Annotated in this window: 50 protein-coding genes; 25 read left to right on the forward strand and 25 right to left on the reverse strand. The window is 65.0% G+C overall.

Going from position 1 to position 49297, the window contains the following annotated elements:
* From J1M81_RS23470 to J1M81_RS23480, 3 genes are all read left to right on the forward strand, one after another.
* On the forward strand, positions 1-129 hold a 129-nt coding region (locus J1M81_RS23470), incomplete at its 5' end, for a biotin/lipoyl-containing protein (RefSeq protein WP_167329282.1).
* An 83-nt stretch (positions 130-212) separates the two neighbouring features.
* On the forward strand, positions 213-629 hold the full coding sequence (locus J1M81_RS23475) for a DUF1707 domain-containing protein (RefSeq protein ID WP_032390035.1): 417 nt from the start codon (positions 213-215) through the stop codon (positions 627-629).
* Positions 626-1312 carry a haloacid dehalogenase type II gene (locus tag J1M81_RS23480; RefSeq protein ID WP_094695384.1) on the forward strand — a complete coding sequence of 229 codons (687 nt, stop codon included), beginning with the start codon at positions 626-628 and terminating at the stop codon, positions 1310-1312. The genes J1M81_RS23475 and J1M81_RS23480 overlap by 4 nt, the downstream gene beginning before the upstream one ends.
* Before the next feature lie 10 nt (positions 1313-1322).
* Here the strand turns inward: J1M81_RS23480 and J1M81_RS23485 are convergent, their stop codons facing one another.
* The 4 genes from J1M81_RS23485 to J1M81_RS23500 are packed head-to-tail and all read right to left on the reverse strand — an operon-like array spanning position 1323 to position 3811.
* On the reverse strand, positions 1323-1892 hold the full coding sequence (locus tag J1M81_RS23485) for an AAA family ATPase (protein ID WP_371831970.1): 570 nt from the start codon (positions 1890-1892) through the stop codon (positions 1323-1325).
* Positions 1893-1907: 15 nt separating this feature from the next.
* On the reverse strand, positions 1908-2735 hold the full coding sequence (locus tag J1M81_RS23490; RefSeq protein ID WP_094695383.1) for a hypothetical protein: 828 nt from the start codon (positions 2733-2735) through the stop codon (positions 1908-1910).
* A gap of 27 nt (positions 2736-2762) precedes the next feature.
* A complete protein-coding gene (locus J1M81_RS23495) occupies positions 2763-3404 on the reverse strand; it encodes a class I SAM-dependent methyltransferase (protein ID WP_308051308.1) in 642 nt (213 codons plus the stop codon).
* Between the two features lie 5 nt (positions 3405-3409).
* Positions 3410-3811, reverse strand: a complete 402-nt coding sequence (locus J1M81_RS23500) for a VOC family protein (RefSeq protein ID WP_057474284.1) — start codon at positions 3809-3811, stop codon at positions 3410-3412.
* A gap of 232 nt (positions 3812-4043) precedes the next feature.
* On the opposite strand from J1M81_RS23500, the gene J1M81_RS23505 reads away from it, so the two are divergent.
* Positions 4044-4550, forward strand: a complete 507-nt coding sequence (locus J1M81_RS23505; protein WP_032370682.1) for an alpha/beta hydrolase — start codon at positions 4044-4046, stop codon at positions 4548-4550.
* A 155-nt stretch (positions 4551-4705) separates the two neighbouring features.
* Here the strand turns inward: J1M81_RS23505 and J1M81_RS23510 are convergent, their stop codons facing one another.
* A complete protein-coding gene (locus J1M81_RS23510) occupies positions 4706-5239 on the reverse strand; it encodes an NTP transferase domain-containing protein (RefSeq protein ID WP_206498951.1) in 534 nt (177 codons plus the stop codon).
* Positions 5240-5416: 177 nt separating this feature from the next.
* Here J1M81_RS23510 and uraD (J1M81_RS23515) point away from each other — a divergent pair, with 177 nt between their 5' ends.
* From uraD (J1M81_RS23515) to pucL, 4 genes are read left to right on the forward strand one after another with little or no spacing between them, the layout of a single operon-like run.
* Positions 5417-7321, forward strand: coding sequence for a 2-oxo-4-hydroxy-4-carboxy-5-ureidoimidazoline decarboxylase (gene uraD / locus J1M81_RS23515; protein WP_206498952.1), 1905 nt, complete (start codon positions 5417-5419; stop codon positions 7319-7321).
* A 10-nt stretch (positions 7322-7331) separates the two neighbouring features.
* Entirely contained in the window at positions 7332-7835 is a 504-nt protein-coding gene (gene uraD / locus J1M81_RS23520) for a 2-oxo-4-hydroxy-4-carboxy-5-ureidoimidazoline decarboxylase (protein ID WP_027496461.1), read from the forward strand.
* The gene (uraH, locus tag J1M81_RS23525; protein WP_032372721.1) at positions 7832-8158 is read left to right on the forward strand and encodes a hydroxyisourate hydrolase; all 327 of its coding nucleotides are present in this window, start codon (positions 7832-7834) and stop codon (positions 8156-8158) included. Before uraD (J1M81_RS23520) ends, uraH begins: the two co-directional genes overlap by 4 nt.
* Before the next feature lies 1 nt (position 8159).
* On the forward strand, positions 8160-9080 hold the full coding sequence (pucL, locus tag J1M81_RS23530) for a factor-independent urate hydroxylase (RefSeq protein ID WP_032408087.1): 921 nt from the start codon (positions 8160-8162) through the stop codon (positions 9078-9080).
* 10 nt (positions 9081-9090) lie between these two features.
* On the opposite strand, the gene J1M81_RS23535 is transcribed toward pucL, so the two are convergent.
* Genes J1M81_RS23535 through J1M81_RS26555 form a run of 3 tightly spaced genes read right to left on the reverse strand, consistent with a single transcriptional unit; the run spans position 9091 to position 11303 of the window.
* The gene (locus J1M81_RS23535; protein ID WP_032372722.1) at positions 9091-9726 is read right to left on the reverse strand and encodes a DUF2461 domain-containing protein; all 636 of its coding nucleotides are present in this window, start codon (positions 9724-9726) and stop codon (positions 9091-9093) included.
* Between the two features lie 7 nt (positions 9727-9733).
* Positions 9734-11056, reverse strand: coding sequence for a helix-turn-helix domain-containing protein (locus J1M81_RS23540; protein ID WP_241258417.1), 1323 nt, complete (start codon positions 11054-11056; stop codon positions 9734-9736).
* On the reverse strand, positions 10965-11303 hold the full coding sequence (locus J1M81_RS26555) for a PucR family transcriptional regulator ligand-binding domain-containing protein (RefSeq protein WP_241258418.1): 339 nt from the start codon (positions 11301-11303) through the stop codon (positions 10965-10967). The genes J1M81_RS23540 and J1M81_RS26555 overlap by 92 nt, the downstream gene beginning before the upstream one ends.
* Positions 11304-11482: 179 nt before the next feature.
* Here J1M81_RS26555 and J1M81_RS23545 point away from each other — a divergent pair, with 179 nt between their 5' ends.
* Positions 11483-12295, forward strand: a complete 813-nt coding sequence (locus J1M81_RS23545; protein ID WP_206498953.1) for an FAD binding domain-containing protein — start codon at positions 11483-11485, stop codon at positions 12293-12295.
* Positions 12292-15006: a molybdopterin cofactor-binding domain-containing protein gene (locus J1M81_RS23550; protein ID WP_206498954.1), complete on the forward strand. Its 2715-nt coding sequence runs from the start codon at positions 12292-12294 to the stop codon at positions 15004-15006. The genes J1M81_RS23545 and J1M81_RS23550 overlap by 4 nt, the downstream gene beginning before the upstream one ends.
* Here the strand turns inward: J1M81_RS23550 and J1M81_RS23555 are convergent.
* The 3 genes from J1M81_RS23555 to J1M81_RS23565 all read right to left on the reverse strand — a co-directional run bounded on the left by J1M81_RS23555 (position 14978) and on the right by J1M81_RS23565 (position 17373).
* On the reverse strand, positions 14978-15415 hold the full coding sequence (locus J1M81_RS23555) for an Lrp/AsnC family transcriptional regulator (RefSeq protein ID WP_027496454.1): 438 nt from the start codon (positions 15413-15415) through the stop codon (positions 14978-14980). The genes J1M81_RS23550 and J1M81_RS23555 overlap by 29 nt on opposite strands.
* A gap of 63 nt (positions 15416-15478) precedes the next feature.
* Positions 15479-16189 carry a CPBP family intramembrane glutamic endopeptidase gene (locus J1M81_RS23560; protein WP_032383950.1) on the reverse strand — a complete coding sequence of 237 codons (711 nt, stop codon included), beginning with the start codon at positions 16187-16189 and terminating at the stop codon, positions 15479-15481.
* Entirely contained in the window at positions 16189-17373 is a 1185-nt protein-coding gene (locus J1M81_RS23565; RefSeq protein WP_027496452.1) for an NAD(P)H-binding protein, read from the reverse strand. Before J1M81_RS23565 ends, J1M81_RS23560 begins: the two co-directional genes overlap by 1 nt.
* A gap of 54 nt (positions 17374-17427) precedes the next feature.
* Here J1M81_RS23565 and J1M81_RS23570 point away from each other — a divergent pair, with 54 nt between their 5' ends.
* Entirely contained in the window at positions 17428-18033 is a 606-nt protein-coding gene (locus tag J1M81_RS23570; RefSeq protein WP_032383951.1) for a hypothetical protein, read from the forward strand.
* A 3-nt stretch (positions 18034-18036) separates the two neighbouring features.
* On the opposite strand, the gene J1M81_RS23575 is transcribed toward J1M81_RS23570, so the two are convergent.
* Complete coding sequence (locus J1M81_RS23575) at positions 18037-19155, reverse strand: acyl-CoA dehydrogenase family protein (RefSeq protein WP_206498955.1); 1119 nt, start codon at positions 19153-19155, stop codon at positions 18037-18039.
* Complete coding sequence (locus tag J1M81_RS23580) at positions 19152-19484, reverse strand: hypothetical protein (protein WP_206498956.1); 333 nt, start codon at positions 19482-19484, stop codon at positions 19152-19154. The genes J1M81_RS23575 and J1M81_RS23580 overlap by 4 nt, the downstream gene beginning before the upstream one ends.
* 48 nt (positions 19485-19532) lie before the next feature.
* Between J1M81_RS23580 and J1M81_RS23585 the strand changes: the two genes are divergently transcribed.
* The gene (locus J1M81_RS23585) at positions 19533-20762 is read left to right on the forward strand and encodes an aminotransferase class I/II-fold pyridoxal phosphate-dependent enzyme (protein ID WP_027496449.1); all 1230 of its coding nucleotides are present in this window, start codon (positions 19533-19535) and stop codon (positions 20760-20762) included.
* Positions 20759-22324 (forward strand): NAD-dependent epimerase/dehydratase family protein, encoded by a 1566-nt coding sequence (locus J1M81_RS23590; protein ID WP_206498957.1) that lies wholly within the window; start codon positions 20759-20761, stop codon positions 22322-22324. The genes J1M81_RS23585 and J1M81_RS23590 overlap by 4 nt, the downstream gene beginning before the upstream one ends.
* Here the strand turns inward: J1M81_RS23590 and J1M81_RS23595 are convergent.
* The gene (locus J1M81_RS23595) at positions 22308-22835 is read right to left on the reverse strand and encodes a DUF1992 domain-containing protein (protein WP_094642961.1); all 528 of its coding nucleotides are present in this window, start codon (positions 22833-22835) and stop codon (positions 22308-22310) included. The two genes, J1M81_RS23590 and J1M81_RS23595, sit on opposite strands and share 17 nt — an antisense overlap.
* 100 nt (positions 22836-22935) lie before the next feature.
* Positions 22936-23187 carry a hypothetical protein gene (locus J1M81_RS23600; protein ID WP_027496446.1) on the reverse strand — a complete coding sequence of 84 codons (252 nt, stop codon included), beginning with the start codon at positions 23185-23187 and terminating at the stop codon, positions 22936-22938.
* Between the two features lie 95 nt (positions 23188-23282).
* Here J1M81_RS23600 and J1M81_RS23605 point away from each other — a divergent pair, with 95 nt between their 5' ends.
* Both J1M81_RS23605 and J1M81_RS23610 read left to right on the forward strand, forming a co-directional pair.
* The gene (locus tag J1M81_RS23605) at positions 23283-27824 is read left to right on the forward strand and encodes an ATP-dependent helicase (protein WP_206498958.1); all 4542 of its coding nucleotides are present in this window, start codon (positions 23283-23285) and stop codon (positions 27822-27824) included.
* Positions 27825-27875: 51 nt separating this feature from the next.
* Positions 27876-28649 (forward strand): DNA-formamidopyrimidine glycosylase family protein, encoded by a 774-nt coding sequence (locus J1M81_RS23610; protein ID WP_027496444.1) that lies wholly within the window; start codon positions 27876-27878, stop codon positions 28647-28649.
* Between the two features lie 163 nt (positions 28650-28812).
* On the opposite strand, the gene J1M81_RS23615 is transcribed toward J1M81_RS23610, so the two are convergent.
* The 3 genes from J1M81_RS23615 to J1M81_RS23625 form a co-directional block, all read right to left on the reverse strand.
* Positions 28813-30543 (reverse strand): glycerol-3-phosphate dehydrogenase/oxidase, encoded by a 1731-nt coding sequence (locus tag J1M81_RS23615; RefSeq protein WP_027496443.1) that lies wholly within the window; start codon positions 30541-30543, stop codon positions 28813-28815.
* A gap of 99 nt (positions 30544-30642) precedes the next feature.
* Positions 30643-31875, reverse strand: a complete 1233-nt coding sequence (locus J1M81_RS23620; RefSeq protein WP_206498959.1) for a PLP-dependent aminotransferase family protein — start codon at positions 31873-31875, stop codon at positions 30643-30645.
* Positions 31876-32015: 140 nt separating this feature from the next.
* Complete coding sequence (locus J1M81_RS23625) at positions 32016-33419, reverse strand: NAD(P)H-quinone dehydrogenase (RefSeq protein ID WP_027496441.1); 1404 nt, start codon at positions 33417-33419, stop codon at positions 32016-32018.
* Positions 33420-33600: 181 nt separating this feature from the next.
* On the opposite strand from J1M81_RS23625, the gene J1M81_RS23630 reads away from it, so the two are divergent.
* On the forward strand, positions 33601-34065 hold the full coding sequence (locus tag J1M81_RS23630; protein ID WP_032387045.1) for a gamma-glutamylcyclotransferase: 465 nt from the start codon (positions 33601-33603) through the stop codon (positions 34063-34065).
* Between the two features lie 13 nt (positions 34066-34078).
* On the opposite strand, the gene J1M81_RS23635 is transcribed toward J1M81_RS23630, so the two are convergent.
* The 4 genes from J1M81_RS23635 to J1M81_RS23650 all read right to left on the reverse strand — a co-directional run bounded on the left by J1M81_RS23635 (position 34079) and on the right by J1M81_RS23650 (position 37702).
* Entirely contained in the window at positions 34079-34543 is a 465-nt protein-coding gene (locus tag J1M81_RS23635; protein WP_206498960.1) for a TrmO family methyltransferase, read from the reverse strand.
* Positions 34544-34556: 13 nt separating this feature from the next.
* Entirely contained in the window at positions 34557-35720 is a 1164-nt protein-coding gene (locus J1M81_RS23640) for a M20 family metallopeptidase (protein ID WP_206498961.1), read from the reverse strand.
* Positions 35717-36892 (reverse strand): amidohydrolase, encoded by a 1176-nt coding sequence (locus J1M81_RS23645; protein ID WP_371831408.1) that lies wholly within the window; start codon positions 36890-36892, stop codon positions 35717-35719. The genes J1M81_RS23640 and J1M81_RS23645 overlap by 4 nt, the downstream gene beginning before the upstream one ends.
* A 105-nt stretch (positions 36893-36997) precedes the next feature.
* The gene (locus J1M81_RS23650; RefSeq protein WP_032366665.1) at positions 36998-37702 is read right to left on the reverse strand and encodes an enoyl-CoA hydratase-related protein; all 705 of its coding nucleotides are present in this window, start codon (positions 37700-37702) and stop codon (positions 36998-37000) included.
* An 85-nt stretch (positions 37703-37787) separates the two neighbouring features.
* On the opposite strand from J1M81_RS23650, the gene J1M81_RS23655 reads away from it, so the two are divergent.
* Positions 37788-38615, forward strand: coding sequence for a purine-nucleoside phosphorylase (locus J1M81_RS23655; protein ID WP_206498962.1), 828 nt, complete (start codon positions 37788-37790; stop codon positions 38613-38615).
* Entirely contained in the window at positions 38612-40213 is a 1602-nt protein-coding gene (locus J1M81_RS23660; RefSeq protein WP_206498963.1) for a phospho-sugar mutase, read from the forward strand. The genes J1M81_RS23655 and J1M81_RS23660 overlap by 4 nt, the downstream gene beginning before the upstream one ends.
* 1 nt (position 40214) lies before the next feature.
* Here J1M81_RS23660 and J1M81_RS23665 read toward each other — a convergent pair whose 3' ends face one another.
* Positions 40215-41105 (reverse strand): DUF2797 domain-containing protein, encoded by an 891-nt coding sequence (locus J1M81_RS23665; RefSeq protein ID WP_308051309.1) that lies wholly within the window; start codon positions 41103-41105, stop codon positions 40215-40217.
* A gap of 32 nt (positions 41106-41137) precedes the next feature.
* On the reverse strand, positions 41138-41761 hold the full coding sequence (gene upp, locus J1M81_RS23670) for a uracil phosphoribosyltransferase (protein ID WP_027496434.1): 624 nt from the start codon (positions 41759-41761) through the stop codon (positions 41138-41140).
* Positions 41762-41938: 177 nt separating this feature from the next.
* Between upp and J1M81_RS23675 the strand changes: the two genes are divergently transcribed.
* The 5 genes from J1M81_RS23675 to J1M81_RS23695 are packed head-to-tail and all read left to right on the forward strand — an operon-like array spanning position 41939 to position 45387.
* Positions 41939-42271, forward strand: coding sequence for a type VII secretion target (locus J1M81_RS23675; RefSeq protein WP_080733168.1), 333 nt, complete (start codon positions 41939-41941; stop codon positions 42269-42271).
* 6 nt (positions 42272-42277) lie between these two features.
* Positions 42278-43399, forward strand: coding sequence for a C40 family peptidase (locus J1M81_RS23680; protein ID WP_206498964.1), 1122 nt, complete (start codon positions 42278-42280; stop codon positions 43397-43399).
* 42 nt (positions 43400-43441) lie between these two features.
* Positions 43442-43780: a hypothetical protein gene (locus tag J1M81_RS23685; protein WP_057474269.1), complete on the forward strand. Its 339-nt coding sequence runs from the start codon at positions 43442-43444 to the stop codon at positions 43778-43780.
* The gene (locus J1M81_RS23690) at positions 43777-44091 is read left to right on the forward strand and encodes a YbaB/EbfC family nucleoid-associated protein (protein WP_052053775.1); all 315 of its coding nucleotides are present in this window, start codon (positions 43777-43779) and stop codon (positions 44089-44091) included. The genes J1M81_RS23685 and J1M81_RS23690 overlap by 4 nt, the downstream gene beginning before the upstream one ends.
* A gap of 15 nt (positions 44092-44106) precedes the next feature.
* Complete coding sequence (locus J1M81_RS23695; protein WP_206498965.1) at positions 44107-45387, forward strand: primosomal protein; 1281 nt, start codon at positions 44107-44109, stop codon at positions 45385-45387.
* A gap of 30 nt (positions 45388-45417) precedes the next feature.
* Here J1M81_RS23695 and J1M81_RS23700 read toward each other — a convergent pair whose 3' ends face one another.
* Positions 45418-46542, reverse strand: coding sequence for an adenosine deaminase (locus tag J1M81_RS23700; RefSeq protein ID WP_045841980.1), 1125 nt, complete (start codon positions 46540-46542; stop codon positions 45418-45420).
* Positions 46543-46786: 244 nt separating this feature from the next.
* Here J1M81_RS23700 and J1M81_RS23705 point away from each other — a divergent pair, with 244 nt between their 5' ends.
* Both J1M81_RS23705 and J1M81_RS23710 read left to right on the forward strand, forming a co-directional pair.
* On the forward strand, positions 46787-48289 hold the full coding sequence (locus J1M81_RS23705) for an APC family permease (protein ID WP_206498966.1): 1503 nt from the start codon (positions 46787-46789) through the stop codon (positions 48287-48289).
* A gap of 19 nt (positions 48290-48308) precedes the next feature.
* Positions 48309-49163: a universal stress protein gene (locus tag J1M81_RS23710; protein ID WP_206498967.1), complete on the forward strand. Its 855-nt coding sequence runs from the start codon at positions 48309-48311 to the stop codon at positions 49161-49163.
* The last annotated feature ends 134 nt before the right edge of the window (positions 49164-49297 follow it).

The following is a 49297-nucleotide window of genomic DNA, read 5'->3' on the forward strand; positions in this document are numbered from 1 at the left end:
GTCGCTGTCCTGGAAGCGATGAAAATGGAAAACCCCGTCACCGCCCACAAAGCAGGCACCATCACCGGCCTGAGCGTCACCGCAGGCGACGCCATCACCCAAGGCACCGTCCTCGCAGAAATCAAGTGACACCGACGTTCGATGCCGAACGGATCGACCCCCGGGCGACTTTCGGCATCGAACGGCGGCGCGGATAGCGCTACCCTGTAGCAATGTCCGAGCTTCCGGAAATACGTATCGGTACCGCTGATCGGGAGAAGGCCCTCGATGTGCTGGGTCAGCACTTCAGCGAGGGCCGCCTGACGGTTCCCGAATTCGACGAGCGCAGTGCCACAATCGCTTCCGCGACGACGCGTGGACAGCTCGAATCGGTATTCGTCGACCTCCCCACCGCGTCCGGTACTGCGTCGCTCGCACGATCCGACGCCGACGCACCGGCCGTGAAGGACCGCGGAATCGATTGGGCTGCAGTAGTGATGCCGATCGTCATCTTCGGATCACTTGCTCTGTTCTTTCTCACCGATTTCGACCAAAAGTGGCTTTTCTTCCTTCTCATTCCGCTGGCCGGAGCCATCCTGTCTGCGGTAGGACATCCGGCGGACAAGAAGAAAAAGAAGAAGAAGCGTTGAAAGCGCTGCTGTTCGACGTCTTCGGCACCGTCGTCGATTGGCGCACGAGCATTGCCCGCGAGGTCTCCGAAATCTGCGGTCCGGGAGTCGACAGCTATCGGTTTGCCGATCGGTGGCGGAGCCTCTATCAACCGGCCATGGAACAGGTGCGGTCCGGTGAACGACCTTTCACTCGGTTGGACGTACTGCACCTGGAGTCCCTGCGAACGGTGCTCTCCGAGTTCGAGATCGACCTGGATGCGGACGCCACGACCGCACTCAATTTCGCGTGGCATCGACTGGAGCCGTGGCCCGATTCCGTTCCCGGGCTCACGCGGCTGCGCACCGAGTTCGTCGTAGCACCGCTCTCGAACGGCAACATCTCGCTGCTGCTGGACATGGCCAAGAATGCCGGCCTTCCCTGGGACGCCATCCTGGGCGCGGAACCGGTGCAGGCGTACAAGCCCATGCCCGACGCCTACCTACGTACCGCAGACGTCCTCGGGCTGCGTCCCGACGAGTGCATGATGGTTGCCGCACACAACAGCGACCTCGCCGCCGCAGCCGAGTGTGGCTTCGCCACCGCATTCGTCGCCCGCCCGCTGGAACACGGCCCGACGCAGACGTTCGACCTTGCTCCCGAAGCCGAGTGGACCTACAGCGCAGACTCGATCGAGTCCCTTGCCGACCGACTCAACTGCTGACAGACGCAGTTCAGAATCTCGCCGCCGGAACCAGTCGATCGGCCAGCCACCTGTTCACTTCAGCGTGCGATCGGAATCGCACGATCGTCAGGTCCGGTCGGCGCATGTTCAGTCGCCGTACTCGCTCGGCAGTCAGACGATGTGTGTTCCAGGCCCACCGGACGACGTGCTCGCGATCGAAAAATATGTGATGCAGTTTTGGCTCGATGTTGCCGTTCCACAGCACTGTTCGACCGACCCGACGACGGAGCGTGCGGAAGACGATCTGCCGCATCACCGTTCGACGAGGCAGATCGAGCCACAGGCAGAGGTCGGCCCGATCGGCGAGTCGATCCCGCACAACGCTGTACTGCCACTCGGTGACCCAGGCCGGGCGGGCGATGAACTCGTCCACGTCCTGCTCGAACGTGACACGGGGCGTCCAGTCAGGCCCGTGATATAGGCTGTCGATCTCGATGTGTTCGATTCCCAGAATCGATCCGAGACGAGCCGACAACGTGGTCTTACCGGAACCGGATGTCCCTGCCACCACGATTCGCGAGGGGCGACGCGATACCGCGTCGTTCGGTCCGAGAATCACGACTTTTTTCGCCCGCTACGGTTGGGCACAGAGCGCTACGATCGCGTCCGCCATGTTCTTCACGAAGTGTCGACGCGCCGTTTCGGGCAGCCGATCCAGTGAGAGGTACGGGTTCAGGTCTTCGAGCTCGACCAACAGCAGCGTTCCGTCGACGGTGCGGCATGCGTCCACCCGCGTGATTCCGTGGTCGATGTCGTTCCAGTCGACGAAACGTTGCGCGAACTCTTCGTCCTGAGCAGTACTCGAGTACGGCTCCAACTCCCAACGTCGGCCGGGGTCCGGAGCGTACAGGGCGTATTGCACTGTGCGGCCGATGAAGTAGAACGACACTTCGTAGACAAAATCGATCCGCGGCTGAATCAATCTGCCCGGCTCGACTTCCGACAGTTCGGCGCGTCCGATCTGACGCATGCCGATCGAGTCGGCACCCCATTTCGGTTTCACCACATAGGTATTCACCTCGGGTAAGCGCGAGACGCCCCGCGGATCGTCGACGGTAGGTATGACCGGAAAACCATCTGCGAAAAGATCGACCAGGTACTGCTTGCCTCTCTGGTCGCCTTTGCCGGTCAGCTGGGTGAAAACCTTCGTGCCGTTCTCGCGCGCATGGCGAGCAAACGCGTCGAACGCGTCCTGGTATCCCAGCACAGGTCCGGAGTTCCGGACGACGACAGCATCGAAGCCATCCATCAGTGCCAGCGCATCGAGCGGGTGACACAGCGCGATGTCGACCCACTCACGGAGCTGCGAAGACAAGAAGATGTCTTCGTCGCAGTAGCGTCGGCCCTTAGACAGATACGCCAAGTCGGTCACGAACAGAACGCGTGGACGGGGTGCGCACATCGGGCAGATCCTACCGGTCTCGAGATGTCACGATGTTCGCTTGCGCGCCATCAGAAATGCCTGCGATGTCGACTCGTATCCCATCGGAGCTCGATGCACGCGGACGTCCACCTCGAAGTTCGCCTCGACGAGCATGCCCGCGACCGCGTCCGGGTCGAGTCGATACGCGTCGTACGAGACGGAGTGTCCGTACACCTGTTCCAGTCGCACCCGCTCGTCCCCGGATTGAAATGCCAACAGCAGCAGTCCATCCGGACGCAGCACCCGATGCAGTTCGGCGAACACCTGCGGCAGCTGGGCCGGCGGGGTGTGGATGATCGAATACCAGGCGACGATTCCCGAGACGGTGCAGTAGCCCATGTCGAGCGACTGCATCGCGCCGACGACGAAACGCACGTCCGGAAATTCACGACGCGCAACGTCGATCATGCTGGGCGACAGATCGATTCCGGTCATGGCCAGACCCAGGCATCGTAGATGGCCCGCGATGCGCCCCGATCCGCATCCCACGTCGACTACGACCCCAGCGTCGACACGCTCGGCGAATGTGGCCAGCAGCGCCTTTTCCAGATGCTTGCCGTCCAGCTCGTCGCGAACCAGGTCCGCGTAGCTTTCTGCGACGGTGTCGTATGCCGCCCTCGTCATCGAAACGTGCTGCTGTTCGTCCACAACCGTCACGGTACAGACTCGCCCGGTTCGGCCAGGTACGAGCGCGTCAGCATCTCGAAGAAGTGGCCGGTGGGGTCGCGAAAGTACACCCCTCGACCGCCATGATCGGTGTTGATTACCCCGGGCCGAGTCATCCGTGGATCGGCCCAGTGTTCGACGCCCATACCGACGAGCCGTGTGTAGGCGGCGTCGAAGAGGTCGTCGGTGACTCTGAATGCGTAGTGCTGGAATTGAATGTCATCCATCGGTGGTTCGGCGAACTGAATCAACGTCCCGTCGGTGAGTTGTACGTTGACGAACGGGCCCCACGAGGGTGCCTCCGGCAGGTCGAACAGTTCGCGAAAGAACGCCGCCGACGCAGAACTGTTCTTCGCAGCAATGATGGTGTGATCGAACGAAACGGACATGCGCTGCCTCCTGGGCAGTACGACGCCTCCATGCCTGACGCAGTCCGTCATAGACACGCGACGCTGCGCCAGATGGTTCCACGAGGCACTGTGGTGCGTCAACCCTTTGTGCGCGTTTTGCGAACCCCGGGGTACGCAAAACGCGCACGACAGGATGGTGTGTCGACCGGTGAATTCACGGGCGAGCACCGGTCTTTTTCAGTGACAGCATTGCCGAGGAGAGGAACCCCGCATGGTCGGTCGACTTCTGTTCGTTCACGGTGCCGGCGGATTCGTCGACGACGCGGAGCTGGCGCACGGGTTGGCTGGAGCTCTGCGTCTCGAACTTCGGATGCCGGAGCTGTCCGACACCGCCATGGGTTTCGAGGACTGGGCCGAACCGGTTAGGCAGCACCTGGACCGGCTCGGACCCGACGATGCGGTGATTGCGCATTCCTTCGGCGCATCGATCCTCGTCAGGGTCTTGACAGAACATCGCCGGGAATGGCCCGCGCGGGCCATTCTGTTGGCGATGCCGGACTGGACTCCGCGTGGGTGGGACATCGCCGACTACGCGTTCACCGACCGAGAGCCCGAGACCGACCTGATGCTCGTCCACTGCCGAGACGACGACGTGGTTCCCATTTCTCATCTGGCGCTGAACTCGAAGGCGCTCCCGTCGGCGACGGTGGTCGAGTTCCCGACCGGTGGTCATCAGTTCGACGGCATGATCGACGCCATTGCCGCCGAGGTCCTTTGACCGAGCGTCCCCGCGGGGACGCTTCTACTGGCTCCGGTCCTCGTAGTCGATGGGGAGGCGGGCTCGGTCGCACATGCAGACTGGGTGTCCGCTCACCGTGCACCGGACACAGCGCCTTCGTAGAGTCCAGTCCCGAGTGGACGAGAGGCGTCCGCTCACCGGTAGTCGTGGTCGATTCCCGTTGCCCATTGCGAACATTCGACGGCGATCACGTCGTCCCTCCCCCGCAAGAACTCCCGCGCCCCCGAGTCTCCCGACGCCGATGCCGCGGCCTCCTCGAGGTGTCGACGCGCCAGAACGACCGGGTGACCCGGACGGCCATCGAACACGGCGCGGGCGAGACCGGTCTCGTGCGCGGCGTCGAGGACTGCCCGCACCACGTCGGACCCGACATCCGGGGTGTCGACCACGTGCAGCACTGCGTACGCCGCATCCGATGCTGCTTCGAGCCCGGCGGTGAAGGATGCGCTCATTCCCTGCTCCCAGTGGGGAGCGTGTACTGCGGTGGCGCCATCGGGCACAGTGACGTCGGCCGCGCCCAGTACAACGATCACCTGGTCACAACCACCATCGGTCAGTGCCTGCACAGCCGTGCGAAGCCACAACCCGTCGTGAGCGAGCACTTTGGGCGATCCGTATCGCGTTCCGGCACCTGCAGCCAGGACCACTCCCGCGACAGCGTCGGACATCGTCACTCCTTCTGTCGTCCTGCCAGGTCTTGGATGATCGCACAACACGCGCCTCGAGCGCGGCGGAAACTTTGTGCTCGCTCGACTGGCGGCAGCGGTCGCAATGACCGATTCTTGGTGCACTTCTCCTGCAGCGTCGCAGGAATCCACCCTGTTGCGTCCGCGAGGTGCCCACCGATGTCCGTCAAGCCCATCACACGCAAGCGCGTCCATCCCGTCGACGAAGTGCTTCCTGTTCCCAAATTGGCCGCGTACGGGTTTCAACACGTGGTCGCGTTCTACGCCGGTGCCGTTCTCGTACCGATCATGATCGGCAGCGCAATCGGGCTGACCAACGAACAGCTGATCCATCTCATCAACGCGGACCTGTTCACCTGCGGTATCGCGTCGATCATTCAGTCGGTCGGGTTCTGGAAGATCGGTGTCCGGCTCCCACTTCTGCAGGGCGTCACATTCGCCGGTGTGTCGCCGGTGATCGCGATCGCACTGGCCAACGGCGGCGGCACCGAGGGGTTGCTGTACGTCTACGGTGCCGTCATCGTCGCCGGTCTGGTCACGTTCTTCATGGCACCGTACTTCAGTAGGCTGCTGCGCTTCTTCCCACCGGTGGTGACCGGAACCGTCATCACGATCATCGGCGTCGCGTTGCTGCCGGTAGCGGTCAACGATGCGGTGACCAATCCTGCGACACACGAACAGGATCCGACCAACGGTCGATGGATGGCGTACGCGATCGGCACGCTGCTGATCATCGTGCTGATCCAACGGTTCTTCAAGGGCTTCATGGCCACCATCGCCGTCTTGCTCGGTCTGGTCATCGGCAGTGCCGTCGCATTCGTGTTGGGCGACATGAACTTCGACGGCACCGCGGAAGCATCGTGGGTCGGATTCACCCAGCCCTTCCTGTTCGGTGTGCCCAAATTCAGTGTCGTCGCCATCATTTCGATGATCGTCGTCATGCTCATCATCGCGGTCGAAACCACCGGCAGTGTCTATGCGACGGGTGAGATCGTCGGCAAGCGCATCAAGAAGGACGACATCGCTGCCACGCTGCGGGCCGATGGAGTCGCCACCGTCATCGGCGGCACGTTCAACTCGTTCCCGTACACGGCATTCTCGGAGAACGTCGGCCTGGTCCGACTGACCGGTGTGCGTAGTCGGTGGGTGGTCGCCAGCGCGGGCGGCATCATGATTCTGCTCGGTCTGCTGCCGAAGACGGCGGCCGTCGTCGCCTCCATCCCGCCACCGGTACTGGGCGGTGCCGCACTGGCCCTGTTCGCGACGGTCGCCGTCGTCGGAATCCAGACTCTGTCGAAGGTGGACTTCACCGACCATCGCAACTTGATCATCGTCGCCACCAGTCTCGGACTGGCGATGCTCGTCACCATCCAACCCACCGTTTCGCAGGGCGTACCGGATTGGCTCGAGATGCTGTTCGGCAGCGGAATCGTCCTGGGCGCCGTCTCTGCCATCGTCCTCAACATCCTGTTCTTCCACATCGGAAATCGTGGTCAGGCCGTGGCCGGCGGTCCGGGTGCAGGTATCACCCTCGACCGGGTCAACGAGATGTCGGCCGAGGAGTTCGCCGCCACGTTCGGCGGTCTGGTGCAGGGCACCCCGTGGGTCGTCGAGCGTGCGTATCAGCAGCGCCCGTTCGCCGACGCCCACGGTCTACGTGAGGCATTCCAGGAAGCACTGTTGGCCGGTACCACCGAGGAACAGATCGAGCTGATCAACAGCTACCCCGACCTCGGCAGCGAGGATGCGATGGGCACCCTCAACGCTGCCGATCACGTCGGATTGTCCAACCTCGAGGAGGACGAACACGAGAACATCGTTCAGCTCGCCGCCGAGTATCGGCGACACTTCGGATTCCCGTTGGTGATCTGCGCCCGAGAGACCGAACGGTACGATCGAGTTCTGGCCAACGGATGGTCGCGGGTGGAGAATGCGCCGTCGGCGGAGCGATCTTTCGCGATGATCGAAATCGCCAAGATCGCGAACTATCGGTTCGACGATCTGGTTGCGGACGCCAACCCCATAGCGGCCGCGCGGTTCGGCCGGATCAACGACTTCAGATAGCGAGCGAGATGTGCTGCACGAATGGATAGGACTCGACGGGTTCAACAAGCTCTCCGATCGACAGGCGATGCATGCACTGTTCGAGTGCTGCGCGTCCTCGATCTGGGCCCGTCGAGTCGCCCAGGGTAGACCGTTCGCCAGCCGAGACTCTTTGTTGGACAGAGCAGATCGGGTACTTGCCGAGCTGCCGGAGGCCGAGATAGATCATGCACTCGACGGCCATCCCCGGATCGGGGGCACTGCGGACAACCCGTCGTCGAAGCGTGAGCAGGCCGCAGTGACCACTGCGGGCACCGAAGTACGCGAGAAGTTGGCGGCGGGAAACCGCGCGTACGAGGACAAGTTCGGGCACGTGTATCTGGTGTGCGCGACCGGCAGGTCGGCCGAGGAGTTGCTCGCTATCCTCGAGGAGAGGCTCGACAACGATGCCGAAACCGAAAGACGGGTGCTCCGCGTGGAACTGGCCAAGATCAACCGAATTCGCCTCGGCCGCGTGCTGGGACCGACGCAGTGACCGGGCTGTCCACGCACGTGCTCGACGCCACGGCCGGCACACCGGCGGTCGGCATGCGCGTGCGGCTGTTCCATTCCGAACAGGGCGAGATATCGACAGCCACCACCGACGGAGACGGCCGCATCGGTGAGGTGATTCCCGGACCTGTCGAACCGGGCGTGTACCGGCTCTCGTTCGACACGGAATCGTATTTCGAGGCGACCTCGACCCCGAGCTTCTACCCCGAGGTGTCCGTCTCCTTCACCGTCATCGACCCCGACGCCCACTATCACGTGCCGTTGTTGTTGTCCCCCTTCGCATATTCGACCTATCGCGGGAGCTGACATGACCGACCTGACCGGAAAGATCGTTCTGGGAGCGAATCAGTACGGCAAAGCCGAGAACCGGGTGGTGCGGATCTATCGAGATTCTCCGCGGCACGAGATCCACGACATCAACGTATCGAGTGCGCTGCGTGGCGATTTCTCTGCCGCACACCTGGCCGGCGATCAGTCCGCCGTTCTGCCCACCGACACCCAGAAGCAGACCGCGTACGCGTATGCCAAGACCAAGGGTCTGCTCCACCTGGAGAGCTACGGGCTCGACCTCGCGCGTCACTACGTCGACGACGTCGAGCCCGTCGACGGTGCCCGTATCGAACTCGAGGAGTACGCCTGGGCGCGTGCGGTCGTCGACGGCGTCGAGCACGACCACACGTGGACCCGCAAGGGCGAGGAAATTCGCACCTCGGCCGTCACGGTCGAGGGTAAGGGCGAGGCGCAGCGAACCTGGGTCGTCAGCGGTTTCAAGGAGATGGTGATTCTCAAGTCGACGGGTTCGGAGTTCCACGGCTTCCTCGAGGACGATCTGACGATTCTCGAGCCCACGACCGACCGAGTGATGGCGACGTCGCTGACAGCGCAGTGGCGCTACACCACAACCGATGTCGAGTGGGATGCGGTGTACGCGGGCGTCAAGGCCGCGATGATCGAGCGATTCGCCAACCTGCAGTCGCTGGCTCTTCAGCAGACCCTGTACGCCATGGGCGAGGCGGCACTGGAGAAGTATCCGTTCATTGCCGAGATCTCGATGTCGGCCCCCAACAAGCACCACTTCGTCTACGACTTGGGCAAGTTCGGCATCGAGAACAACCTGGAGGTGTTCAACGCCGACGATCGGCCCTACGGTCTGATTCAGGCAACGGTCGAACGAGAGGACGCTCCGGACGCCGGAAGTGCTTGGCGCACATACTCCGTCGTCGGGTAACACATTGTGCTCACGTGTGCAGTGCCGCGGACCATTCCACCAGGGGGCTCAGAGCACGCCAGGCGTCGCGTACTTTCGTTGCTGCCTTGGGGCTTTCGAGCCACGCGGGTGAGCCGAAATGTTTGCCGGCAGTCAACGTCTTGTGCCGCAGCAGATCGATGCGCGGATGGTCGACCTCGTAGCCCCGCGGCTTGGTCTTGAGCGTGTCGCCGCCGATCTCGAACCCGGATTTCGTCAGCGTGGCCAGTAGCGCCTCGAGTTCGGCTCCGCGTACGTCGTCGTCGACGGTCTTGCGGAAACGCGCGATCGAGTCCGGGGAGCTGTTGTAGAAGCCGCCTGCGACGAACAATCCGGCGGGATCGATCTGGACGTAGTAGCCGAGGCTGTCGCCCCGTGCGACGAACCCGCCCTGGTGACTCTTGTACGGGGTCTTGTCTTTCGAGAATCGAACGTCCCGGTACGGCCGAAACAGTTTGGCGCTACCGAATTCGGGTTCCAGGTACGCCAGCAACGCGGTCATCGGTGCCTTGACGGCACTGTCGTAGACGTCCTTGTGTTCGTTCCACCAGAGTTTGCTGTTGTCGGCTTCGAGGTCTTCGTAGAAGTCCAGGGCGGTGAAGGGGATTCCGGTGAAGCCTGCAGTCATTTCCCCATTATGCAGCGCCGTGGGCCGACGCCCGAGGCATGGATTGCAGGGCGAGGTAGACATCCAGTCTGTCCGCAGTGGAGCCGAGATCTCGCCCCAGCAGTTCCTCCACGCGTTTGATGCGATATCGGACGGTGTTGAGATGGACGTGCATCGACTCTGCGGTTCGATGCCAGGACCCTCCGTTGGCCAGAAACTCCCGCAGCGTGTCGGTCAGGTCGGCGTCGGTGCGTCGGTCGTGCTCGAGCAGCGGCGCGAGGACGTGCTCGACGAACGATTTTCGTACGTCGTCGGGAAGCGCCGACATCATCGATACTGCCGAGGTCGGCTTGGTGCCTGCGGTGACCGTCACCGCCGCGGATCCCTGCCTGCTGAGTTCGAGAGCGTGCCGAGCCGACCTCAGTGCGCCGTCGATGGTCAGCCCGGTGGCCACGGCGCTCACGCCCACATGTATTCGGCTGGGTCCGATTCCAGAGCGCAACCGGGACAGCCGAATGCGGATGGTCTGCGCGAACAGTGTGTCGTCGGTATTGACGACTGCGACGATGTCGCCGTGTGCGCTGCATCCGACACACCCACCGCCGAACGAGGTCAGGGTGTCACCGACGACGGATCGGAGCATCTCTCGCAGGTCGACGCGACCGCTGTGGGCAACTCTGACGACGACGAGCGGCCTGTCGGGGTCGACTCCTGCCTGGCGCAGCCTCGTCAGTGCCTCGAATCCGGTGCTGTCGTGTTCGATCAACGCCACCGCCTGTTCTGCGATCTCACGCCGCACCAGCCGTCCTTCTTCACGCCGGGCACGATCGAGCGCGGCGATGGCTGCGAGTTGCCCGAACGCCTCGGAGACGTCGGGAGAGAACGAATCCATGTCTCCGGCCACAGCCAGGAACCATCGCGTGGTGCGCTGTACGAGCGATGGCCCGACGCCGAAGACACTGTAGGTCGAGCCATCAGCGAGAACGGTTGTCGTAGGAAGTGTTTCGGATGAGAGTGCCGCGTGCGTCAAGGTGTCGACATCGGCGTCGGACAAAGCAGATGCCTCGGTGACCAACCGACGCCCGGTGGCGGTGTAGATCAGGCACGCCATTCCCGTTTCTCTGGAGATGTGCAGTGTTAGTTCGTCGAGGGCTCTGCCGTCGGCGACCGCGGTGAGCAACTGGCGTTGGCGCACGAGCGAATTGTTCAGCGAGGCAATTCGATCACCGGTGACCCGGCCGACGAGAAATTCGGTGACCTCACCGAACGACACCGTGTCGGGAACAGCGAGGAGCGGCAGACCGTGTCGCGCGCATGCGTCGACGAGATCGAGCGGAATGTGTCCGAGCAACCCCTCCCCCCGCGGCCAATGCCGTCGCACCGGATTCGGCCACCGATCGAATGAACACTTCGCTGTCGTCGGGCGTGCGCCGCCATACGAGTCCGGTGATGACCAACTCGCCGCCCGCGATGTATCGGGACGGGTCGGGTAGGTCGGTGGTGAACGTCCACCGCAGGGTACGTCCGAGGGCGTCGCGATCGGAGGTGAGCAATCGGATGCCCAGGTGCGAGGCATCGAGTAGGTCTCCGACGTACATCGCTGAACCTCCCGCCTCGTGTGTTCGGCCGTGCCGGAGGCAAAGATAAGCGCGGGTTGTTTCCGCCGAGTTTCGGGCGTATCGCGTGAGCACCGAGATCGGTAACAGAAAGTCACTACAGTTCGAGAAGGCGCACCGGGCGGTGAATCCGGGCCGGCGAGAATGAGGTGAACGAAGCCATGGATCTCGGCACTGTCGATCGTGTTCTGCTTCCCCGCTCGCGTGCGGATCTGCCGCCGGGCAGCGCGGACGCCGCGGTAGTTGCGGGCGGCACGTGGCTGTTCTCGGAGAAACAGGACCACCTGACCACCCTGATCGACATCACGGCCCTGGGATGGGAGCCGTTGATCGTCGACGAGAACGGACTCGGGATCGCAGCGACGTGCACGATCGAGACTCTGGCTCGATTCGAGTCCGCCTTCCCCGCAACCACCTTGTTCCCTCGGTGTGCAGCCGCCCTGCTGGCCTCGTTCAAGATCTGGAAGACCGCCACAGTCGGCGGAAACGTAGCGCTCGCCCTGCCTGCCGGAGCCATGATTTCGTTGACTGCCGCCCTGGACGGCGTCGCAGAGGTGTGGTCGGCACACGGCCCCGAGCACGACTACCGTCTGCCGATCGACCAGCTGGTCGTCGGCCCCCAGACCACGGTGCTCCGACCCGGGGATGTGCTGCGCAGCATCGACGTTCCGCGGCACGCCCTCGAGTCGAGAACGGCGATGCGCACGCTGTCGCTCTCACCTCTCGGCCGATCGGCGGCAGTGGTGATCGGCCGCGTCGACCCCGACGGCACATTCGTGTTGACCGTCACCGCGTCGACCGTTCGTCCGTTCGTGCTTCGGCTTTCGGCCGTGCCGACGGCGCACGAGCTCGACGACGCCCTTGCCGACACTATCGGCCCGCAGCACTGGTACGACGATCCCCATGGTGCGCCGGATTGGCGTCGACACATCAGTTGCGCTGCGGCGCAGTCCATTCGCGAGGAGCTGTCATGATCGTCGACATCAACGGCGTACCGACCGAGGTTGCCGCGCGACCGGGTCAATGTCTGCGCACTTTGCTCCGCGAACACGACCGTTTCGAGGTCAAGAAGGGCTGCGACGCCGGTGACTGCGGCGCATGCACGGTCCTCGTCGACGGAGAACCGATGCACTCGTGCATATTTCCCGCCTACCGTGCCGCCGACAGGTCCGTCACCACCGTGGCCGGGCTCGGCACCCCGCAGGATCTGCACCCGATGCAGCGCCGGTTCGTCGAGGCCGCCGGATTCCAATGCGGGTTCTGTACGGCCGGGATGGTCGTGACCGCGTCGACCCTGACCGCGGACGACAGGGACGAGCTGCCGGCAAGACTGAAGGGAAACCTGTGTCGCTGCACCGGGTATCGCGCCATTTCCGATGCCGTGTGCGGGGTGGTCAACACCGAGGAGGTGGCCGACGGTCCGGCATGCGGGCGTTCGCTCGAAGCCCCCGCAAGCACACGGATAGTCACCGGAACCGAGCCGTACACGCTCGATCACTCCCCGCCCGGGCTGCTGCACGCCAGCGTTCTCGGCAGTCCGCATGCCCACGCGCGGATCGTCTCCATCGATACCACGGCCGCGGAGCAGGTTCCGGGCGTGCAGCTGGTGCTCACCTCGAAAGACAGCCCGGCGGTGTCATTTTCCACGGCCAGACACGACAGCCGCGTCGACGACCCCGACGACACCCGGGTACTCGACACCGTCGTCCGGTTCATCGGCCAACGTGTGGCGATCGTGGTCGCGGAGTCGATCGCCGCCGCACAGGCGGGCTGCCGCGCCCTCATCGTCGAGTACGAGGTGCTACCCGCCGTGTTCGACCCCGAGTCGGCACTCGCCCCGGACGCACCGAAGATCCACGGCGACAAGGACACATCGGCGCGGATCGCCGACCCGTCCCGAAACCTGGTGGCCGAACTGTACGGCAGCACCGGATACGTCGACGCCGCGGTACGTGATGCAGCAGCGGTGGTCACCGGGCGATGGACGACTCAGCGAATTCAGCACGTGCACTTGGAAACTCATGGCACCATCGGTTGGCTGGACGCCGACGGCCGGCTTCATCTGCGCACCAGCACCCAGGTTCCCTACCTGGTGCGCGACGAAATATGCGAGATCTTCGGCCTCCCCCGGGATCGTGTCCGCGTGTTCACCGCACGGGTGGGTGGCGGCTTCGGCGGCAAACAGGAACTACTGACCGAGGACGTCGTCGCGCTGGCCGTTCTGCGGACCGGTCGGCCGGTGCAGTTCGAGTTCACCCGCACGGACGAGTTCACGGTCGCACCGTGCCGACACCCGTTTCGCGTCGACGTCACCGCCGCCGCGAGCGCCGACGGCGTGTTGACCGCACTGTCGATCGACGTGCTGACCGACGCCGGGGCGTACGGCAATCACAGTGCCGGAGTGATGTTTCACGGGTGCGGCGAATCGGTGGCGATCTACCGGTGCGCCAACAAGCGGGTCGACGCGAAGACCGTGTACACCAACAACATTCCATCGGGTGCCTTCCGCGGCTACGGACTGGGGCAGGTCATGTTCGCGATCGAATCGGCCCTCGACGATCTCGCCCGAGAGCTCGATATCGACCCGTTCGAGTTCCGCCGCCGCAATGTCATCGTTCCCGGCGACGAGATCGTCGCCGCGCACCGCGAAGGCGACGACCTGCAATTCGGCAGCTACGGTCTCGATCAGTGCATCGACCTCGCCGAGAACGCCATCAGGCAAGGCAACGGCGAGCCTGCGCCGCCCGGCTGGAAGATCGGTGAAGGAATGGCGGTGGCCATGATCGCCACCATTCCGCCCCGTGGCCACCGCGCCGAGGCCACCGCGTCGCTGCTGCCCGAGGGCGGCTACGAGATACGCGTCGGAACAGCGGAGTTCGGAAACGGGACCACCACCGTCCACACCCAGATCGCGGCCAGCGAGCTGTGCACGTCGGTCGACCGCATCCGCGTCGTGCAGTCCGATACCGACTCGGTCACCTACGACACCGGTGCGTTCGGCTCGGCGGGGACCGTCGTCGCAGGCAAGGCGCTCTACGCGGCGGTGCGCGGGTTGTCGGCCCGCATCGTCGAGGTCGCTGCCACCGCGACCGGGCACCGCCCTTCGAACTGCACGTTGGGGCCCGAGGGGGTGCGGTGCGGAGATCGCTTCGTCCCGTTGGACGACGTACTGGCATCGGCGGGCGGCACGTTGACGGCAAGCGGCAACAGCGGCGGACTCCCGCGATCACTGGCGTTCAACGTGCAGGCATTTCGGGTGGCGGTCGACGAAGCGACCGGTACGGTCGCGATCCTCCAGTCGGTGCAGAGCGCCGACGCAGGCACCGTGATGAACCCGCAGCAGTGCCGGGGCCAGGTCGAAGGCGGTGTCGCGCAGGCCATCGGCAGCGCACTGTACGAGGAGATGCGCACCGACGGTGCGGGGCGGATCACCACCGACTCCATTCGGAGTTATCACGTCCCCCAGTTCGCGGACATTCCACGAACCCAGGTGCTGTTCGCGGACACCTACGACCGATTGGGCCCGTTCGGCGCGAAGTCGATGAGCGAGTCACCGTACAACCCCGTCGCCCCCGCACTGGCCAACGCGATCCGTGACGCGGTGGGAGTGCGCTTGCACCACTTGCCCATGTCCTCGGACCGCGTCTGGCGAGCGGTCAACGATCGTAGAACGTCTGCAGAATGATCGTGCTGCGCGTCTGCACGTGCGCCGTGGCGCGAATTTCCTGCAGTAGATGTTCGAGGGCGCGCGGCGACTCGACGCGCACCATCAGGACGTAGCTCTCCTCGCCGGCAACCGAGTGACACGACTCGATGGCGGTCAGATGCTTCAGTCGTGCGGGGGCGTCGTCCGGCCGAGCCGGATCGATCGGAGTGATCGCGACGAACGCCGACAACGGACGCCCCAGAGCTTCGGGATCGACCTGCGCCGTATAACCGCGAATGACTCGTCGCGACTCCAGGCGTCGAACTCGCGACTGAACAGCCGACACGGACAGAGACGCCTTCTCTGCCAACGTCGCCAACGTCGCGCGGCCGTCCGAGATCAATTCGTCGACGATCAGGCGGTCGACGCGATCGAGGTTTTCACTCACGTGCGCAATCTAGCTCAGATCCCCGCCGATGCCCCTCTGCCCGCACGAGACATGACCCTCTGCTCACACGAACAGCGGGGGCAGGGCCAGAACCATGACCGCCGACCAGCTGACATGCGTCAGGATCGGTGCCAGAATTCCGCCCGATGCCCGACGTTGCAGCCCCATCACGTAACCGAGCAGCACGGCGGCGAAGCCGAGCATCGGGTTGCCGGACGCGAGGGTGGCGATGGTGTAGACGACTGTCGAGATGATCACCGGATGTTTGACTCCGATGGCTGAGTACAAGGCTCCTCGGAAGAAGATCTCCTCGGCGACACCGTTGAGCAACGCGATGAACACGATCAGTACCAGCGACCCCACTCGGGCGTGTGCGAGCACGTTCTCGGTGAAATCGGCGAGCGGCGGAATCTGACGGACGACGAGGCCGCCGAGCATGAACACGCCACCGACGGCGAGACCGATGAGGATGGGGGTGACGATCGGCCGCCGGATGGACCCGCCCACCTTGATCCGTCCGAGGTGCAGCGGCCCCGACAGACATCCACCGATGATCCACACTGCGGCCAACACGAGCGTCAATGCGTAGAACGACGGGTCACCCGGTTCCACCTTGAGCGAGAAATACAGCACCGTCGCCCCGATCACCAGTGTGATCAGCACGATGATGCGCCGTTTCCTGAACGCCGCGTCGGACTCCCGATGGTCTCGCTCGACAGGATCGACCAGAGCGGACTTCATCACGTTCAGCGCGGTCGTCGACCACGTTGCCATCATGCCTCCTCGGTATCGGTCAGTCGGCGCACGACCGACTTCGCGCGTCGGTTCACACTCGCAGCCACATCGAGGTTGGTACGCACTGCTGCTGCCACGGGCTTCGATGCCAGCAGTCGACGGCCGCCCAGAGCCTCGACCAGACCCCAGGTGCGGTCCGAGGACGCTGCCACGCCGTGCCGCCGGACGCCGAGCGCATCTCCGCCGCTCCATGCTGCGTCGGTGTTCGCCAGTCGCAGCGGGTCCTTCAGTGCACAGACCCCGGGCGGCTCGCCCACGGTTCCTCGCACGCTACGGGCCATGGCGTCTGCGATGGTGGTCAGACCACGGGGCGGATCGGGGACGAGATCCCGAATCCGGCTCTCCGACGTGGTCATCGTGTTGTGCAGTGAACCGACCAGATCCTCGGCGAGCCCGGCGGGCACAGGAATGATCTTTCCGATCACCTTGCCGGCGAGTGACGTCGGAACGAGCGGTACCGGTATCCCGATGCGCTGCAGCCCGGCGGCTTCGACGTAGGCGAACACCAGGTCGCGGTACGGGACCACGTCCGGGCCGCCGATGTCGTAGGAACCTGCTGGGACGGTGTCGGTATCGGCCGACGCCACCAGGTAGTGCAGTACGTCGTCGACTGCTATCGGTTGAACGGGCTCGGCGAGCCAGCTCGGCAACGGCAGCACAGGCAGGCGGTCCGCCAGATAGCGGAGCATCTCGTACGACGTGGAGCCGGCACCCATGACGATCGCCGCTCGCAACCACACCAGGTCGATGCCGTCCACCGTCAGCGCCTCACCGACGTCGGCGCGACTGGCCAGGTGCTCCGACAGGTGGGCGTCGTCGGGGACGAAGCCGCCCAGGTACACGATTCGACGCACTCCCGCTCGCGCGGCGGCCGCGGCGAACTGCTCGGCGGACGTCCGGTCCTGGGCACGGTAGTCGGCTTCGCCGATCGCATGGACGAGGTAGTAGGCGACATCGATGTCGCCCGACTCTGCGAAGGCCGCGGCACAGGATTGTTCGTCCGTGACGTCGAGCGACACCGCGGTCACGGAATCGTAGAAGTCGAAAGTGCGCAGGTTCTTCGGAGTCCGAGACCCGACGACGACGTCCGTGTCGTCTGCCAACAGGGCCGCCACCAGCCGAGATCCGATGTACCCGCTGGCACCGGTCACGAGGACTCTCATGCGTCGAGGCTAACGGCAGTCGGGGCGTTGCGTCGGTATGGCATTGTCGCTCCTATGGCTCTCGTGTTGGCAGGTGTGGTCCTCCCCGACCCTCTCGGTACCGAAACGGTGCTTCGGCGAGGAGCCGCAGTGGCGCGGGCCGGTGTGAGCTGGATGTTCACCACGGCCGATTTCGCGCTTACCCTGCCCGGCAGAATCGAAGCACTGCTGAGCCGTATAGAGACATTGATGACACGAATCGACCATGTGATCGATTCGGCCGATGCCGTGGTTGCTCATGTACAACGGACGACCGGTGCCGCGGACACCGTGGTCGCGTCGGCATCGGCCGCCTCGCATACGGCGTTGGAGCTGATCGAGATGTTCGATCCCATCGCCAAGAAGTCCGAGCCGATGGCGCGACGCTTCGTCGACAACCTGTCCGACGCCGAGGTCGACGCAGCGATCGCCATGGTCGATCAGCTTCCCGGACTCCTCGACCACATGGAAGCTCTACTCCCCATCCTCGCGACCCTCGATACGGTCTCCCCCGAGATCCACGAGCTTCTCGGAGTGACGAAGGACGTCAGGCGCGCCGTCATCGGCATCCCCGGATTCAAGTTCTTCCGCAACCGGGGCGAGGACAAGTTGAACGACGAGATGGAAGACGAACAGCGCTAGTCGCTATTTGACGAACGCGAAATCTTCACCTGCGTGGAAACGGGCCAGGGTCTCCGAAATGGACCGCCGTGATGGCGGATGAAATGCGAACGCGTGCAATGCTGCTGCGACGTAAGCGATTTTGGGTGACTTGATGAAGCCGATCCCGCCCACTGATTCGATGGCGGCCGAACTGCTGCGCACCAGTGCGTCACGAATCGCGATGCGGTTGAACAGCAACTTCACCGAGATGTCCTGTCCGCGTTCACCTTCGTCGAAGGCACGGGCCACGTTCTCGATTGCCGCCATGGACACCTCGAGTTCGGCCGCCGCTCGAACGTAGCCTTCGTAGTCACCCTTGTCCTGCTCGATCATCCGCTCGAGCAGAGAGGTCGCGGCGCCGATGTAGTTGGCGGAGATCAGCATCCCGAACCAGAGGTAGCCGGTCATCTCGTGCACGCCATCGGGATCGTCGTCCTTGTTGGGTAGGACGAGGCTTGCCGGTACTTCGACGTCTTCGAGTAACACTTCCTCGCTCTGCGCGCCGGCCAGAATGTCGGTGGTCCAGAACGGCTTCACACTCATACCCGGAAGGCCGGCCGGAATCAGCGCGACGGCGCGGTCACCAGAGTCGATCTCGACGCTGCAGGTCAGCAAGTCCATCGAACGTGCCAGACTGCACGGCTTCTTGCTTCCGTTGACGATGTAGTTGTCGCCCTTCTTCACGGCGGTCATCGTCGGAATGAACACACTCCCGCCGGTGACGCCCTCGGAGAACCCGGAAGCGACGATCGCCTTCTGGTCGACCAATCCCTTGATCAATGCTCGGTCGTCGTCGGTGGCACCACGAGCGAATTCGGTCAGGGACGCGAGTGAGAGATGGTGCATCGTGGTTCCCGCGCCCAGAGAGGGTGAGCGAGACCCGATGGCCCTTTGCGCCCGAACCGCGTCGATGGCCGGAGCACCGAGACCACCCAGTTCGCCCGGGACCACCAAGCCGGTACCGCCGAATTCCCGAAACTTGTCGATCGCGTCCGAATCGCGGGACTCCAGTCGGTCCAGTGGGGTTGTGTCCAGATAGTGCAACAAACCCGGCATGTACTTCTCGAGCGTTTTTCTTTCGCGCACCATTAATCCAGTCACTGTTCATCTCCTTGTGTCACTAATCGATTGTGTGCCACTGATTGATTGCGGCGTCGTTCAATTTGTACCATCAGTCGACCTGGACAAATCAGTCGAATATCGGCATGGACAGCGGGAGAGCAGGTGAATTCGCGCTGGACCCCGACAATACCCCGCCACCTGCGGCGATAAACTAAAGGTCTCGTAAAGTTTATCCCTCGAAAGAAACCGAAGTTATTTTTCGGTGCGTATTTACCAACCGATTTCCGTCGCAAGAGCATCTTTTGAAACGCTGAATATTCTTCTGCCGAATACCAATCGCCCGCGCCGCCCGCTCCGAATGAACTCATGAATTCGCGACAATCCACAATCGACTCTGTGAGGAGTTCTGGTACACGATGGTTGTCAACAGATTGATGAAACGACTCGGCGGAGACGAGCGCGTGGATTTGCTGCGCGCTGTTCGAGACGCCGATGTGGTCCCGTACTTCCGCAAGATGGAATCGGCCGTTGCCCCGGTCGTTCGCGTCGAGGGCCGGGACAAGATCATGCTCGGATCCAACAATTACCTCGGCATTGCCGACCATCCCAAGGTTGTCGAGGGTGCCCAGCACGCGCTCGACACATTCGGCAGCGCAGTCACCGGAAGTCGTTTGCTCAACGGCACTCTGGACCTCCACCTCGAACTCGAGCACGAGATCGCCCAGTGGCACGGAACGGACGACGCACTCGTCTTCACCACGGGCTACCAGACGAACCTCGGAACGATCAGTGCGATCGTCGGCCCCGGTGACACGGTGATCGTCGATTCGGCTGCCCACGCATCGATCCGCGACGGCAGCACTCTCTCGGGCGCGTCGGTGGTCAAGTTCAAGCACAACGACATGGCCGATCTCGAAGCCAAACTCCAGCAACCCGTCGTCGACGACGGAGCCGTGCTGGTCATCGTCGACGGTCTGTACTCCATGGAGGGCGACCTGGCACCGCTCGACGTCGTCTCCGAGCTGTGTATCCGCTATCACGCAGCGCTGATGGTCGACGAAGCCCACAGCCTCGGCGTCTACGGGCCCGAACTCACCGGAGCGGCAGAGCTGTTCGGCATCACCAAGGACGTCGACGTCACGATGGCGTCGCTCTCGAAGAGCCCCAGTTCCACCGGCGGGTTCGTGACCGGCTCGAGCGACTTGATCGACACCCTCCGGGTCAAGGCCCGCGCCTTCCTGTTCACGACCTCCGGTGTGCCTGCTGCGGTGGGTGCCGCATTGGCTTCCGTCCGCCTGATCCGAAGCGACGAGGGCAAGGATCGGGCTCGGCGCGTACTCGACAACGCCGAGATCCTGCGCGGCGGACTACAATCGGCCGGCCTCGACGTGGCAGGCCGCTCGTCCACACCCCACGGCGATACGGCCGCCCCCATCGTCTCACTCCACATCGGCGACGACCTCGTGGCCATGAGTCTGTGGAAGAACCTCTACGACCGTGGCATCTTCACCAGCGCTGCCTTGCATCCCGCCGTGCCGAAATCCGGTGCCATACTTCGCCTGTGCGTGATGGCAACGCACACCGAAGAACACCTGTCGACCGCCACGGAACAGATCATCGAGGCCGTAGCGGAGCTGCCCTCATGAGTGAGCGCCACCGCGGCGTGCGTATCGCGGTCACCGGAGCCACCAGTGACTTCGCGGCCGCGATTCTCCCGAGGCTGTTCGAGGATCCCGAGGTGGACGCGGTCGTCGGGATAGCCCGTCGCCCAGCCCGAATCACGCACCCGAAGTTCACCTCGCTCCGCTCGGACATTCGCTCTCCCGACCTCGAGGAGACGCTCGCCGAGTGCGACGTCGTGCTGCACTTGGCGTTCGTGGTCGAGGAGCTCAAAGACAAGACCGAGACCCACGACATCAACCTGCGCGGGTCACGCAACGTCATCGATTCGGCATATCGAGCAGGCGTGGGGAGAGTGGTGATCGCGTCCAGCATCAACGCGTACGGTGCCGACATAGCTCCGGAGCCGCTCACCGAGAACAGTTATCCCGCAGGCGATCCCAATCGCTATTACTTCTACGACAAAGCCGAGGTGGAACATTACGCGGAGTGGTGGCTGCGTAGGCACCCCGGTGAGATGACCATCTCCATGTTGCGGTGCACGTACATCGTCGGGCCCGACTTCGCCAACGACGGGATCGACCAGTTCACCGGGCCGATCGGCGCGTTCCCGGAAGCGGATCGGGCCTCGTACCAATTCTTGTTCCAGGACGACATGGCCGACGCCTTCCACCGCGCGGCCAAGACCGACCTCGTCGGTCCGTACAACCTGGGTCCGGTGGACTGGGTCGGCGTGCGCGAACTCGCTGCGATGCAGGGCCAGTTGATGTTCGACGTTCCACAGAAAGCGGCGACGCGTATCGCGAACATCGCCTTCGCCCTCGGCCTCACGCCGTTCTCCGGGCAGTGGGTCACGCCCGGAGAGCCCATCGTCGATTCGACCGCGCTCGGTGCCGCCACCGGTTGGTCACCCACCCTCACCTCCCACGAGGCTGCCGCCGTGATGATTCTGCTGCAGGGCAAGTCGCTGCTGAGGAGTCAGGACGCCCTCGAACGCGACCTCGCCTGCGAGGCAGCGTTGCGGCCGGCCTCCGACGCGGTCGCGCTCGCCCGCGCAGACGTCGCCGGCCTCGATGTCGTGCACCGGCAGCTCGACATCGCCGGCGGGCGAGTACACATCGAAGTACACCGATCGGCGACGGCCACCGACCAGTCGGTGGTGCTGGTTGCCGATACCGGTCTGCATGCCCGCTACCTGACACCCGTGGCCGCCGAGATCGCACGGGCAGGCGTCGACGTGGTGGTACTGGATCTCCCCGGCCACGGCCTGAGCACCGGGCTGCGCGGTCGATCATCGGCCACCCAGACCGTGGACGCTGTCGACGCCGCACTGCGCTTCGCTCGCACGCACCTCGACACCGCCCCCATTGCGCTGCGCAGCGGAGTCCGGCACGCGACCGACACCCTGGTCGGCGGCGTGCGTCGGCGCGCAACCGGGTGGACGACACTCGAGGAACCGAAGTGCCCCGACGGGCTGTTGCCTTCTCGAGTTCGCGTCGACGGCACAGCTGCGCTTCCGTTCGTGTCCACTGCGGCGGACGCTCTGGCCTACTGCGCCAGGACGATCGGACTCAGCGCCACCAGCTGAGCCTGCTGCGAACGCGCGCGAACCACGATGCACCGTCGTGGTCCGCCGCCGAGGGCCGGCCCGACGTCACAGCCGACTCCGCGTCGTGCTGTCTTTCCAGGCGGTCGACCTCGGCTCGATTGGTACGCCACCGGGACACCCACGTCTCGACATCCACGGGGCCGAGCGGCACGATCGGCGGGGTAGGAAAGCGAATCCAGTCGACGATGCGAGCGTTGAGCTCGTCCAACACGTCTCGTACGGACTCCTCGCGCCGGAGACCGATCAACGTCGAGGGCAGCCGCTCGATCTCTTTGCGCAACGCCAACGCCGTGGGCAAGAGCGCATCGACCGGCAGGTTCTCTCGCCTCAGATAGCCGCGAACCCACCACAGTTCGTCGTCGGAATCGCCCATCGGGATGGGTTTACCGGTGCCGTCGAGTCCTTCGAATGCGCCGGCGTCCTGCGCCTCGCGGATCTGTTTGTCGACCCAGGACTCGAACGTGACTCCTGGCTTCTTGCGTTCGGTCACTCCATCGACTGTAGAACCGGCCGCGCGCGTTCGCCAGGTGCGCCCGAGACGAGTGAGCCCCGACCCCTGCAGGGGTCGGGGCTCACTCGAATGCGTCGGCTCAGCCGTATTCGGCGACCAAGCGGTCGAACTCGTCACGGTCGATCACTTGAGGCTCGTTGATGGCCAGCGCTTGGGCGTACTTGCTCGCCAAGTGGTAATCCCGGCCGAGTGGACCGTGCTCGGCGTCGTCCTCGTCCGATTGGATGCTTGCACCCGGCGGCACCTCGTTCTGCAGGCCGTTCGTCTTGCTGCCGAGCAGTGCGTCGAGTTTCGCGGAAATCTTCTGCATGATCTCTTGGTCGTCGGTCATGGCCACCGGGTACCCGAATCGGGCGAAACGACACCGCAGCGCACGAGCTTCGCGCTCCGGGGTTACCTGTCGGTGCCTCGGGGCATGATGGTGGGATGGCCACGCACAGTATCGGCACCGACATCATGGAGAAGCTGTCGCGGCCGACTCGCGAGTGGTTCAACGGCGCATTTCCGGCCCCCACGTCGGCGCAACTCGGTGCGTGGTCGTCCATTTCCAGCGGATCGCACACCCTGGTGGTCGCGCCGACCGGCTCGGGCAAAACACTGTCGGCATTCCTGTGGGCCCTCGACGAGCTGGCCCAGCTGGGTGCGGACAGCACCCGCAAGACCAAGGTGCTCTACATATCGCCGCTCAAGGCTCTGGCAGTGGACGTCGAGCGCAACCTGCGAGCTCCGTTGGTCGGCATCACCCAGACGGCCAAGCGTCTCGGTCTGAACCCGCCGGAGATCTCCGTCGGAGTCCGCTCGGGCGACACCAGCGCTGCCGATCGCCGGACCATGATCAAGACTCCGCCGGACATTCTGATCACCACTCCCGAGTCTCTGTTCCTCATGCTCACCTCTGCGGCGCGGGACATCCTGGCCGAGGTCGATACGGTGATCGTCGACGAGGTGCACGCCGTCGCAGGCACGAAGCGTGGCGCGCACCTCGGGGTGTCCCTCGAGCGGCTCGACGCGATGCTGGACAAGCCCGCGCAACGCATCGGCCTGTCCGCGACGGTGCGCCCCCACGAGGAAGTGGGCCGATTCCTCGCCGGTGCCGCTCCCATCGAGATCGTCGCCCCACCCGCTCCGAAGACTTTCGACCTGACGGTTCAGGTGCCCGTGGAGGACATGACCGAACTCGGCGTCACCGACCCGAATGCGGACACCTCCGCCGCTCCCCCGGCTCAGGGATCGATCTGGCCGCACGTCGAGGAGAAGATGGTCGATCTCATCCTCGAGCACAAATCGTGCATCGTCTTCGCCAACTCGCGCCGGCTCGCGGAACGACTCACCGCGCGGCTCAACGAGGTGTACGCCGAACGTATCGGCGGCGGAGTCGATACCGAGCACAAACCACCATCTCAGGTGGGCACCGCATCCGACGTCAACCACGGCGCCGATCCTCTGCTGGCACGGGCCCACCACGGCAGTGTCAGCAAGGATCAGCGCGCGCTGATCGAAGACGATCTGAAGACCGGTCGTCTGCGCTGCGTTGTGGCCACCAGCAGCCTGGAGCTCGGAATCGACATGGGCGCAGTCGATCTGGTAGTCCAGGTCGAGGCACCGCCGTCGGTGGCCAGTGGCCTGCAGCGCGTCGGTCGCGCCGGCCACCAGGTGGGCGAGATCTCCAAGGGCGTGCTGTTCCCCAAGCACCGCACCGATCTCATCCATTGCGCGGTCACCGTCGAACGCATGACGTCGGGCAAGATCGAGGCCCTCTTCGTCCCGGCCAATCCCCTCGACGTCCTCGCCCAGCAAACCGTCGCAGCGTGCGCACTCGAACCCATCGACGCCGAGGACTGGTTCGAATCAGTCCGTCGCACCGGCAGTTTCGCCACTCTGCCCAGATCTGCCTACGAGTCGACACTCGACCTGCTCTCGGGCCGTTACCCGTCGGACGAGTTCGCCGAACTACGGCCACGGCTCGTGTGGGACCGCGACGCCAACACCCTCACCGGCCGTCCCGGGTCGCAGCGACTGGCCGTCACGTCCGGCGGTACCATCCCCGACCGCGGCCTGTTCACCGTCTACATGGTGGGCGAAAAGCAGTCTCGGGTAGGCGAACTCGACGAGGAGATGGTCTACGAATCGCGAGTGGGCGACGTGTTCGCACTCGGTGCCACCAGCTGGCGCATCGAAGAGATCACGCACGACCGGGTGTTGGTCAGTCCCGCATACGGCCAACCGGGCAGGCTGCCGTTCTGGCACGGCGACGGCCTCGGTCGACCGGCCGAATTGGGCCGGGCCCTGGGCGAGTTTCTGCGGAGCACCACCGACCGCAGCAACCTGGCCGAGCGGCTGAGCGCGGACGGTCTCGACGCCAACGCTGTCAACAACCTGATCGCTTTGCTCGACGAACAGTTGGAGGCCACCGGCCAACTGCCCACCGACAAGACGATGATCGTCGAGCGCTTTCGCGACGAACTCGGCGACTGGCGATTGGTGCTGCACTCCACCTACGGTCAGCAGGTACACGCGCCGTGGGCCCTCGCGGTCGGCGCGAGGCTGATCGAGCGATACGGCATCGACGCCGCCCCCACGGCATCCGACGACGGCATCATCGTCCGGCTTCCCGATACCGACGACCAGCCGCCGGGCGCGGAACTGTTCGTGTTCGAGCGCGACGAGATCGCCGACATCGTCACCGAGCAGGTCGGTGGATCGGCATTGTTCGCGTCGAGATTTCGCGAATGTGCCGCTCGCGCACTGCTTCTGCCCCGCCGCAACCCCGGCAAGCGGGCACCACTGTGGCAACAACGGCAGCGTTCGGCACAGCTGCTCGACGTCGCTCGTAAATACCCCACGTTCCCAATCCTGCTCGAAACCGTGCGCGAGTGCCTGCAGGACGTCTACGACCTCCCCGCCCTCGAAGACATCCTGGCCCGCATCGGCCGACGCCAGATCAGGATCGTCGACGTCGAGACGCCGTCACCGTCACCGTTCGCGAATTCGTTGCTGTTCAACTACGTCGGCGCTTTCATGTATGAGGGCGACAGCCCGCTCGCCGAACGCCGGGCCGCCGCACTGTCTCTCGATTCGGCGCTGCTGGCCGAGTTGCTCGGACGCGTCGAGCTGCGAGAGTTGCTGGACGACAGCGTCATCACCACCACCGAGCTCGAGTTGCAGCGACTGCCCGAGGACAGACACGCCAAGGACATCGAGGGTGTTGCGGATCTGCTGCGGCTGCTCGGTCCGCTGACCGCCACGGAAGTCGGACAGCGCACCAACGGCGACGAATATCCGCAGTGGCTCGCCGAGTTGGCCGATGCAAAGCGGGCAATGGAAGTTTCGTTCGCCGGCCAGAACTGGTGGACGGCCATCGAGGACGCGGCTCGCTTGCGCGATGCACTCGGTGTTCCGCTACCGATCGGCACTCCCGCCGCGTTCATCGAGCCCGTCGACGACCCACTCGTCGACCTGATCAGCCGGTACGCCCGAACCCACGGACCGTTCACCCTCGACGACGCAGCAGCGCGGTTCGGCGTCGGTACCGCCGTGGTGCGTGACGTCCTGCGCCGACTGGCCGTCGACAAGCGCGTCGTCGAAGGCGAATTTCGTCCCGGTGCCACGGGCAGCGAATGGTGCGACGCGGAGGTTCTTCGGCGATTGCGGCGGCGATCTCTGGCGGCGGCACGGCAGGAAGTCGAACCCGTGTCCACCGCCACGCTCGGCCGCTTCCTGCCGGCGTGGCAGCACGTGGACAGTCGTCGGTTGAGCGGGATCGACGGTGTGGCAACGGTCATCGAACAGCTTGCGGGCGTGCCCGTTCCGGCGTCGGCGTGGGAATCTCTCGTGCTCGCCTCCCGGGTGAGCGACTACAGCCCCGCCATGCTCGACGAGTTGACCTCGACCGGCGAGGTGTTGTGGGCGGGGCACGGTGCAATCTCGTCCAAAGACGGTTGGGTGAGCCTGCACATTGCCGATACCGCGCCGCTGACTCTGGTGCCCGCCGCCGAATCCGACCTGTCCGAGTTGCAGATTCGCATTCAGGACGCAGTCGCCGGCGGCGGTGCGTACTTCTTCCGCCAGCTCTCCGACACCGTCGGCAGCACCGACGACACGGCTCTGCAGGCTGCGCTCTGGGAGTTGGTGTGGGCCGGACTACTGAGCAACGACACGTTCGCGCCACTGCGGGCTCTGTTGAACTCGACGGCCACCCGCTCCGCCCCGAGTCATCGAGCACCGCGTCGAACCCCGCGCCTGCGTTCCTACCGTCAGTTCGAGCGGCCGTCCCTGCCCACCCGCACCGGCCCCCCGACGGCCGGCGGCCGATGGTCGCGATTGCCCGAACTCGAACCGGACCTCACCGTCCGGGCTCATGCCACCGCAGATGTACTTCTCGAACGCTATGGCGTGGTGACCCGCGGTTCGGTCATGAACGAAGGTGTCCCCGGCGGATTCGCCACGATGTACAAGGTGCTGACGGGGTTCGAGGATTCGGGTCGCTGCCGCCGCGGCTATTTCGTCGATTCGCTGGGCGGCGCTCAGTTCTCCACCTCCGACGTCGTCGACCGTTTGCGCAGCTACGACGAACCGAAGAAGAACGCCACCGCCGTCGTACTCGCGTCCTGCGATCCGGCCAACCCGTACGGCGGAGCACTGCCCTGGCCGAAGGCCGGCGGCGAAGACACCGACGACACGACGAAGCACCGGCCGGGTCGCAAGGCGGGAGCGCTGGTCGTACTTGTTCGTGGGGAGTTGACGATGTTCGTCGAACGTGGCGGGAAGTCGGTGCTGACCTTCGGCGACAACACCGAGGACATCGCTTCTGCAGCAACGGCATTGGCGACCACGGTCAAGCGCGGCGGGGTGGACAAGTTACTGGTCGAACGGATCAACGGTCACGACATCCACGGCACGGACTTCTCCAAGACGTTGACCGCGGCCGGTTTCTCGGCGACTCCCCGCGGACTACGCCTGCGGCGCTGAGGCACCGCACCACTGACGAAGAAGAGAACCGAAGAACGAGAGAGGACGTAGATGCCCGAGGGCGATACCGTCTGGCGCGCCGCCAACACTCTGCGGGCAGCGCTCGAGGGCCAGCAGCTCACTGCCTGCGACATTCGTGTACCCCGTTACGCCACAGTCGACTTCACCGGCGAAACGGTCGAGTCTGTCGCGTCGAGGGGCAAACACCTGCTGATCAGAGTGGGCGGCTACTCGATCCACTCGCACCTGAAGATGGAAGGCACCTGGCACGTTTACGCACTGGGGGCTCGCTGGCGTCGTCCGGCCTTCCAAGCGCGGATCATTCTGAACACCGAGAAGGCGCAGGCCATCGGATTCGAGCTGGGCGTGCTGGAGATCCTCGAGAACGAGGACGACGCTGTCGGCTATCTCGGACCGGATCTACTCGGACCCGACTGGGACCCAGGTGTCGCCCTGACCAATCTGGAGTCGGACCCCGGCCGACCGATCGGCCTGGCCCTGCTCGATCAGCGCAACATAGCCGGACTCGGCAATGTCTACCGCAACGAGATCTGCTTCCTTCGCGGAGTCGATCCCCGCACGCCGGTCGAGGACTCCGGAGACCTGAAGAAGATGATCGACCTGTCCTTCCGCACCATCACCGCCAACAAGAATCGCAATCAGCGCGTCACCACCGGGGATCGTCGCGCGGGCCGTCACTTCTGGGTGTACGGCCGTGAGAACAAGCCGTGCAGGCGGTGCGGTACCACCATCGAGTTCGGACTGATCGGCGACAACCCACTCGAAGAACGGCAGATCTACTACTGCCCGCACTGCCAGAGATGACCGGCCTTCACAGAGCTTCGTCAGGTGAGACCAAGCCTGCTCACAGCTTCGCCGATCACCATGGATCGTATGTTGACACTTGCGATACTCACCCTGCTGGTCATGGCTGTCTCCGGCGCGACGGCTGCTCGCGCACCGCGGACGCTGGTTCGGGTTCCGTGACTCAGAGGGTCCGGACGGGTTCGAGAATCTCCTGACGCGCTTCGGGGGCGACGACGCGCAGAGCGTCGGCAGATTCGTCGTCCGGCTGACGCTGCGACGCGATCTCGGCCTCGACCCGAGCCCGGTACGTGTCGACCTCACGGTCGACCGTGGCCTCGTCCCAACCCAGGATCGGGGCAATGAGTGCTGCGACCTGACCCGCGCAGTTCATCCCACGATGCGAGTACTCGATGGAAATCCGGGTGCGCCGCGACAGCACGTCCTCGAGGTGCAGTGCGCCCTCGGCCGCAGCGGCATAGACCACCTCGACCTGCAGATAAGCGGGCGCGTCGGTCAACGGTTGCAGCAGTTCGGGTTTGCCGTCCGCCATGGCCAGCACCTCGTCGATCAGCGAGCCGTATCGGTCCAGCAGATGAGTCACTCGGTGCGGATGCAGCCCGTGTACTTCGCCCAGGTGCGGGGCCTGATTGACCAGCGCGAAGTAACCGTCCGCGCCGACGAGCGGCACCTTCTCGGTGATCGACGACGCCACCCGCGCCGGGATGTCCTCGGCCGCGAGATCCACTGCGTCCTCGGCCATCACCCGGTAGGTCGTGTACTTGCCACCTGCGATGGCAATGAGTCCCGGTGCCACCCGCGCCACCGCGTGCTCACGGGACAGCTTGGACGTCTCGTCGCTCTCACCCGCCAGTAGCGGCCGCAATCCCGCGTAGACGCCGTCGATGTCGTCGTGCGTGAGCGGCGTGACGAGCACCCCGTTGACTTCGCCGAGAATGTAGTCGATATCGGCTTTGGTCGCGGCGGGGTGCGCGAGATCGAGGTTCCAGTCGGTATCGGTGGTGCCGATGATCCAGTGCGCGCCCCACGGAATGATGAACAGCACGGACTTCTCGGTGCGCAGAATGATCGCGGCTTCGCTGACGATCCGATCGCGCGGCACCACGATGTGCACACCCTTCGAGGCCCGTACTCGGAAGCGACCACGCATGTTCGACAGCGACTGAATTTCGTCTGTCCACACGCCCGTGGCGTTGATCACCACGTGCGCACGCACCTCGGTGGTGGCCCCGGTCTCCGAATCTCGTACTCGCACACCGGAAACACGGTCGGCTTCACGGAGGAACCCCACGACCTGAGTGGACGTACGCACCACTGCGCCGTAGTGGGCTGCCGTTCTGGCGACGGTCATCGTGTGCCGCGCGTCGTCGACGACGGTGTCGTAGTACCGAATTCCGCCGATCAGCGATTTCCGTTTGAGGCCGGGCGACATCCGCAGGGCACCCGAACGGGTCAGATGCTTCTGTTGCGGAACCGATTTGGCACCGCCCATCCGGTCGTACAGAAAGATACCCGCCGCGATGTACGGGCGCTCCCACCCCCGATGGGTGAGGGGGAACAGGAATTTCAGCGGTTTGACCAGATGCGGCGCGAGTGTGGAGAGCGAGAGTTCACGTTCGTGCAGCGCCTCACGGACGAGTCCGAACTCGAGTTGTTCGAGGTAGCGAAGGCCACCGTGGAACATCTTGGACGAGCGAGAGGACGTGCCCGACGCGTAGTCACGCGCCTCCACGAGCGCCACCTTCAGGCCTCGTGTTGCCGCGTCGAGCGCGGCACCCGAACCCACGACGCCACCGCCGACGACCACGACGTCGAATTGTTCGCGTCCGAGCTGGTCCCACGCCTCCACCCGTTGGGTGGGTCCGAGGAACTTCGTGTTCGATCGGTTGCTCACTGGTCGCTCCCTGTCCTCGAAAATTCCTCGCGATGTCTCCCATGTCAGGCTACCGCCCCAGGTCGGCCGAGCGCAGAACCAGCGCAGGCTGGTCGCGGTTCAGCTCCGCCGTGTGATCGACGCATGTGCCGCGCTCAGCCGCCGCACCGCATCGTTCAGCACCTCCGGTGTGGAGCCGGCGAAGCTCAGCCTCAGCGAGTGGCGGAAGCACTCGGCCGACGTGGAGGTTGCAGCGCGCACGAACGCGCTACCCGGCACGAACGCGACGCCGTGCGCGAGCGCCGCAGCGAGCAGCTCGGTGGTATCGGTCCCGTCGCGAAAGGTCGCCCACGCGAACATTCCACCTGTGGGTCGCGAGACGTCCAGCGCCGAACCGAATTCCCCGGACAGAGCGCTCGTCAATGCGTCTGCGCGACAACCGTACTCGCGCCGAAGATCGGTCAGGTGGTCCGCCAGCCACTCGGTGTCGCCCAGCAGGTCGGCCGCCATCAGCTGTGTCAGCGAGGAACCGCACAGATCGGCACCCTGTTTGAGCAGTTCCACCGCCGCGCACACTCGGGGCGGGGCAACGAACCATCCCACGCGCAGAGTCGGCGCCAGGATCTTCGACGCGCTCGACAACCTGACGACCCGATCGCTGTGGCACGCAATCGGCGAAGGAGGCGGTCCGGATTCGATTGTGTCGAACCAGATCTCGCCGTAGGGATCGTCCTCGATGATCCAGAATCCGTACCGGTCGGCCAGGGCCGCCAGTCGGCGACGGCGAGCCTCGGTCATCGTCACGCCGCGGGGGTTGTGAAAGTTGGCGACCGTATGGACCACCGCGGGCCGCAGGCCGGCGAGCAGCCGCGCTTCGAGCTCGTCGACATCCATCCCGCCATCGGTGATGGGGATGGATTCGATCTGTGCCTCGGCAATCGAAAACACCTGCAGCGCTCCGGTATACGCCGGCTCGTCGACCACCACGACGGCACCCGGGTCGATCAGCGCCTGCGCGAGCAGTGTCAGGGCCTGCTGCGATCCGTGCGTCACAACGACGGTGTCAGTCGGAACCGTCACTCCCCCGCGCACGGCGCTCTCTCTGGCGGCGATCACGTTGCGCAGTGTGCGGTGGCCGGGGGTCTCGCAGTACTGCACTGCGTCGGAGTGTCGCAGCACTGCGTCCGCTGCGGCAGCGATGCGGTCGACCGGTATGAGATCTGTGGCCGGTAAACCGCCGGCCAGGCTGATGATCTCGTTGCGAGCGGTCAGGGCCAGAAGGTCGCGGATGGCCGAGCTGTCGAGTGTTGCGGTGCGTCGGGCCAAGCCGGCAGGCGGATGAATCGAAGACACGAAAGAGACTCCAGGGCAGCAGGGACGGGAAGAACGGCCCGCGGATCCGCAGAGTCGAAGAGAGAGCGGACGGGTGTGTCCGCTCTCTCGACTATGTCATGTGCGTCCGAAATATGAAACGCACTTCTCACATTGTGAAATCAGTCCAGGTCGTCGTGCGCCATCAACTGACGCGCGGCCTCGATGACCGAACCCGACAGCGACGGATAGACCGAGAACGTGTTGGCCAGGTCGTTCACCGACAGATTGTTCTGCACGGCCATCGCGATCGGAAGAATCAACTCCGATGCGCTCGGAGCAACCACCACGCCACCGATGACCACACCGGTGGCGGGGCGACAGAAAATCTTGACGAAACCACGCTTGAGACCACTCATCTTCGCTCGCGGGTTGGTCGTCAACGGCAACATCACCGTGCGTGCCGGTACGTCGCCTGCATCGATCGCGGACTGTGCGACGCCGACCGATGCGATCTCGGGCCGCGTGAACACCGCCGACGCCACGGTCTTGAGCTTGATGGGACTGACGGCCTGGCCCAGGGCGTGGTACATCGCGATGCGTCCCTGCATCGCGGCCACCGACGCCAACGGCAGCAGACCCGTGCAGTCACCCGCCGCGTAGATGCCCGCGACCGCGGTACGAGACACGCGGTCGACACGCAGGTATCCACCCTTGTCGAGTTCGATGCCCACCTTTTCGAGTCCGAGACCGGAGGTGTTTGGAACGGAACCGACAGTCATCAGCGCGTGGCTGCCCTCGACGGTGCGCCCGTCGGACAGCGTGACGACGATGCCGTCGTCGGTGCGGACGACCGAGTCTGCGCGGGCATGCTTGACGAGGGTGACGCCACGTTCGTTGAACGCGTCTTCGAGCACCAGGGCAGCGTCCTCGTCCTCGTGCGGGAGGACGCGATCGCGGCTCGATACCGCGGTGACCTTGACGCCCATCTCGGTGTAGGCCGAGACGAACTCGGCACCGGTCACACCGGATCCCACGACGACGAGGTGTTCGGGCAGTGCTTCGAGGTCGTACAACTGACGCCAGTTGAGAATGCGTTCGCCGTCCGGCTCGGCACCCTTGACGACGCGGGGGCGCGCTCCGGTGGCGACGAGGACGACATCGGCGTCGAGAATTCGCTCCTCGCCGTCGGCCAACACCGCCTTGATCTGATGCGAGGCCAATCCGACGTGCGTGTCGATCATCTCGGCGCGACCGGCCAGTATTTCGACGCCCACCGAGGTGACCCGGTGCGCGATGTCGGTGGACTGCGCCTGCGCGAGGCTCTTCACTCGCGAATGAATCTGGGGCAGCGCGACGGCTGCCTGTGATGGGTCGAGTGAGATTCCGAGGTCGCTCGCGCGACGCATCTCGGTGCGAATGCCGGTCGAGGCGATGAACGTCTTCGACGGCACGCAGTCCCACAGAACGCACGCACCACCGATGCCGTCGGAATCGACGAGCGTCACCTGTCCGCCGTGCTGCGCCGCCACCAATGCTGCTTCGTACCCTGCCGGACCACCACCGATGATCACAATCCGGGTCATTGATCCTCTTCTCGCGTGCTGAAATCTTTGTACTGTGTCACGTCAACGGTATTGCAGTGTCCGGTTCCGCGCGTCGGTAAGGCTAGCTTCACTCCACCCGTCGCTCGGCGTACCTGCGACGACGCACCGAAACACCACCACGGGGCGTCAACGGGCGGCGATACGGTTTAGGCTGGCCGACGTGCCAATTTATGCCGCCTACGGATCGAACATGCATCCGGAGCAGATGTTGCAGCGTTGCCCCCACTCACCGCTGTCGGGAACCGGGTGGCTGCACGGGTGGCGCTTGACCTTCGGCGGTGGCGACATCGGCTGGGAGGGCGCGCTCGCCACGATCGTCGAGGACCCGGACTCACAGGTCTTCGTGGTGCTCTACGACGTCTCCGATGAGGACGAGGAGAGCCTGGATCGGTGGGAGGGCTCGGAGCTCGGCATCCACCGCAAGATCCGGCTGCGCATCGAGACCGGAGGCGAGCCGGTCCTGGCGTGGCTCTACGTTCTCGACGCCTACGAGGGTGGCCTACCGTCGGCACGCTACCTCGGAGTCATGGCCGAGGCCGCCGAAATTGCCGGTGCCCCAGCCGAATACGTGCGCGACCTACGCACCAGGAACAGCCGCAACGTAGGACCCGGTACAGCCTCGTAGCCAGAAGGACAGATCAGAAGTAGTTCTTCATCACCGACGCCACCCAAGCCGGCTCGGTCACTTCTTCACGTGTCGGAACCATGGACTGAAGGAACGGCTTGACGTCGAATATCGGTGACCCGTCGATCGCGTCGAGACCGCGGACCCGGATGCGCAGACCTTGGACCTCGACGATCTCGCACCGCGACACTCCGAGGTGATTCGGCCGGTCCTTGACGCGTTGCGCCAAGACGCCAACCCGAGGGAGCGTCGTATCACCGCGGGGGTGGCGCGAGCCGAGTGTCGTCGAGTCCGGATCGCACAGGTGGAACCGATAGACGACCTCGAGGTGAGAGAACTCCTCGAGCCCGAGAGTCGCATCGGCGTCCAGCACGGTCTCGTCCAGTTCGATCACGGACACGACTTCACCCCAGTTGTCGTCCACCACCTCTGCGCGATCGGAGCGAACGACCCCGATCGGTGAGACCGCGAAATCCACGGTTACCCCTCCGCTAGTTCGGGTCCAATGCGATTCCGGTCATCACTTTCACACCCACGGCCAAGGCTCGCTCGTCGAGGTCGAATGTCGGCTGATGGATGTCGAGTTGCGGACCGGTCCCCGACCACACGCCCAGTCGGGCCATCGCTCCCGGCACGTTCTCCAAGTACCACGAGAAGTCCTCGCCACCACCGGACTGCGCGGTGTCGGCCAACGCCGCCGGCCCCACTCGGCCGATGGCCTTTTCGAAGGTGGCCGTGGACGCCGGGTCGTTCACCACAGGCGGTACGCCGCGACGGTAGTGCAGCTCGAAGCGCACCCCGGTCGGTGCCAGCAGACCGGTGACGATCTCGGAAACGAGCGGCTCGAGCAGCGCCCACGTTTCGTGGTCGCCGGTCCGTACTGTTCCGGTGAGCATGCCGGTCTGCGGAATGGCGTTGGGGGCCTGCCCCGCCACGACCGCGCCCCAGACCATCACTGTGCTGGTTCGCGGATCGATTCGTCTGCTCAACATGCCGGGCAGCCCGGTGATGACGGTGCCCAACGCGTAGACCAGATCGGTCGTCAGATGCGGCCTCGACGTGTGCCCGCCCGGCGAGTCCAGACGCAATTCGACGGTGTCGGCGGCGGAGGTGATGGCCCCGACACGCACTCCCACCTGCCCCACCTCGAGCCGAGGATCGCAGTGCAACGCGAAAATCTTCGACACCCCGTCGAGCGCACCCGCGGCAACGGCGTCGAGTGCACCGCCCGGCATGACCTCCTCGGCAGGTTGGAAGATCAGCCGAACGCCATGTTGCAGGTCCGGCAGCGACGCCAGCGCGAGTCCGGTCGCCAGCAGCACCGTGGTGTGCGCATCGTGCCCGCACGCGTGGGACACGCCGGGAACCGTCGACGTGTACGGCGCACCGGTGATCTCCTGCAGCGGCAACGCGTCCATGTCCGCGCGCAGTGCGACGCGTGGGCCGTCGGGACCGATATCGCAGATCAAGCCCGTGCCACCGGGCAGAGGTTTGGGTGACAGGCCTGCCGCCGAGAGCTGCTCCATGACGAACGCCGTCGTAGCGAATTCACGACGGGCCAGTTCCGGATGGGCGTGAATGTGCCGACGCCACAGGGACAGATCTTCTGTGTGAGCCTGAATCCACCGATCGATCGCGGCTTCACGTGAACTCATCGCTGCGCCGCCGATCGAGCGTTCACACCGTCGAGCAGACGCGCCCGGGTCTGTGGATCGGCTGCGGCGCGAGCGGCCGTTCCGGCGAGGGCGAGAGCACCGTCGAGCAGTGCACGATCGGCGGACTCGGTGACACACGCGGCGGCGAACTCCGGTTGATGCGTCACCGCCCCTCCGGCATCGAGGCCGACGACGGGGTGGATTCCGGGTAGAACATTCGTCACGTTTCCCATGTCAGTGCTGCCCAACGGGCGAAATCCTTCCAAATCCGGCGCCAAGGGCGACCGTCCCAATGATTCGATTTCCTGACGAAATGCCGCCACCAGCCACGAATCCGGGGTCAGGGCCGAGTATGTCGGCGACACCGTGCGGATTTCGTGTGTGCATCCGGTGGCAATGGCACCCGCCTCGAAACAGGCGAACGTCTTCTTCGTCAGCGCCTCGAGTGACTCGGTGCTGTTCGCGCGAAGATAGTAGAGCAATTCGGCATGTCCGGGCACGATGTTCGGCGCGACGCCGCCGTCGCTGACGATGCCGTGCAGTTGCTGGCCGGGCGAGAGGTGCTGCCGAATGAGCCCGAGCGCCACCTGTGCGACGGTGACGGCATCGCCCGCGTTGATTCCCCACTCGGGGGCGGCCGACGCATGGGCAGCGCGGCCGGTGAATTTGACGGCAACGTCGGCCAATGCCAGCGACGTCGCGCCCACGATGTCGAACGGGCCCGGATGCACCATCAGTGCGGCACCGATGTCGTCGAAGACGCCGCGCTCGAGCATCAGGACCTTGCCACCGCCCGTTTCCTCGGCAGGGGTGCCGAGCACTCGGACCGTGATGCCGAGCGCATCGGCCACCGGCGCGAGCGCCAGGGCGGCAGCCACCGCGGACGCGGCGATGATGTTGTGGCCGCAGGCATGACCGATCTCGGGCAACGCGTCGTACTCCGCGCAGATTCCGATCACGAGCTCGCCGCTACCCACCGACGCGGTGAATGCGGTGTCGATGCCGGCGACCCCGGATTCGATCTCGAAATGGTGGGCGCGAAGCGTGTCGAGGACCTTCGCAACGCTGCGGTATTCCTCGAACGCCAGTTCCGGTTCTGCGTGAATCGAGTGCGACAGCGCAACCACTTCGTCGGTTGCGTGAGCGAGCGCGCGGCCGATCTCCTCGCCCACGGCGGCACTGTTCGGTTCGTCGATCACGAGAGACAGTGTGTCACTAGCGCGGCGGCGTGTCGGAACGGCTGTGCCGACTCCGAGCCCGAACAGTGCCGGACGAGGCTAGTTGCCGAAGCTGAAGTTGCTGTCGTCCGTCGGCGTCGTCAGCGCAGCGAGCAGGTCCACGTGCATCCGACTCTTGATGCCGGCCAGGTTCGCTCCCCGGGTGCTGGTCAGCGCCGCCGCCTTGGCAACGGCGTCGGAGACCACCGATTCCTCGGACGCGGTGGCCTCGACGATTCCTGCGGCCACCGCATCGGCCCCGCCGTAACGACGGCCGGTCAGCATCGCCTCGACGGCGGTCTGCTTGGGCAGCCTGGAGTTGATCAGGGCAGACATGCCGACGGTGAACGGCATGTTGAGGTTGACCTCCGGCAGGCAGTAGAAGCCTCGGTCTGCGCGCTGGATGCGGAAATCCTGCGATGTTGCGAACATCGCGCCGGCACCGAACGCATGGCCCTGCACCGCTGCGACCGTGGGCATCGGGAACGCCAGCAGCCGCGTGTAGAGCGTGTGCACGCGGTCGAGGTACCAGGTGATCCGGTCCAGGTTCGCGAACAGCCAATCGGTATCGAGTCCGTTGCTGTAGAACTTGCCTGCCGAGGTGGTGACCAGCGCGGCCGGACCGGTCGATGCCTCGACCTCGTCGAGCAGTGCATGGACGGCATCTATCCAGTCGGGGTGGAACCTGTTCTCTGGATTGCCCGCGCCCTCCTGGGCACCGAGGAACAAGATGTGGACATCACCGTCGCGTTCGAGATAAGGCATGCAGCGGATACTACTCGGCGGTAACTTCCCGGTCGCACCGTCTCGGTTCCACATCCACCGCAGCGATCTCATACTGTTGTTCATCGTGGCAACTTCCGACGCACGAGCAACCGATCCCGTGACCGATCCCGATGCGGCGGCGCGCACCGCCGCCGATGCTCTCGCTGCAGCGACCGGCATCGACACCCATACCGTCGCCATCGTCCTCGGCTCCGGCTGGCAGGCGGCCGCAGATGTCTTCGGCTCCCCCACCGCGACCGTGCGCATGGCCGATCTCCCCGGCTTCGCGCCGCCGTCCGCGTCGGGCCACTCCGGCACGATCACCTCGATGGACGTGGGCGGAACCCACACTCTGTTACTTCAGGGCCGTACGCACGCCTACGAGGGCCACGACCTCCGACGCGTCGTGCACCCGGTGCGCACCGCGATCGCGGCAGGCGCGACGACCGTCGTCCTCACCAACGCCGCCGGCGGCATCCGTGAAGGCATGAGCGTCGGCCAACCCGTTCTGATTTCCGATCACCTCAACCTGACCGCCCGTTCGCCGCTCGTCGGCGCCGAATTCGTCGATCTCGTCGGTGCCTACTCACCCGAACTCCGCGCTCTCGCGGCCGAGATCGATCCGTCTCTCGAGGACGGCGTCTACGCGGGACTGCCGGGCCCTCACTACGAGACGCCTGCCGAAATCAAGATGCTGCGCACGTTCGGTGCAGATCTGGTGGGCATGTCGACGGTGCACGAGACGATCGCCGCCCGTGCAAAGGGTGCTCGCGTGCTGGGAATTTCGTTGGTCACCAACCTCGCTGCCGGCATGACCGGAGAACACCTCGATCATTCCGAAGTGCTCGCTGCGGGCAAGGATTCGGCAGCTCGGATGGGCGCTCTGCTGCACGAGTTGGTCACCCGGCTGTGATCGAGGATCTCACCGAACGCGTGCAACGCTGGATCGCGGGAGATCCCGATCCGGCGAGCCGCGACGAACTCGACGGCCTCTCCGATTCCGAACTCGCGGACCGATTCAGCGGTCCGTTGACCTTCGGCACCGCCGGTCTCCGAGGGCCGGTGCGCGCCGGCCCGAACGGCATGAACGTCGCCGTGGTCGTGCGAGCAACCGCCGGTATCGCAGCGTGGTTGCTCGGGCAGGGCCTCGGCGGATCCACGGTCGTGGTGGGCCGTGACGCGCGCACCGGTTCGGAACAGTTCGCCTTCGCGGCGGCGGAAACGTTGGCTGCGCAGGGATTTTCGGTGGTCCTTCTGCCTCGACCACTCCCCACGCCCGTTGTCGCCTTCGCCGTACGGGCGCTCGATGCCGAGCTGGGGGTGCAGATCACCGCATCGCACAACCCGGCCGCCGACAACGGGTACAAGGTGTATCTGCGGGGCGGGTCGCAGTTGGTTCCGCCGAGCGATACCCAGATCGAGGCGCTCATCGACGCCAGTGCAGATGCAGTCGACGTGCCTCGCACAGCCGTCGAGCCCAGCGGCTCGGACATCGCGTCGCGCTACCTCGATTCGGTTGTGAGACTGCCCCGTTCGAGATCACGCGATGTTCGTATCGCCCTGACCGCACTGCACGGCGTCGGCGGAGAACTCGCCGTGGCGGCACTGCGCGGCGCTGGGTTCCGCGACATCCGGGTGGTCGAGGAGCAGTTCGAGCCCGATCCGTCCTTCCCGACGGTGACCTTCCCCAACCCGGAAGAGCCGGGTGCTGCGGACGCGGTTCTCGCGCTGGCGGCCGAGACCGACGCCGACCTCGCCGTCGCACTCGACCCCGATGCCGATCGCTGCGCAGTCGGAGTCCGAGACGCTCACGGTTGGCGGATGCTGACCGGGGACGAAACCGGCGCTCTGCTGGCCGACTACCTGCTGCGTGACGCGCCGCCCGGCTCACTGGTGGCCAATACCATCGTGTCCTCGCAGCTGCTCTCGGCACTGGCACCGGCCCGCGGCGCGCGCTATGCCCGCACACTGACCGGTTTCAAATGGCTCGTGCGCGCCGGAGACGGCCTCGTGTACGCCTACGAAGAAGCGATCGGTCACTGCGTAGATCCGAATGTGGTGCGGGACAAGGACGGGATTTCTGCCGCCGTCGTACTGGCGGACCTCGCGGCAGCGCTGAAGCAGGACGGACGCACGCTACTCGACGTACTCGACGACCTCGCCGTCGAATTCGGAGTCCACAGCGGTGCGCAGGTGTCGCGCCGAGTGCAGGATCTCACCGACATCGGGGACATGATGCGCCGGTTACGCAGCACGCCGCCGACGGAGCTGGCGGGACGCACGGTGACCGTCATGGACTACGCCGACCGGGACGACGAGTTGCGCACCGACGCAGTCGAAATCGCGGGATCCGGACTCCGGGTCATCGTGCGACCGTCCGGGACCGAACCCAAGCTCAAGGCGTACCTCGAGGTCGTCGAGCCCGTCTCGGACCGGCAGGATCTGGCAAGGGCGAGAGCGACGGCGTACGAACTCCTGGCCCAGCTCTCCGCGTTCGCAAAAGAGCTGTAACTCAGAACAGTGCCGACTGCACCGCAGGCAGATCGGACGAGAAGGCACCGAGTTCGATGCGCCGACCCTTCAATGCCGCCAGATCCGCGACGTAGGTCTGCTCGTCGACCGAGGCGATCACCGCCTGCCCGACGCATGTCCTGATCTGCAGTCCATGAGAGCCGGTTGCGACATCGGCGGGGTAGGCAACCCGAGTATCGTTTTCGCTCAATGTTTCCCGCCCCGCAGGCGGAGTCCACCGCTCCGCGATCGGCCGACATCCGCCGATCGCGGCGTCGGTCAACAGCTGACGGACCTGCTCCGCACGCGCGGCAGTGCCTGCCTCCAACCGGTCGAGATCGAGTGGCACGCACAGCGATGCTGCCTTCGTCGCCGACCGTACGGCCTGCCGTAGTCCGAGCCTTTCGGTCACCAGGTCCTCGGCGACACGCACGGCCTTGCCGTCGTCCGCGTACGCGACGTACTGCGCACAGATAGCCCCCTGCTCGGCCAGCCGACCCCATTTGCGAGTCTGCGCGGCTGTCCCGATCTTGAAGGTGCCGTTGGCAAATGCCGCCAGGTAGAGCCAATGCGGTGCCATGACATGCTTTTCCAGATCGCGGGAGACGAATCCGCTGCGGTGCACGGTATGGACGAAACGAAACACGTCCTTGTCCGCGCACCGTGCGCACTGGCTCGACCCGACGGCCGGCTCTCGGCCCGGGCACGGAACGTACCGCGGCGGCCCGTCCGCAGTGAATGCCGTTCGGCCCGTGCAGTATCGGTCTGCCGCACCGCCGAGAGCGCGGTAGCTCAGTGTGTTACCCACCAGCTCCTGAAACTCGACCTGCTCGGCCTCGATGTCGAGCAGGCGCAACCGCGGGGTGTCAGGACCGGCGGAGGGCCAGGACACCCCGAGCGCGAGCAGGGTTGCACCGGAGCGAATCAGCGGGGCCCGAACTGACGGTCGCCCGCGTCGCCGAGGCCCGGGACGATGAAGGCATTGTCGTTGAGTCCGTCGTCGATGCTCGCGGCAACGAGTCGCACCGGGAGTCCCGATGCTTCGAGCGCTGCGACGCCTTCGGGGGCGGCCACGACGCAGATGGCAGTGACATCGGTTGCGCCGCGTCCGACGAGCAGCTCGATCGTGTGCACCATCGATCCGCCGGTCGCCAGCATGGGGTCGAGCACATAGACCGGAGTCTGGGACAGGTCGTCGGGCAGGGACTCCATGTAGGGCACCGGCTGATGCGTCTGCTCGTCCCTGGCCATCCCGACGAACCCGACGCGAGACTGTGGAATCAGACCGCTCGCCTTCTCCACCATGCCGAGACCGGCACGCAGTACGGGCACGAGCAGCGGCGGACGAGCCAACCGGGTGCCCTGGGTGACTGCGACGGGAGTACGTACCTCGAACGTGTCGATGTCGGCGTCCCTGGTGGCCTCGTACACCAGCATGTGGGTGAGCTGGCGGAGCGCAGTGCGGAACGTGGCGTTGTCGCTCCGCTCGTCCCGCATGGTGGTGAGCAGGGCGGCGGCCAGTGGGTGGTCGACCACGTGTGTATCCATGTCTCACAGGATAAGGCCCAGCACCATGAGGCCCCACACGATGAGCCCCAGCGGAGGAGATCGCCGAGACGCACGGTGAACGGCAAGTCGTGGGAACCGATGTGCCCGCAGTCGCGTCGAACCAGTTGGGCGTCGTATTCGGCGACTGCGCGAACGCACGCGATTTCAGGGGGACTCATGGACGAACTCGTCGTCGAGACCGAGGGGGTGCTCGCCTACGGTGCGGCTGCGTCGACCATGGCCGAGCAGATCGCGGCGGCCGGTGCTGCCGCCGCTGCCTGCGGGCCCGCCGTGTTGGCGCCGGTGTTCGGCCTGATCGGGCAGGAATTTCTGGCCACGGTGACCGGAACCCATCTGGCGCATACCGATGCGGTCGTTCGCCTGGCGGGAGCGGTGGCGAGCCTCGGTTCTGCGGCCGCCGATGCTGCGGTGTCGTACGCCCGCACCGACGACGCAACCGGGGCGGCCGTCACGGCCCACTCTGCCGGTCGCGCACCGGACGCTCGGTAAGCGGCGATGATCGATCTACTCTCTCGCCCCATCGTCGAGCTGCTCGGTGCCTTCGGCGGCGGTACCGTTCCCTCCGGAGGCCCCGCGGACGTGTTGCGACTGTCGTCGGCTGCGATCGAGGCCGCCCAGGGAATCGGCCGCATCGCGATCACCGAACTTGCTTCGAACTGGAACGGCGACGCCGCGGACGCAGCACTTCGGTACGCCGAGAACGCTCATGCGAGTGCTCTGGCCCTTGCCGATCACGCGGACGATATCGCCGCCGTCGTCGATCGGGCATGTCGGGATACCGGGCAGGGTTTCGTCGAACTACAGGCAATAGTGCAGTCGTTCGTGGGCATCGCCCTTTCCGCAGGACCGATCATCGCCACCCCGATGGGGCAGACGATGCTGATCTCGGCCGCGATCGAGCACCTCGAGCGCGCTCTGGCGGTGGTTGCGCGCGTGCGCGCCGAACTGGCCGTGCACGCTGCGACAGCCGGCGAGCTGGCCTCCCCACCCGCGGTCCCCGCACCCATCGACTCCGGCCCGGCAGCGGTGCCGGGCTCGCCCTCGAACCTGATGACCTCACCTGCAACGGCTCAGGTGATCGAGACCGGGGAGAAGCTGGCGAAGACGTTCGCGCAGTCGCTCTCACAAACCGGCGGCACGCCGGACTCCCCCGGAGCCGGTGGAGCACAGCACTTCTTGGGCAATTCGGCGATGGATTCACCCCGCGCCGGGGACGCCGGCCGAGGAGTAGAGGTGCGATTGCCCGACGGGAGCACCGTCACCGCCCCCAACGCCGAAGCCGCAGGTGCCGTTCGCAGCGCGTTGACGCAGCAGGGCGTCCCCTACGCGTGGGGCGGTACGACGCCGGGCACCGGACTGGACTGCAGTGGGTTGACCCAATGGGCGTACGCACAGCAGGGCGTCGACATCCCCCGGCTGGCGCAGGAACAGGACATCGGCTCGTCGGTCGCGGCCGGTGACGTACAGCCCGGCGATCTCGCGGTGTGGGACGGCCACGTAGCGATGGTCATCGGCAACGGCCAGCTCGTCGAGGCGGGAGACCCGGTGCAGGTAGGACCGATCAGAACGACCAACAGCGACATGGCATTCAAGGGCTTCTACCGCCCGACCCAGTAACGGTCGGACCGAACGAGAGGCAGACCGAATGAGAGGAAGTCGATGACGGACGCGAACACCACCGTCGTCAGCGCGGTATCGGCAACTCGATCCGGCTCGGTATCCGTTCGCGCCACCGAGCATGGAGTGCCGATCGCAATCGCTATCGATGAACGTGAACTACGTTACGGGGGAACAGCATTGGCGTCGACGATCCTGGATCGATGCACGCGGGCGACCACAGCCGCTCGGGCACAGCGCCGAATCCGGTTGGCCGAGGACGGGGTTCCCGCCGACATCCTCGATCGCCTGGGTCTGCCGACCGACGCCCGAGTGGCCGCCGACGCGAACGACGATCTGGCCCAGGATCCGGCACCCACGAGTTGGTTGCGACCGGTATGACCCACTCTCACCCCACCGATCTCGACACCGTGATCGACAAAGCCCGACACCGGCTCGACGGATTGCGTGAGACACAGGAGCGCGTCGACCACATCAGGATTCGAGTGGCCTCGCCCAACGGGCTCGTGACCGTCGTCGCGGACGGTACCGGGGCCATGGTCGGCCTCGATCTCGCGGAGGATCTCGGATCGGTGACTGCCCGCGAACTCGCGTCGACCATCGTTCTCACAGCCGCCGAGGCGGCGTCCGCAGCGTTGGACCAGCGCGAGACCATCTTGCAAAGTCTGCAGGCTTCGTTCACAGACTCCTGAGATAGGCTTCGCGCCATGGCTGGAGACATCATCCCGATCGAACTCGGTCTGACCGCCGGTGACTTCTCGACTCTGTGGGCACCGGAGTGGCGAGAAGGCGACGACGAATGGGAGGCATTCCTCGGACACGAGGAAGATCTCTACGGATTCGCCACGGTTGCCGAGCTCGCCGCATTCGTCCGATCCGACGACGACAACGACCTCGTCGACCACCCGTCGTGGCCGGTGGTGTCCGCTCTCGCGGCCCACGAACTCGAGCCCGACGAGCTGCATCGGTTCGACCTCGTCGCAGTCCCCGAGTTGGTGGCTGCAGACCCCGAAGCCGACGTTCTCGCCGAACTGCAGGCCACCTTCGACATTGTCTCGTCCATCGGTGATGTCTGCGAACTACGGCCCGTCACAAGCTTTTTCGGAACCAATCCGTTCGTTGGAGCGGTGGCCGGTGGCGTCGAGAACTTTCTCGGCCGTGAAGGTGCCGAGCTGTGGGACCGCATCGGCGCAGCAGTGGCGAAGCATTGGGACGAAGTCCTCGACGCAGTCGATTCCATCGTGACCTCCCCCGACGTCGACAGCGCCGCCGTTGCCGTCGCCGACGCGGAGATCACCGCGGCTGCGGAGAACGCCGTCGATGCAGACGACGCAACGGACGACATCGACGACGACACCGAGGACGAAGAGTCCGGCGACGACGCAGAGAGCGACGAGGACGACGTCGACCGAGATCCCATCGCCGCTGCCGCGGCGGAGGAGACGTTCTGGACCACCGTCGGTATCGATCCCATTCGCATCATCACGTCCGACGACACGCTGTACACCCTGCGGTGCTACCTCGGCGACAAGCCCGTCTTCCTCGGCCGCGGTGGCGCCATCAGCGTGTTCGGGTCCGAGCGGTCGCTGGCTCGCTATCTCGCCGACGATCACGATCACGATCTGGCGCAGGTCAGCACCTACTCCGATGTTCAGACCGCCGCGATCGACGGCTCCCTGGACATCACGATCACCGACGACAACGTCTACGTACTGCCCGGACTCGCCGACGACCTTGCCGACGGGCCCACCGCGGTGGACGTCGACCAGCTCGATCTTGCCGTCGAATTGTTCACCGATGCAGCCGATTTCGCCGGCGACAGCTCGGTGGACGAGGCCCTCGCCACGTCCACACCGTTGGGCTGGTACGTCTCGTACACCCTCGAGCCCAGTCCCGATCGGCTGGCCCCGAGCGCACCGTTCGACGTCGAGGCCGAGGCCTGGCGCGCCCTCGAGCGGGAGTTCGAGAGCCGTCTCCGCAAGAAGTAGGGCGTTCCCGTCCGGCCGCGCGCTCGCTCGTCAGCCGATCAGCACCGCGTAACCGGGCTTGATGACGTCGTCGATCAACGCCAATCGCTCGTCGAACGGCAGGAATGCGGACTTCATCGCATTGATGGTGAATCGCTCGAGGTCACTCCACCCGTAGCCGAACGTATCCACCAGTTTGACCATTTCTCGGCTCATCGAGGTGTCGCTCATCAATCGGTTGTCGGTGTTCACGGTGACGCGAAACCGCAGTCGTGCGAGCAGATCGAAGGGGTGCGTCGCCAACGATTCGACGGCACCGGTCTGCACGTTGGAACTGGGGCACAACTCCAGAGGCATCCTGGTGTCGCGGACGTACGCGGCCAACAGACCGAGTGACGGCGTGCCGTCGGAGTTCGTGGTGATGTCGTCGGTGATCCGCACTCCGTGTCCGAGCCGGTCGGTCCCGCAGAACGCCACTGCTTCCTGGATGGACGGCAGACCGAAGGCCTCGCCCGCGTGAATAGTGAAGTGCGCGTTGCTGGCTCGCATGTATTCGAAGGCGTCGAGATGGCGGCTGGGAGGAAAGCCCGCCTCGGCCCCGGCGATGTCGAAGCCCACCACCCCGCGGTCACGGAAACGCACCGTCAGTTCCGCTATCTCTCGTGAACGTGCGGCGTGCCGCATGGCCGTCAGCAGGGTGCCTATGGTGATGTTCTTGCCCCGAACCTTGGCTGCGGAAATGCCCGCCTCGAAACCGGCGAGGGTGTGGGTGACGACCTCATCGAGGGTCAGCCCGCGTTCGAGGTGCTGTTCCGGCGCGAAGCGCACCTCGGCGTACACGACGCCGTCGTCGGCCAGATCCTCGGCGCACTCGCGCGCCACCCTGAACAACCCCTCGGGGGTTTGCATGACGGCCACGGTGTGCGCGAAGGTCTCGAGGTAGCGCTCGAGCGATCCGCTGTCCGCTGCGTCGCGGAACCACTCCCCCAGAGCGGCACCGTCGGTCGCGGGTAACCCGTCGTATCCGCATTCGTCGGCCAGTTCGAGCACGGTCTGCGGTCGGAGTCCGCCGTCGAGATGATCGTGGAGCAACGCCTTCGGAGCCGACCTGATGGACGCGAGATCGAGTGGCGCACTGCCACCGATCGAGGACTGAGTGTTCTCCGCGGTGCTCATGTGTCGACGGTAGCGCGCGTCGTGCGCGGACGCGCGCCTGTCATCGCCACTCGGCGAGTCCGCGGATTCCCCCGACGTCCGCCACTTCCGCGACCTATTTCGTTGCATTGTTACTCCGATGAAAACTATTCCGTCGATACACAGCGAATCGGCGACGGAAATCGTAGTGTTCATCCATCACACGCGACCGATTCTGTCGGGTCCCCTTCCGACGCCTCGGTCGACTCGAACCTCGGAGAGACCTATGTCGATTGCGGAACCGCCCAACACCATTCCGGGCAAGGGACTCAACACCGGCGCGCTCGGGTTGGTCGGCAACATCGTCATCGGACTGTCGGCGGTGGCCCCGGCCTACAGTCTCGCCGCCACCCTCGGCTACGTCGTTCTGGCCGTCGGCGACAAAGCACCGTCGATGTTTCTCATCGCCTTCGTTCCGATGTTGCTCACCGCCTTCGCCTACCGCGAGCTCGGGCGCGACACACCTGATTGCGGGACGTCGTTCACCTGGGGTACCAAGGCCTTCGGGCCCTGGGTCGGTTGGATGGCCGGGTGGGGGCTGGCCGTCTCGGCGATCATCGTGCTGGCCAACGTCGCCGAGATCGCAGCCATCTACCTGTTCGAGTTCCTCGGCCTGTCGGACTTGGCGGAGTCGACCGCGGCCAAGGTCGCCCTCGGTTCGTTCTTCATCGTCGCGATGACCTACGTGAGTTTTCGCGGCATCCTCATCAGCGAACGCATGCAGAACGTGTTGCTGGTCGTCCAGTTCGGCGTACTCATCGGAGTGTCGGTGACGGCACTGGTCAAGGCGGGGACGGGTACGGCCGGTCCGCAGGCCATCACGCCGCAATGGAGCTGGTTGGTGCCCACCGGGGTGACGATGTCCGACGCGGCCCAGGCCATCATCCTGTGCATCTTCATCTACTGGGGATGGGATGCCTGCCTTGCCGTCGGCGAGGAAACGAAGGACTCGGAGAAGACGCCGGGACGGGCCGCAGTGATCACGACGCTGATTCTCGTCGCGACCTACGTGCTCGTCGGATACGCCGTGCAGTCGTTCGCCGGGTTCGGAGACACGGGTATCGGTCTGAACAACCCGGACAACGTCGATGATGTGCTCACCATTCTCGGCGATCCGGTCGCCGGCTCGATCGTCGCGTCGCTGCTGCTGTTGACGGTGTCCATCTCGGCGCTGTCCTCTACACAGACGACCATCCTGCCCACGGCCCGCGGAACACTGTCGATGGCTGTGTACGAGGCAATCCCCAAGCGGTTCGCCAGCGTGCACCCCAAGTACATGACGCCCGGCTTCGGCACGCTCGTGATGGGTGCCGCAGCCCTGATGTTCTACCTGGTACTCACCTTCGTCAGCGCCAATGCGCTGCAGGATTCGGTGGCATCGCTCGGGCTCGCGGTCGCGTTCTACTACGGCATCACCGCATACGCGTGCACCTGGTACTTCCGTCGGACACTGTTCTCGTCCGCCCGAAACCTGTTCATGCGCGGCATCTTTCCACTTCTTGGTGGGCTGTCCATGACGTGGGCGTTCGTGCAGAGCGCAGTCGACATGATCAAGCCCGACTACGGTTACACCGTCTACGGTCCGATCGGCGGAGTGTTCGTCCTCGGTGTCGGCATGCTGGTACTCGGAATCCCACTGATGCTGCTGTGCTTCGTGGGTAACAAGGATTTCTTCCAGGGCAAGACACTCACCGCGTCCACCGAAGTCAAGGTTCCGGACACTTACTAGAAGAGAAGGACCGAAACTCATGAAGATCACCGTCGGCTACCTCGCCACCCCCAGCGGCGACGACGGCGTAGCCCTGGCCACCGCCCTCGCCCGCGCCCTCGACGCGTCCATCGACATCGTGCTGGTCATGGCCGTCGACGAACCTGTCATGGAAGGCAGTGGACCGTATCGAAAGATCCTCGAGGCCAAGGCAAAGGGCTGGGTGGACGACGCGGCCGCCCAGGTCCCGTCGGGTATCGAGGTGACCACGCACGTGCTCAGCCACGAGTCGTTCGCCCGCGCCCTGATCGACTTCGCCGTGAACTCCGATGCCGACATGATCGTTGTCGGCGGTGCCAGTGACGGCCTGCTGAACCGACATTCGATCGGCTCGGTCGCCGGTCAGCTTCTGCACGCCTCGGAAGTTCCGTTGGCACTTGCCCCTCGGGGTTACCGGCTCTCCAGCGCACCGATCACCGATCTCACCGTCGCCGTCCCCACCCGGTCATCCGCGCCGAACCCGTTGCCGTTCGCTTTCACTCTCGCCAGCGCTGCGCACGTGCCTCTTCGATTGGTCTCGCTGGTCTCTCTGGAATCGACCGGAACCCCGAGCGACGAGACTTCACTGGACACGCGTCGACGGCAAGTCGCTGCCGCACAGGAGAATCTGGAACTCGCGGCCCGCACCCTCCCCGGCATCGAGGGCCTGGAATCCGTGGTGGCCGACGGGTCGACACTGGACGAGGCCGTGGGCAACCTCGAATGGAAGCCGGGCGATGTGATGTTGCTCGGCTCGAGTCGGCTGGCGACCCCCAAGCGGGTGTTCCTGGGCTCGAGTGCCGCCAAGATTCTGCGTGCTGCCCCGGTGCCGGTGGTCGTCGTTCCGCACGAGTGAGCGGCTTCGCCGCATGTGATGCTCCTATGAGTGTCAAGTGGCAGTTTTCTGGGTGAGATGTTGGAACATTTCGCGGGCGACGGCTCGCTTGAGGCAGCGGATGATGTCGCGTTTGCTCTTGCCTTCAGCGAGTC

Origin of the sequence: Rhodococcus sp. KRD175 (assembly GCF_017168275.1) — a bacterium.
Lineage (GTDB): Bacteria > Actinomycetota > Actinomycetes > Mycobacteriales > Mycobacteriaceae > Rhodococcoides > Rhodococcoides fascians.

Excerpts from the sequence above, each read along its gene's own strand:
- J1M81_RS23590 (WP_206498957.1), top strand. The coding sequence starts at position 20,759 with ATGAGTGAGCGCCACCGCGGCGTGCGTATCGCGGTCACCGGAGCCACC.
- J1M81_RS23570 (WP_032383951.1), top strand. The coding sequence starts at position 17,428 with ATGGCTCTCGTGTTGGCAGGTGTGGTCCTCCCCGACCCTCTCGGTACC.
- J1M81_RS23560 (WP_032383950.1), bottom strand. The coding sequence starts at position 16,189 with ATGGCAACGTGGTCGACGACCGCGCTGAACGTGATGAAGTCCGCTCTG.
- J1M81_RS23510 (WP_206498951.1), bottom strand. The coding sequence starts at position 5,239 with ATGTCCGACGCTGTCGCGGGAGTGGTCCTGGCTGCAGGTGCCGGAACG.
- J1M81_RS23685 (WP_057474269.1), top strand. The coding sequence starts at position 43,442 with ATGACGGACGCGAACACCACCGTCGTCAGCGCGGTATCGGCAACTCGA.
- J1M81_RS23490 (WP_094695383.1), bottom strand. The coding sequence starts at position 2,735 with ATGTGCGCACCCCGTCCACGCGTTCTGTTCGTGACCGACTTGGCGTAT.
- J1M81_RS23500 (WP_057474284.1), bottom strand. The coding sequence starts at position 3,811 with ATGTCCGTTTCGTTCGATCACACCATCATTGCTGCGAAGAACAGTTCT.
- J1M81_RS23710 (WP_206498967.1), top strand. The coding sequence starts at position 48,309 with ATGAAGATCACCGTCGGCTACCTCGCCACCCCCAGCGGCGACGACGGC.
- J1M81_RS23605 (WP_206498958.1), top strand. The coding sequence starts at position 23,283 with ATGGCCACGCACAGTATCGGCACCGACATCATGGAGAAGCTGTCGCGG.
- J1M81_RS23675 (WP_080733168.1), top strand. The coding sequence starts at position 41,939 with ATGGACGAACTCGTCGTCGAGACCGAGGGGGTGCTCGCCTACGGTGCG.
- J1M81_RS23550 (WP_206498954.1), top strand. The coding sequence starts at position 12,292 with ATGATCGTCGACATCAACGGCGTACCGACCGAGGTTGCCGCGCGACCG.
- J1M81_RS23585 (WP_027496449.1), top strand. The coding sequence starts at position 19,533 with ATGGTTGTCAACAGATTGATGAAACGACTCGGCGGAGACGAGCGCGTG.
- J1M81_RS23545 (WP_206498953.1), top strand. The coding sequence starts at position 11,483 with ATGGATCTCGGCACTGTCGATCGTGTTCTGCTTCCCCGCTCGCGTGCG.
- J1M81_RS23690 (WP_052053775.1), top strand. The coding sequence starts at position 43,777 with ATGACCCACTCTCACCCCACCGATCTCGACACCGTGATCGACAAAGCC.
- J1M81_RS23565 (WP_027496452.1), bottom strand. The coding sequence starts at position 17,373 with ATGAGAGTCCTCGTGACCGGTGCCAGCGGGTACATCGGATCTCGGCTG.
- J1M81_RS23505 (WP_032370682.1), top strand. The coding sequence starts at position 4,044 with ATGGTCGGTCGACTTCTGTTCGTTCACGGTGCCGGCGGATTCGTCGAC.
- J1M81_RS23600 (WP_027496446.1), bottom strand. The coding sequence starts at position 23,187 with ATGACCGACGACCAAGAGATCATGCAGAAGATTTCCGCGAAACTCGAC.
- J1M81_RS23700 (WP_045841980.1), bottom strand. The coding sequence starts at position 46,542 with ATGAGCACCGCGGAGAACACTCAGTCCTCGATCGGTGGCAGTGCGCCA.
- J1M81_RS26555 (WP_241258418.1), bottom strand. The coding sequence starts at position 11,303 with ATGTACGTCGGAGACCTACTCGATGCCTCGCACCTGGGCATCCGATTG.
- J1M81_RS23640 (WP_206498961.1), bottom strand. The coding sequence starts at position 35,720 with ATGAGTTCACGTGAAGCCGCGATCGATCGGTGGATTCAGGCTCACACA.
- J1M81_RS23625 (WP_027496441.1), bottom strand. The coding sequence starts at position 33,419 with ATGACCCGGATTGTGATCATCGGTGGTGGTCCGGCAGGGTACGAAGCA.
- J1M81_RS23695 (WP_206498965.1), top strand. The coding sequence starts at position 44,107 with ATGGCTGGAGACATCATCCCGATCGAACTCGGTCTGACCGCCGGTGAC.
- pucL (WP_032408087.1), top strand. The coding sequence starts at position 8,160 with ATGACCGACCTGACCGGAAAGATCGTTCTGGGAGCGAATCAGTACGGC.
- J1M81_RS23475 (WP_032390035.1), top strand. The coding sequence starts at position 213 with ATGTCCGAGCTTCCGGAAATACGTATCGGTACCGCTGATCGGGAGAAG.
- upp (WP_027496434.1), bottom strand. The coding sequence starts at position 41,761 with ATGGATACACACGTGGTCGACCACCCACTGGCCGCCGCCCTGCTCACC.
- uraD (WP_206498952.1), top strand. The coding sequence starts at position 5,417 with ATGTCCGTCAAGCCCATCACACGCAAGCGCGTCCATCCCGTCGACGAA.
- J1M81_RS23705 (WP_206498966.1), top strand. The coding sequence starts at position 46,787 with ATGTCGATTGCGGAACCGCCCAACACCATTCCGGGCAAGGGACTCAAC.
- J1M81_RS23580 (WP_206498956.1), bottom strand. The coding sequence starts at position 19,484 with ATGAGTTCATTCGGAGCGGGCGGCGCGGGCGATTGGTATTCGGCAGAA.
- J1M81_RS23650 (WP_032366665.1), bottom strand. The coding sequence starts at position 37,702 with ATGCCTTATCTCGAACGCGACGGTGATGTCCACATCTTGTTCCTCGGT.
- J1M81_RS23610 (WP_027496444.1), top strand. The coding sequence starts at position 27,876 with ATGCCCGAGGGCGATACCGTCTGGCGCGCCGCCAACACTCTGCGGGCA.
- J1M81_RS23535 (WP_032372722.1), bottom strand. The coding sequence starts at position 9,726 with ATGACTGCAGGCTTCACCGGAATCCCCTTCACCGCCCTGGACTTCTAC.
- J1M81_RS23680 (WP_206498964.1), top strand. The coding sequence starts at position 42,278 with ATGATCGATCTACTCTCTCGCCCCATCGTCGAGCTGCTCGGTGCCTTC.